The 57,671-nt window shown below is 45.9% G+C and carries 43 protein-coding genes and 1 riboswitch (2 of these 44 cut by a window edge); of the genes, 15 read left to right on the top strand and 28 right to left on the bottom strand.

The features are described from left to right. The 8 genes from NSQ55_RS04720 to NSQ55_RS04685 all read right to left on the bottom strand — a co-directional run. Window positions 1-2,145: the 5' portion of a DUF4430 domain-containing protein gene (locus NSQ55_RS04720; protein ID WP_339171610.1), read on the bottom strand. Its footprint begins 420 nt before the window's first position; only the first 2,145 of its 2,565 coding nucleotides appear in the window; it begins with the start codon at window positions 2,143-2,145; its stop codon lies beyond the left edge, outside the window. Between the two features lie 169 nt (window positions 2,146-2,314). Continuing rightward, a riboswitch (cobalamin riboswitch) is annotated at window positions 2,315-2,518 on the bottom strand. 127 nt (window positions 2,519-2,645) lie between these two features. Further along, on the bottom strand, window positions 2,646-5,642 hold the full coding sequence (locus NSQ55_RS04715; RefSeq protein ID WP_339171608.1) for a glycosyltransferase: 2,997 nt from the start codon (window positions 5,640-5,642) through the stop codon (window positions 2,646-2,648). Further along, window positions 5,639-6,901, bottom strand: coding sequence for a hypothetical protein (locus NSQ55_RS04710; RefSeq protein ID WP_076129587.1), 1,263 nt, complete (start codon window positions 6,899-6,901; stop codon window positions 5,639-5,641). The genes NSQ55_RS04715 and NSQ55_RS04710 overlap by 4 nt, the downstream gene beginning before the upstream one ends. Before the next feature lie 83 nt (window positions 6,902-6,984). Next, window positions 6,985-7,626 (bottom strand): beta-mannanase, encoded by a 642-nt coding sequence (locus NSQ55_RS04705; protein ID WP_076099551.1) that lies wholly within the window; start codon window positions 7,624-7,626, stop codon window positions 6,985-6,987. A gap of 24 nt (window positions 7,627-7,650) precedes the next feature. Further along, window positions 7,651-8,925 (bottom strand): VWA domain-containing protein, encoded by a 1,275-nt coding sequence (locus tag NSQ55_RS04700; protein ID WP_076129588.1) that lies wholly within the window; start codon window positions 8,923-8,925, stop codon window positions 7,651-7,653. A 293-nt stretch (window positions 8,926-9,218) separates the two neighbouring features. After that, window positions 9,219-11,621: a transcription initiation factor TFIID gene (locus tag NSQ55_RS04695; RefSeq protein WP_081394015.1), complete on the bottom strand. Its 2,403-nt coding sequence runs from the start codon at window positions 11,619-11,621 to the stop codon at window positions 9,219-9,221. A 4-nt stretch (window positions 11,622-11,625) separates the two neighbouring features. Next, window positions 11,626-15,015 (bottom strand): tubulin-like doman-containing protein, encoded by a 3,390-nt coding sequence (locus NSQ55_RS04690; RefSeq protein ID WP_339171600.1) that lies wholly within the window; start codon window positions 15,013-15,015, stop codon window positions 11,626-11,628. A gap of 88 nt (window positions 15,016-15,103) precedes the next feature. Then, window positions 15,104-16,921, bottom strand: coding sequence for a vWA domain-containing protein (locus tag NSQ55_RS04685; RefSeq protein WP_076185016.1), 1,818 nt, complete (start codon window positions 16,919-16,921; stop codon window positions 15,104-15,106). Window positions 16,922-17,126: 205 nt separating this feature from the next. Between NSQ55_RS04685 and NSQ55_RS04680 the strand changes: the two genes are divergently transcribed. The 3 genes from NSQ55_RS04680 (at window position 17,127) to NSQ55_RS04670 (ending at window position 20,118) form a co-directional block, all read left to right on the top strand. Further along, on the top strand, window positions 17,127-17,279 hold the full coding sequence (locus NSQ55_RS04680) for a hypothetical protein (protein ID WP_155986556.1): 153 nt from the start codon (window positions 17,127-17,129) through the stop codon (window positions 17,277-17,279). Then, window positions 17,272-18,198, top strand: a complete 927-nt coding sequence (locus NSQ55_RS04675; RefSeq protein ID WP_076185015.1) for a hypothetical protein — start codon at window positions 17,272-17,274, stop codon at window positions 18,196-18,198. The genes NSQ55_RS04680 and NSQ55_RS04675 overlap by 8 nt, the downstream gene beginning before the upstream one ends. A 147-nt stretch (window positions 18,199-18,345) precedes the next feature. Continuing rightward, complete coding sequence (locus tag NSQ55_RS04670) at window positions 18,346-20,118, top strand: hypothetical protein (RefSeq protein WP_076302825.1); 1,773 nt, start codon at window positions 18,346-18,348, stop codon at window positions 20,116-20,118. Window positions 20,119-20,680: 562 nt separating this feature from the next. Here the strand turns inward: NSQ55_RS04670 and NSQ55_RS04665 are convergent. The 4 genes from NSQ55_RS04665 to NSQ55_RS04650 all read right to left on the bottom strand — a co-directional run bounded on the left by NSQ55_RS04665 (window position 20,681) and on the right by NSQ55_RS04650 (window position 25,093). Continuing rightward, the gene (locus tag NSQ55_RS04665; protein WP_339171591.1) at window positions 20,681-22,081 is read right to left on the bottom strand and encodes an ADP-ribosylglycohydrolase family protein; all 1,401 of its coding nucleotides are present in this window, start codon (window positions 22,079-22,081) and stop codon (window positions 20,681-20,683) included. A 513-nt stretch (window positions 22,082-22,594) separates the two neighbouring features. After that, entirely contained in the window at window positions 22,595-23,149 is a 555-nt protein-coding gene (locus tag NSQ55_RS04660) for a pyridoxamine 5'-phosphate oxidase family protein (protein ID WP_339171589.1), read from the bottom strand. Between the two features lie 655 nt (window positions 23,150-23,804). Beyond that, window positions 23,805-24,086 carry a hypothetical protein gene (locus NSQ55_RS04655; protein WP_280753481.1) on the bottom strand — a complete coding sequence of 94 codons (282 nt, stop codon included), beginning with the start codon at window positions 24,084-24,086 and terminating at the stop codon, window positions 23,805-23,807. Window positions 24,087-24,520: 434 nt separating this feature from the next. After that, window positions 24,521-25,093, bottom strand: a complete 573-nt coding sequence (locus NSQ55_RS04650; RefSeq protein ID WP_076302822.1) for an effector binding domain-containing protein — start codon at window positions 25,091-25,093, stop codon at window positions 24,521-24,523. Between the two features lie 156 nt (window positions 25,094-25,249). Between NSQ55_RS04650 and wrbA the strand changes: the two genes are divergently transcribed. Further along, on the top strand, window positions 25,250-25,885 hold the full coding sequence (gene wrbA / locus NSQ55_RS04645; protein WP_076138996.1) for an NAD(P)H:quinone oxidoreductase type IV: 636 nt from the start codon (window positions 25,250-25,252) through the stop codon (window positions 25,883-25,885). 80 nt (window positions 25,886-25,965) lie between these two features. On the opposite strand, the gene NSQ55_RS04640 is transcribed toward wrbA, so the two are convergent. The 5 genes from NSQ55_RS04640 to NSQ55_RS04620 form a co-directional block, all read right to left on the bottom strand. Then, window positions 25,966-26,958: a Gfo/Idh/MocA family oxidoreductase gene (locus NSQ55_RS04640; RefSeq protein ID WP_076185062.1), complete on the bottom strand. Its 993-nt coding sequence runs from the start codon at window positions 26,956-26,958 to the stop codon at window positions 25,966-25,968. A 50-nt stretch (window positions 26,959-27,008) separates the two neighbouring features. Continuing rightward, a complete protein-coding gene (locus tag NSQ55_RS04635; protein ID WP_081387265.1) occupies window positions 27,009-27,359 on the bottom strand; it encodes a DUF1648 domain-containing protein in 351 nt (116 codons plus the stop codon). Between the two features lie 37 nt (window positions 27,360-27,396). Then, on the bottom strand, window positions 27,397-27,723 hold the full coding sequence (locus NSQ55_RS04630; protein WP_076129598.1) for a nucleoside triphosphate pyrophosphohydrolase: 327 nt from the start codon (window positions 27,721-27,723) through the stop codon (window positions 27,397-27,399). A gap of 40 nt (window positions 27,724-27,763) precedes the next feature. After that, window positions 27,764-28,159, bottom strand: coding sequence for an 8-oxo-dGTP diphosphatase MutT (gene mutT, locus NSQ55_RS04625; RefSeq protein ID WP_339171578.1), 396 nt, complete (start codon window positions 28,157-28,159; stop codon window positions 27,764-27,766). Between the two features lie 167 nt (window positions 28,160-28,326). Then, window positions 28,327-29,040, bottom strand: a complete 714-nt coding sequence (locus NSQ55_RS04620) for a YceI family protein (RefSeq protein ID WP_076194409.1) — start codon at window positions 29,038-29,040, stop codon at window positions 28,327-28,329. A gap of 147 nt (window positions 29,041-29,187) precedes the next feature. On the opposite strand from NSQ55_RS04620, the gene NSQ55_RS04615 reads away from it, so the two are divergent. The 3 genes from NSQ55_RS04615 (at window position 29,188) to NSQ55_RS04605 (ending at window position 31,838) form a co-directional block, all read left to right on the top strand. Further along, window positions 29,188-29,871: a response regulator transcription factor gene (locus NSQ55_RS04615; protein WP_232061150.1), complete on the top strand. Its 684-nt coding sequence runs from the start codon at window positions 29,188-29,190 to the stop codon at window positions 29,869-29,871. Next, the gene (locus tag NSQ55_RS04610; RefSeq protein WP_339171573.1) at window positions 29,859-31,274 is read left to right on the top strand and encodes a HAMP domain-containing sensor histidine kinase; all 1,416 of its coding nucleotides are present in this window, start codon (window positions 29,859-29,861) and stop codon (window positions 31,272-31,274) included. The genes NSQ55_RS04615 and NSQ55_RS04610 overlap by 13 nt, the downstream gene beginning before the upstream one ends. 69 nt (window positions 31,275-31,343) lie before the next feature. Continuing rightward, the gene (locus tag NSQ55_RS04605) at window positions 31,344-31,838 is read left to right on the top strand and encodes a hypothetical protein (RefSeq protein ID WP_339171571.1); all 495 of its coding nucleotides are present in this window, start codon (window positions 31,344-31,346) and stop codon (window positions 31,836-31,838) included. Window positions 31,839-31,934: 96 nt separating this feature from the next. On the opposite strand, the gene NSQ55_RS04600 is transcribed toward NSQ55_RS04605, so the two are convergent. Further along, the gene (locus NSQ55_RS04600) at window positions 31,935-32,987 is read right to left on the bottom strand and encodes a copper amine oxidase N-terminal domain-containing protein (protein WP_339171568.1); all 1,053 of its coding nucleotides are present in this window, start codon (window positions 32,985-32,987) and stop codon (window positions 31,935-31,937) included. Between the two features lie 186 nt (window positions 32,988-33,173). Here NSQ55_RS04600 and NSQ55_RS04595 point away from each other — a divergent pair, with 186 nt between their 5' ends. Continuing rightward, window positions 33,174-34,631: an amidase family protein gene (locus NSQ55_RS04595; RefSeq protein ID WP_076129603.1), complete on the top strand. Its 1,458-nt coding sequence runs from the start codon at window positions 33,174-33,176 to the stop codon at window positions 34,629-34,631. Between the two features lie 6 nt (window positions 34,632-34,637). Here NSQ55_RS04595 and NSQ55_RS04590 read toward each other — a convergent pair whose 3' ends face one another. Together NSQ55_RS04590 and NSQ55_RS04585 are read right to left on the bottom strand one after the other, a co-directional pair. After that, window positions 34,638-34,961, bottom strand: coding sequence for a YciI family protein (locus tag NSQ55_RS04590; RefSeq protein WP_339171564.1), 324 nt, complete (start codon window positions 34,959-34,961; stop codon window positions 34,638-34,640). Between the two features lie 102 nt (window positions 34,962-35,063). Then, on the bottom strand, window positions 35,064-35,621 hold the full coding sequence (locus NSQ55_RS04585) for a DUF1273 domain-containing protein (protein WP_036680784.1): 558 nt from the start codon (window positions 35,619-35,621) through the stop codon (window positions 35,064-35,066). A gap of 200 nt (window positions 35,622-35,821) precedes the next feature. On the opposite strand from NSQ55_RS04585, the gene NSQ55_RS04580 reads away from it, so the two are divergent. Next, on the top strand, window positions 35,822-36,511 hold the full coding sequence (locus tag NSQ55_RS04580) for a hypothetical protein (RefSeq protein WP_339171561.1): 690 nt from the start codon (window positions 35,822-35,824) through the stop codon (window positions 36,509-36,511). Window positions 36,512-36,588: 77 nt separating this feature from the next. Here NSQ55_RS04580 and NSQ55_RS04575 read toward each other — a convergent pair whose 3' ends face one another. Beyond that, window positions 36,589-38,619 (bottom strand): beta-galactosidase, encoded by a 2,031-nt coding sequence (locus NSQ55_RS04575; protein ID WP_339171559.1) that lies wholly within the window; start codon window positions 38,617-38,619, stop codon window positions 36,589-36,591. A gap of 119 nt (window positions 38,620-38,738) precedes the next feature. Here NSQ55_RS04575 and NSQ55_RS04570 point away from each other — a divergent pair, with 119 nt between their 5' ends. Continuing rightward, entirely contained in the window at window positions 38,739-39,572 is an 834-nt protein-coding gene (locus NSQ55_RS04570; RefSeq protein WP_254848824.1) for an AraC family transcriptional regulator, read from the top strand. 999 nt (window positions 39,573-40,571) lie between these two features. On the opposite strand, the gene NSQ55_RS04565 is transcribed toward NSQ55_RS04570, so the two are convergent. From NSQ55_RS04565 to NSQ55_RS04550, 4 genes are all read right to left on the bottom strand, one after another. Then, the gene (locus NSQ55_RS04565) at window positions 40,572-42,563 is read right to left on the bottom strand and encodes a beta-galactosidase (protein WP_339171555.1); all 1,992 of its coding nucleotides are present in this window, start codon (window positions 42,561-42,563) and stop codon (window positions 40,572-40,574) included. A 137-nt stretch (window positions 42,564-42,700) separates the two neighbouring features. Next, window positions 42,701-44,002, bottom strand: a complete 1,302-nt coding sequence (locus NSQ55_RS04560) for an extracellular solute-binding protein (RefSeq protein WP_339171552.1) — start codon at window positions 44,000-44,002, stop codon at window positions 42,701-42,703. A gap of 61 nt (window positions 44,003-44,063) precedes the next feature. Next, window positions 44,064-44,897, bottom strand: coding sequence for a carbohydrate ABC transporter permease (locus tag NSQ55_RS04555; protein WP_339171550.1), 834 nt, complete (start codon window positions 44,895-44,897; stop codon window positions 44,064-44,066). After that, window positions 44,897-45,778: a sugar ABC transporter permease gene (locus NSQ55_RS04550; protein ID WP_036680772.1), complete on the bottom strand. Its 882-nt coding sequence runs from the start codon at window positions 45,776-45,778 to the stop codon at window positions 44,897-44,899. The genes NSQ55_RS04555 and NSQ55_RS04550 overlap by 1 nt, the downstream gene beginning before the upstream one ends. Window positions 45,779-45,914: 136 nt before the next feature. On the opposite strand from NSQ55_RS04550, the gene NSQ55_RS04545 reads away from it, so the two are divergent. Further along, window positions 45,915-47,735 carry a sensor histidine kinase gene (locus tag NSQ55_RS04545; protein WP_076129607.1) on the top strand — a complete coding sequence of 607 codons (1,821 nt, stop codon included), beginning with the start codon at window positions 45,915-45,917 and terminating at the stop codon, window positions 47,733-47,735. After that, complete coding sequence (locus tag NSQ55_RS04540) at window positions 47,732-49,393, top strand: helix-turn-helix domain-containing protein (protein WP_339171547.1); 1,662 nt, start codon at window positions 47,732-47,734, stop codon at window positions 49,391-49,393. The genes NSQ55_RS04545 and NSQ55_RS04540 overlap by 4 nt, the downstream gene beginning before the upstream one ends. Here NSQ55_RS04540 and NSQ55_RS04535 read toward each other — a convergent pair whose 3' ends face one another. Next, a complete protein-coding gene (locus tag NSQ55_RS04535) occupies window positions 49,394-50,563 on the bottom strand; it encodes a GDSL-type esterase/lipase family protein (protein WP_339171544.1) in 1,170 nt (389 codons plus the stop codon). Between the two features lie 124 nt (window positions 50,564-50,687). Beyond that, complete coding sequence (gene yicI, locus NSQ55_RS04530; RefSeq protein ID WP_076129610.1) at window positions 50,688-53,009, bottom strand: alpha-xylosidase; 2,322 nt, start codon at window positions 53,007-53,009, stop codon at window positions 50,688-50,690. A 127-nt stretch (window positions 53,010-53,136) separates the two neighbouring features. Between yicI and NSQ55_RS04525 the strand changes: the two genes are divergently transcribed. The 3 genes from NSQ55_RS04525 (at window position 53,137) to NSQ55_RS04515 (ending at window position 55,959) form a co-directional block, all read left to right on the top strand. Continuing rightward, window positions 53,137-54,027, top strand: a complete 891-nt coding sequence (locus tag NSQ55_RS04525) for an AraC family transcriptional regulator (RefSeq protein WP_339171540.1) — start codon at window positions 53,137-53,139, stop codon at window positions 54,025-54,027. 48 nt (window positions 54,028-54,075) lie between these two features. Further along, window positions 54,076-54,963, top strand: a complete 888-nt coding sequence (locus tag NSQ55_RS04520) for a helix-turn-helix transcriptional regulator (protein ID WP_339171537.1) — start codon at window positions 54,076-54,078, stop codon at window positions 54,961-54,963. A gap of 174 nt (window positions 54,964-55,137) precedes the next feature. After that, window positions 55,138-55,959, top strand: a complete 822-nt coding sequence (locus NSQ55_RS04515) for a hypothetical protein (protein ID WP_339171534.1) — start codon at window positions 55,138-55,140, stop codon at window positions 55,957-55,959. A gap of 97 nt (window positions 55,960-56,056) precedes the next feature. Here NSQ55_RS04515 and NSQ55_RS04510 read toward each other — a convergent pair whose 3' ends face one another. After that, window positions 56,057-57,671, bottom strand: the 3' portion of a protein-coding gene (locus NSQ55_RS04510) for a class I SAM-dependent methyltransferase (RefSeq protein WP_076194391.1). The gene runs 455 nt beyond the window's last position; only the last 1,615 of its 2,070 coding nucleotides appear in the window; its start codon lies off the right edge, out of view; it ends in the stop codon at window positions 56,057-56,059.

Below are 57,671 nucleotides of genomic sequence, written 5' to 3'. Positions count from 1 at the left end.
TGCCGGGAGACCCCCATCAACAACAGCTACACCTTGTTCATTCGTGATTACCTTCTTATCACCAATCGAAACCTGCACACCTGCAGCCGGTGAGATAACCGGATCAGAAGTGAAGCTTTCCTGATTCCACACCCACTTTTTCTGTGAAACCTTTACAGTAAAAGCTTCATTAGCTTTTGGCTGTGATGGGGAAAGCACCACAGAATCTACAACCTGTGTATTTTCTCCTGCATAATAGACAAGCACACGATCGGATTCCTGTAGTTCGAACGCATCCATACCCACACTTGGATATATCCACTCCCCGCCGCGTGATACCACGAAGCTCCACCATCCGTCGTAAGTACCTTGCGAAACTCCATGGATACCTGATACAAAGTTGCCATAAGACGATTTGGTGATATCTACTTTAAAATCATCGGTAGACCCTAGTTGTTGCAACGCTTCAAGGGCATTGGAGGCTTTTAAAGTCCCCTCACTAATCAACCCTTCCGGGCCTTCAACGGTAAGCGAAGCTGTTACATTCTTAGAAATCACCTTTAGAGCTTTTGTATATTTAGCAATCGTTGGGGCTTTACCTTCACGGTAGCCAGTTACAGTCAGTGTATAGTCACCTGCGGGCATATTTCCTGAGAATACGGCCTCACCTTTAGCATTCGTCGTTACCTTGTGAGCTCCAATTTGGACCTGAACACCCGCAGCTTTTGCAGTTACAGGAGAGGAAGTATTCGTAGCAGCGTCCCATTTCCACGTCTTACTAGTTACAGTGACGGTAAAAGAATCGCCCTCTTTAAGATTTGCTTTGGAAAGCGTAACGGAATCCACAAGCTTAGTGTCGTCTCCGGCATAATAAACCAGTACCTGATCTGAATCTTTAAGTACAAAATCACTCATGCCTACATCGGGATTAATCCATTTTCCGTCACGCGATACAACATACATCCATCCGTCATAACCACCAAAGCTTCCAGCAGCAATACTTCCGATGCCAGTCACATAACTGCCCGAAGGATTCGTGATCGGCAAGTTCGTTTGAAGCGCCAGCTTCTCTAACGCTCCAAGTGCGTTGCCAGCATAGGCGTACCCTTGTGCCAACGTGGCCTGTGGTCCCTCAATCGTTACTGGAGCGTAGATGAGTGAGCTCTGAATGGAGGATTTGGAAAAATCGTATAGCTTACTGTTGCTTCCTTTATACAGCAAATTATAGGCAACCAGCGCCTGAAGCCCTTGCTCTGTCGCCAGAACATTACTGCTTCCACCACGGCTATGGGTGAAGCTACCATCAGCTAGACGATAGCTAAGCAGGTTCTCCATTAGATCCACTTTGTTTTTGGTGTATTCTAATCCACTAGGATCAACTCCGAAGGATGTGAGTCCAAGGATTGCTTGTGCGCTACTTTCAGCACTGTCACCGTAACCCCCATGGCTATCTTGAGCTGCGGATAACCAGGCTACGGCTTGTAGCCCTGCTAAGTAGGCTTCGGGATTATTTTTATGTGCCGCCAGAGCCGTCAAGGTTATCGCTGTCATATCAGGCTCACTTGCGCCTGAGGTTAGTGCAAAGCCCCCATCTGGATTCTGTTTGGAGAGAATCTCCGTAAGGAGCTTATCCGCCGTCCATTTCGCGTCACTTGGGATATTATATTTACCAGAATCCAGCGCAAGTAAAGCATATACCGGATTATTAAGCGTCTGTTCACTGAGCTTGCTGTTATTATAAATTTTCTCAATCAGATTATAGCCAGGAGTCGTTCCGTTACCAGCAAAGCTAGTAGGATCTGCACCAATCGCTCTCACTGCGAGCACGATTCGAGCATAATCGGTTACATTGGCGAAATTTCCAGCTGCATCCTTTACTTTTTTCTCAAGCTCTGAATGGTAACTAGCTGGCAGCTTGTACCCTGCTTGCGCTAATCCAATGGCTTGCCAATCCGATTGCACGCCACCTTTCAAGAGATATTCTGCAGCCGCATAAGTCGCATCCGCAACATTAATCCGCTCCGCAGCAGTTGCCTCCAGACCGGCGCCAGCGCTCGCTTCTGCAAATATTTGTCCCGCCGGAGCAAGAGATGTTCCTAGAATTGAAATGACCATGAATAAGGCCAGCCCAAGTGCTACAAACTTGGAAGACATGATTTTCTTCATTGTTTAACCTCTTTCTGTATAAGAATGGGTACTGCCGGGAATAAGACGCATAACATAAAGACCGCCCCTTTGGAGGGCGGTCAGGGAAGATTACAAATTGAGGCTGCGGCGCTTGCTTCCTGCCAACAGTCCATCTGTATATGTTCCACATTCTTACCCCACGAAGAATAGAAACGCTCACGAAAAAGGCAGGTCTCCTGGCTAATGCTTCATCGCTGTTCTTCACCTTCCCACCCTACCTTCGGGGCAGTGGCTTATAGAAGAAACGCTCCGCACATACAGTGGCGGGACCGCGCCGGACTCTTGCACCGGACTTCCCTTTTAAGCAGACGACTAGATTGATAGAGTCTGCACCTTTTCCAGTATGTAGTATCTTATTTTGACATCCATAATCATATCTATTAATACATAGCATGTCTATAGAAAAGCTTAGTATGGGCAGCAAAAAAATGAACAGCAATACGCCACCTTCCGGTAGTTATTGCTGTTCAGAAAGCTTGTTATTCTGCTGTTCCTTCCGGACTTGCAGTTGGGGAGGGTTCAGCACTTGAATCAGAAGCTGGTGGAATATTAGGATCGGGATCTACGATCAGTGTAAATCTTCCGGCTTTGATCATACTTTTCTCTAGAATTGTCACTCCAGGCTCCAATGTAACCTCAACCTGATAGGAAGGTTGTTCACCTTCAGTCACAGCTGTTGCGGAAGGCAACCCAGTGCTGTCCTCAGTATCAGAGGAAGGCGTAGGAGACGGAGATGCATCAGCTACAGCATTAGTAGCATCTGCACCTTCTGCTGTTCCTCCAGTAGTGCCAGCGGTATCTGACTCGTCAGCGGTGTTTCCCTCATCCGTCCCATCCGTTAACGGCACTGGACAAGTGCCATTCGTGGCAGCGACCTTAAAGCTTTTATCTATCTCTGTAGACGAAGACATTAAACTAATCTCAGTCGGTTGAAACTGCACACAGTCATCTGCACTTGCGAAGGTGAACACCAATATGCTGCTCCCCTTATCTCCTTCGACGCTCTGATCCTTCAAGTATACTGAAGCTGGAGGCAGCATATTGCCTGCACTCTGAACAGGGGTCGGCTCAGGGCTTGTCCCCGGCAGAGCCGTCTTCGTATCATCCGGACGCAGCATACTGAATACGATAATTGCAATAATCACCAGAATACCCGTAATGGAGCCGGAGATTAAGAGTCGAAATCGGCTGCGGCTGATCCAGCGCGCCAGCGGGGAAGCCAGTTGGGAACGGGCTTCATTGTACACATTTTGCAGAGCAGGCCGAGCTGCCGCGACATAGTTCTTTCGGAATTCCCGATTCTTGAACGCTTCACGATCACTGCTCAGGAAATACTTCAGAATCGCCTTACGGTAACCCGGTTGCAGCTTTTTATTCGAAACCGTAAATAAAGGATTGCCTTGCGACCAAGCAAAAAACCGATAGATGATTTCTTTGTCGGAACCGGCTTTACGCTTTAACAGCTCCAGAAGCGCATCGTAATCCAGCGGACCCCCTTCACGCTGAGTTGTGTAGTAAAAGGCTAGCGGAAGCCGTTCAAAGGGTTCCAGAACACGCGCCTCTTTTAGCAAACGACGACCCAGTAGCTGCACATCGTCTAGTTCCTGCGGAGACAATCCTGTAAAAATCTCCTCATTCGGCTTCTCTTCACCAAACCAGCGGTAAGCGGCACGCAGCGCATTCTCTTTCTGCTTGCTAATCCTATCCAGTGGCGGCTGCCAATCGACAACATTACCATACCGTAAAAAAACTACCTCCAGAAGCTCCTCCTGCGTCATATCAGAAAGCGATAAGCGGTTCAGTAAGAATCTATCTGCTGAAGCAGCAAGATCCTGCATTAGGGAGAGTGCCTTAGGAGCAACTCCTGTTCCTTTGCGGCGATCTTTTTCTGCCTTATCTACAATTTCATGAATTTCCGCCACAGAAGCCACCGGATCATGCTCCAGCTGGAGCTTTTCTAGCAAATAATCCTTCACAGCATTTTGAGCAAAAGACTGCTCTAACGCCACTGGCAGGAACCGCCCCCAATGGAGCACAAAGCTCAGAATATCCGCAGATCTGGACGCCGCAGCTAGTCTTGATTCCATATAAGGCTCAAGTAGCTGCTTACGGAAATAAGTTTCAGACATCACGCGCTGGAAGTAAGCTGCACTTAACTCATCATTACTCTCAATGATCCCGTAAGCAGCACTCAAAATATCCTTGCGGCCCGCTTCCACACTATGAAGCATCCCATTGATGAAATAATCCACGATTCTGACCCTGTAATTGTGATCCTTAAGTACAAAATACTCTTTAAAGCATTCCATAATCGCCGGATCTGGCACATTTCTTTGCCGAATCAGATCAAATTCCCGGTCAAACCGTTCTAAGAAAATATCATTCAAGCGGATTCTAGAATGAATTGCACCGTCTGGTTTAAGGTAAGAAAGCAAACCACTTAGCACCGCACTCTTGTTTTCCGTATATAAATGCTCGTTCCCTTGCTCAATCTCATAAAATATAGCCAGCTCATTATAGAAAGAAAGGGTTAGCTTGTGCTCAGGACTCTCTCCACGCAGAATCTGATCGGCGAAGCTAACGAAGTCGTTAATATCTCCTGGATTCAGCAGTAATAGCTTCCACACCAAATCAGCATAAGGCTGGCGGGTCTCGCCAAAATCGACATTCCCCATCCGTCCGGAAGCCAAATCAAAGGTATAATCCTTCTCAATACTGCGGTCACCGGGACGAAGTGAACCTTTTTCCACAAAGCTAAGATGTATATATTTACGGCTTTGCGGTTCATTCGCATAGGTAATCACGCCTAATCTACGGCGGAATTCATACGGCAGCACGCTATACAGAATTTCTGTAAGCTCCACCGCCCGCGCAGACAACTCGGTGATAGGTACGTTTAGAGCCACGTAGATTTTTTTCTTACCTGCTACAGAGAGCATCACCGCTTGCAATAACGCCTTGAATATCCCTTCATCAATCCCTAACAAGCGTAAGCCTGCGATTGGATCCGGGCTGCGGTCTGTGCGAACAACTGGAATAGAGGGCAGCTCCGGCAAGGTTCCACCAAGCTCTCCAGTATAACGCTCTGCAAAATCAGCATGCAGCCAGTCTCCATAGCTCTGCACAATTTCTTCGGAACGTGAAGCAGGAACTACATAGTTATGTGCAAAAAAAGCGCTTCGTTGGCCTGTGAAATCGGCCGTTTGATAACGACTAAGCCCAATAACTGTATCCCCGTTCTCGGCATGAAATAGGTGCAGCGCACCAGGATATGCAGCCTCATCCTTCTCCCCACGCGCGGTTAACTCTGCAGGAGCATCGTAGAGGCAGAAGGGATGAAGGATTTTTTTCACAAAATTATTGTCTAGACTATCTGATTTCGCTACCGTATCGAAGCCTTCTGTGGAACGAAACACTCCGCGACGTTCGCGGGTGTACATCTGTTGGGCGATTGTTGACCCTGAGAAAACATTCACGGGCCGTCGCTCCCCTCAATATACTTCAGCTTATGCAGCAGCCAAATAAAAGGCTCGTCTACACGAATCGGGCTTACTACACCCTCAATCTTTTGATTCACAGGATTGCTGCCCAACGCAGATACTGCAAAATAACCCGTATTCGCGAAATAAACATCCATCGTATCTTTAAAGGGTCTGTCCACCTTACCAATAAATCTGCGAATTTCCCCGTCGATATTATGGAACTCGTCCATGTTTAATGTTTTGCGGTGAACATAGTTATTGAACACATTGCTGTTGGACTTGATGTAATCGCCATCCTCATCCTTCAGCGAATGCAGCATATCACTTTTGGCAAGCACAACCGCTGTTGGAATGTCTGTCTTACTCTTTTCCTGATAGGCAATAAAATCACCGAACATCGTCAGCACCACATCGCGCGGCTCGTCATATTGTGAGACCCATTCTCCCGGGCGGTCACCGATGTTAATATGAATCTTTTCACGGATAGAACGGATTTGCAGCGGATCGACCATAAACAAAATACCCGCAGAGTTCTTGATATGCTGACCATGAAGTCCAAGATAATCCTGATCCACCATACCCTCACCTGCTACATCAAAGAATACAAGTGTCAGTGGCGGTTTATTTTCATCCTTAAAGACAAATTGAAAGATAAAAGGCTCCTGCATTTTTTCCTTCTGTGTAGAAGCCAGCAGATCCCCACGCTCAAAAAGCGGTTCTTCATACAATGTACGGAACTTACGGCTAATCTCTGCATTAAGCGGCATACAAGCGGCATCAAAATGACCTGCTGTAGTATGTTGCAATGTGTGGATCAGCGAGGTCATATACACCGATTTCCCGACTTGGGATGCCCCGATAATCGAGATGATGTTACTCGGCACCTTCCCGGCAGTCACCGGCAGCTCATTATGGCAGGACGGGCAAAGCCGTCTGCGTGTAAGCACACCGTAACGATCCGTAAGCCCAGTTAACACATGATCCGTGTAATGATGATATTCTTCCGGAATATCCGCCGGGTTGATAATCGCTTCTATGTCATCTACCGTATCGAGCCCGAAGCGCTCACGGTATTTGTTCAAGGCGTCATCCTCACCCAATGCGTAATTTTCATCGTCCTCCCGGCTGTGCATAGCCCGAAAGACGACATCCTCCGGAGAGAACTTGGTGAAGCAATACGGACACACTATATCGTAAAAAAGCGGCCGCGGCTCCGGCTGATTCTTTTTCATAAAACGGCTAAAAAAAGACATCTACTCATCCTCCCAAAAGTTGTATCTACGTACTTGCTATGAACGCCACTGCTCATCACCCGCTTGTACGTGTAGACCGAGTCTCACTCCGGTACCAATTCGTAATAAAGCCCATATTTCTTGCCATCGGTGAAAAAGATGCGTACAAAATCATCCTTACCGATTTCAATCGGCGGAAGTACATTGCGTCCAGGAGCGAAATCCTGGACGAAGGGAAAGAGAATACCATCCTCTTTCCCTGCCGGATGCCCTCCACGTTTCTTGACATAACAGAGGACATCCCGTGCCACGGGCACTTCTGCCGTAATCGCCATATGTACGGTCTTTTGTTTTCCGAATAAGGCCTTTTTTTGTTGAATGGAATAATAGATCCGGGCTTTGCCTGCACTGACCATCACCCGGTTCACACCATCATTTTGCCTCACTAGGGCAGTCTCACCGTTCTCAGCAAGACGAGCAAATATCGTATAGGATATCAATCCGATCTCATCCAATCGATCACGATAACCATTGTTAGATTTGTATTCCTCACGAGTGTAGAGCTTCATCCCGATCGGCGGATCATCTCCGGTTCCCATGTCAGCCGCTTCTGCGGAGGTTTTGTGGATGTACACCGCCTGCACGCCGTCCGGCCAGCGCCATCTCAGCGTACAGAATCGGTCATCCACTTGGGATGTCACATCCGTTATTCCCGGAGCGGAAGCATTAACCTCGGCGTACCTCATTACTGTAAACCCCTTTCCGCTACACTAGAATCCTTTGCTGTTCCGGCTTCTGCGCCGACCCGGAAAGTTATCCGATGCTGGTGCAGGCGCTGCGTTATTGTTTCTTCTATTTCGATAAATACGTCCTTCTCCTACCGGAATGACGCCTGTAAATAATGCAATAATAGCAGCTAATATAAGAACAGCCAGAAGACGAATAAGACTATCTGTAAAGGAGTCACCGCTAAGTCCAAATTCCAGAATCAGTCCTGCGAACAAGCCTGATATTACGCCGCCAATCCCAAAGCTTTTAGCCAAATGACGGTTATCAAACATAATTCCCAGACCTAATCCAAGCGCAGCTCCCATCAACATCAGTGACAAAATACGAACCGCAGCATAATAAGGACTGTCTGCCGTTGAATCACTGCGCTCAGTTAGCAGCGTCCGATCTCCCAGACGGTCATAGATCTGCTGAAACACATCGCCCAGTAGGGCTGAATCCTTGACATCATAATAGTGTCCGCCTGTCACTCTCGCAATATCCTGCAACAGCTGAGTGCCTGCTGGATCATTCAAGCCCAGACCAATGGTATTCACGGCAATGCCGCGCTCTACATAAGCCTGCAACTCTCTTGTGGTATCGAAATTACTCACTCCGTCAGACAACAAGATGACCATGGCTCCTTGGTCTTTTTTGCCGTCACTGTCAATCTCCTTGAGTGCCTCCGAGACCGCACCGCTAATATTCGTGCCGCCTTCGGTTGGCTGCAGATTATCGATTGCAGTCAGCACCTTCTCACGATTCTCCGAATTTGAAAGTGGCGTTAAAGGTTGGACAACTACAGCTTCGTTGTTAAAGGTCACCACGGCTACCTTATTGTCAGTGTCCATTTTTGTAATTAACGCTTTTGCTGCGGAATACCGGCTATTATCGGGATCACTCTGCGTCATACTGCCTGAGTCATCGATAGCCATCACCACATTCTTAACCGGTCTGGCACCGCCAAAATTCAGTTCATAAACGAACTCCGTTAAGGCTCCAACTCCAAGTGCAAGGACAATCATCAGAGGCAGCAGCTTCCACGATAACCCCAGGTAGCGTTGTTTCCATGAAGCTCCGTTCAGCCGTGGCGAGATCATCTCTGCAAGCAGGCAGCCTACACCGACTCCCAGCGCCACAATGGCAAAATAAATACCCACAAGCAGGATGGAAGGCAGATCGTTATACCAGCTTAGCAGCCATTCGCCAAAAAGAAAGGCGACCCCGCCGCCGATCAGACTGAAGAAGAGCAGCAGCAGATTGATTTTTCTCTGCATCGTTATACTTCCTTTCCGGGTAAAATCTGAATTGTACTCTTATCCTTTAAACAATCCGGGGGTTATGCTGCCCGATAAACGGGCTACCCGGATGTGATATCATCCCCCAGATTGCACTTTGTGCAATAGAATGGAGTAGGAGGAACAACTATTTCTATTCTATTGCATAGTGTGCATTGGAAATAAGGAGAAATGTCCCTATCCCGGAACTCTAATTAAGCGTTATATCCGATGACTCTATTGCACAAAGGCAATAAAGGGACTCAAAGTGAGGGGGCCTAACTATTACGCCATCAGCGCATCTCAGGAAGCTGATCTTCACTCAGCCCATGGAGCTGATAGCCATTCTGAGCATAAGTCTCATAATAGACCTTACCGTTGCGATAATAGAGCAGGTCTTCTAAATGAAAGCCGCCCATCAGGTTTAGCTTCTCCACTCCGCTCCTCCGCTGCTCATGCACGAATCCTAACCGGTAAATCCGGGTTGTCTCATCCACTCCAAATGCGTAGCGTAGGAATTCTGATGAACTGTCTCCGAAGAAATATTTCTCCTCATGACGATGCTCTTGCGTATATTCGAATAGCCGAACATTAATAGCCGCGCCCTCTTCTAAATTATGATACAAGCGCTTGAACAGCTCTTCCCTCGATAGAACCTGACGATTCTCATAGGCTGCCGCAACATTTGCACGCCGCAGAAGCTCTTCCTCAAAAGATAAATTGAAAGGTTCTGCTGTCAGCAGCTCCCGGCGGCAAATATCAATCAAACGCTCAATCACAGCTTCTTTCCCTTGTTCTAAGAGCTTGGAGATACTACCCATGTACTTCTCACTGAAGAATATTCCAGGTCCACGCCGGGTTTCGATATCCTTCATCACTTCTTCTGTGACTACGCGGTAGTATTCCATTACGTTCTGGCCCGTTGTTTCGTTTGTTCGCCCAATGCTGTCCATAACAGTAATACGCAATTCTTCCTCCAAAGTCTCCATAGCTTTCACACGGGCCATACTTTCCATATGAAGCTGCTCAAGTGCAGATTCCAAACGACTGCATAGGGCAAGCTCACTTTCTAGGCCCAATAGTTCATATTTTTTGCCATATACGGCTGAGAATAAATAATGAATGAAGTTACGTACTGTTCTTTTATCAAAAAGCGGCACACGCTGGAACGGCTGGCGCTCCACGCTTTCTGCGTAAAGGTCCTCAAGCTCCTCCTGCATGGAGAGAATCGCGGAACGCAGGCCTGCCATATGCTGACGTAAAAGATGGAGCACACTTCCGGCTTCATCACGATCTGCCGTCCACTCCGCAAGCTGATAAAAGCTTACCGCTGGCGTAGATGTTTCCTGTGCCGCCAGCATAGTGCGCCATTGGCGTAATGGATTCATTCCCTCTACTCTCCGGTTTGACTCTGCCACAAAGTTATTGCGGAAATAAGCTTCGCCCCCGTCACCGAACAACTGCCGTTCAGCTTCACGAAGTGACAGCTGCTTCAGTTCATTATAGGTAGGGCGTCCGTGACTCATTAACCCCGTCATTTCATTCAGGCCGTCTTTCTCCGGAAGTAGGTGTACCGCGTGTTCCCGCAAGCTGTCAGGGTCCAGCCCTAACAACGCCTGCCGTTCACGTATAGTCCACGAACTGCCCTCACGCATATCGGAGACAAGCCGCCGGAACGCATGATACAGCACCGCCAAAGCAATTTGAACATTAGGTCTTCTTACCCCGGAAAAGCCAGCAGAGGCGTAGCCTTGTCTTCCAGTGCTGCCCCTGATGCCGCTTTTAAAGGTCATATTGTTATATCCGCCATGACCAGTAGCCTGATCAGAAGCCGAGCGGACCCGATTTTTGAGCAGACTAATATGAGAAATAATCTCGTAGTTGTCATCCATACCGTGTGCAGACATCATACCGCGCTCATTCTTATCGGAGAGCAGATACACAAGATCAAATAATGCGGAAGGACCATGGGCAACTGGAATCGACAAACCGTCTTCCGTCACAAGTAGCGGCGCATTAAACTTATAGTCCGTAGCTTGCATTCTGTCCAATTCACGCAGAAAAGCCAGCCCTACTGAGCTGGAATATCCAAAATTATCCCCTTGCTCCCGCTCATTGATCAGAGCGTAGAGATCTGTCTGTACGGACTTAAAGGACTGGCCGAGTACAGCACGAGCCAGCAGTGTAATTTCCGGCAGCAATACATTAAGCGGATCATCAACCCGCGTAATGATAGAGAGATGGATGACGTCAAAAGATGAATATAGACGTCCATAATCCGCTATACTGTTGCTCAGCCGCCGGATAACTTTATTCATTTCAGCAAGATAACGTGTATCCTCATGAAACTTGCGGTAAAGTTCATGGCGCACAGTGCGTGGATCTGACCCTGCCGTTTCCGGCAAGGCCATGGCCAGCACCCGGTCTTTTCCTCCCGCAACAGATCCACTTATACTTCCGTCTATTCCCTCTTTTGCCGCACCTGACACAGCATGTAATGCCATAACACCGCCGGCGTTATCCCATTTTCGTTCGCAGCTATCCAGCACCGGACCGATGGCCGGAGCAACCTTGTCGCCTACGAACAGAAACAGGGCAGGGTAATGGATGCTGCTGCGTCCATCCCCTTTGCTGCGCTGTGCCTCTTCCTGTACCGCATATTGTTCACCATAAGATAATGCCTGTGTTTTGATCATAGGCCTATTTCAACTTTCTGCGGATACTGCCGAGCTTGCTAGTCATGCTCTTGTAGAATCCGTACATCTCATCGCCGCTCTCATACTCTACCCGTTCGTACTCCAAGCTATCGCGTGCTTCCAGGAATGATACATACAGTCCTTCCAGCTTATAGAGCAGCGGGGTAACGTCTTCAGCGGCAGTCATTTCACCTGCACGACGTGCTGCCTTACGCAGCAGTACGCTGCGGCTCTTCTCATCCAGCTCCCGGAAGTGCCGATACACGGCATACTCTACGTAGCTGCGCTCTTTCATCAAATTAGCAAACGGCTCCCAAGCGTCCTCTTCTTCATCACGGTCATAAACGTAGAGTGCGCCTTTTTTGATAATGCTGTCCGTATACAAAGCTTCAATGAACTGATCCATCCACTTATCTTCGTCCAGATATTGATGAAGCACACCTTCAAGCTCAGCTGCTTTGGCAGTCAGTTCAGCATATTTAGCCAGCTCCACACGAACACGTGAAATCAGCTGCGGTGAACGAATGAGATTCTCCTGCGCCATGTCCTTGTTGATGCTGCCAAAGATATCTTTAATGCCTTCCCGCTCCAAGCCCTTCTCACGCAGGCTCTTCAGCTCATCAACCGCCTTCTTCACTTCACCGAGATTTGGGCGTGTGGATTGCAGCTGCATATCGAAACCGTTCAAAATGGCGTCCAGCTCAAAAGGTTTGGTGAACACAACAGAATATCTGTTACTTGTGTTCTCATCTACACCTTTTTCAATAATGACTCCACTTGCCAGCGCTTTTGCAAAGTCTGCACGCACTCTAGCGTTATAATCACGTACACGAGAATTGACGTAAGTGTCGCCCCATGATTTTTCTGGAATCGGAGAAGGCAGGTACGTCCAGTTGTTCTTATCCGTCATCACGAGATGGCGGCCGATCCCTTCCTTGTCGAGAATGGTCCGCTCATAGTTCTCTTCAAACACCCGCAGCGGCGTGTATACGAAAAGTGGCACACCATTACGTGTATTAAGCCAGAAAATACGATTTTTCACTTGGCTTTCCTTGATCGTAAATTGCGATTTGCCAAGCGCATTATTCTGATAATTACGAATCCCTTTTAGGATACCCGGCGCTTTAACAGGCACGGAAACGAAACCCCATGATGGGAAATGTAAGCTACCCGAGCTATTGCTAAGGTGGAAGGTAGGCACAGCCTCTTCGTCCAATTTACCGGCAATAATCCGCTCAACGAATTTATCCAGCGGCTCTTCATGGCCGAATTTCATCACAAGGAAATCCTCCATCGAACGGGTAATCAGATCCCCAAACTTATCGCTAAGGAATTCCGAAATTGAGCGAACGATATCAATCTCCTGCTCTTTGACCCAACGTCCGGAATGCTTCAGCATTTCACGGGTGAAGTCACGAATCAGGTCGTCGCCGTCCTTCTGATCCATGATCTTGGAGATGGTCGCCGAAATATCCGGCACGTTCACAATGTTCCAATAATAAGTTTTGTTTCCTTTATAGTCTGCCTGCTCTTCGCCATTGATAAGGATGTCCCCGTTCTTGGCAAAAATCGAGCTAAGCGCACTAAGAATCTCTGTAAACACACCGTAAATCCGGCTGTTCTCATCGTTTAAGAGCTCATATAAGTCCTCGTAAAATTGAATCATTTGCTCAGTGCGTTCTACATCGGCGTGCAGCCAATACTCATTGATTTTAGCCTCAATATAGGCATTTTTCTTCTTCTCTTTGGAGACAAAAGCACTGCGGGCATCGCTCAGCTTCTCATCCGCACTGTCCTGCGCTGTCTCAATATCACGTGGCAAACGCAACAAGCTTTCACGTAAAGCCTCAATATAAGACTGAATCAGCTTCAAAATACAGAAGCCCTTCTCGGTATACAGCAAGCGGGAAACGTAGAACGGCCCTTGCTCTGGATGCAGGAAGATGCGCTCCAGCTCTTCACTGAAACGTCCCACAATTTCGCCAGGCAGCTGCTTTTTCGATTTGATATATTCTTCACGGGCACGAGCCAGGAAGTTCTGCTCCAGCTCTGTATCCATGCTTACCACTTGATTCTTAACAACATTGGCATGGCTCAAGCGTTCGCTGTTCTCGTAGCCTGGCAACGGCTCAGGCACACGGGATTCAAACGTCTTGATCATACTGTCGAGATCAATTCCAAGCTTACGTGCGAATTTCTCTACATCCTCTTGACCTGGCGCCTGCTGGAACATTTTTTCCATTTTATCAAACAAGCGGAAAGCCAGGTAAGTCGTCATTTCCTCAATCGGAAGCACAGCGGACGAGGCACCGATAATGTTGTATTCATAGTTAGCTGGGTAGGTCTTGTTCATCTGCGCAATGTTGGTGCGGATATTACTGATATAGTCATGGATGGCGAATTCTTCACCAGACTGTTTTTCTTCACTCGCCATAAAGTTCGTGATGTTCTCCGCCGTTACGTTCATACAGTAATCGTACGCATTCTCCAGCAGCTTACCCTCGGTATTCGTTGCAGAGATCAAATGACATAGATTAAATGGAGGCAGCGGTGAATTTACCGTCAAAATATTACCGTATTGCTGCTGGAACCGCTCACCACGACTGTCCACATTCATCCAGTAATCCAGCTCTTTTAGCGCTGCATAACCGTTCTTGCGAATATATTCACGCGTGTGCTCGCTTAGACTTTTATTAGACAGGTTCACGTCAGGTGTAAAGAGATAACCCAGTGTGTTCACACGGTCAATACCGGCTGATCCGTAGTCACGTTCAATAATACCGCGTACGATATAGGCAATATCCAAGAAAGCCCCACTGCCTGTACCGCCCGACAGACCTGTCAGCAGAAAGACCATCAGCTTTTTGTTAGTGCCTACGGATAACGTCTTGATCTTCTTATCAATCGCTCCTACAACCTGATTAATCTTGGTGAACAAAAGCAGACGTCCAGCCTGCCGCACACCAGCAGCACCATTCATACCATCTGTAATACTCAGCTCAGGTGACAGCCAATCCGTAATATAGGAATCGAGGATACTGCGGTTCTGCAACAATCCACCGATTTCGGCATTCGCCAACAGTACAAATTCATTTTGCGGGTCCAGCCCAATGCCTTTGTATTTTTTTCCACGATCCTGTTCATTCGTCTCAAAAGCTAGAAATTCCACATTATCCGGCTTGTCCCGTTTCTTCTTGGATATCGGATCCTCCGGCAGCTTAAAGCGGCGGTTAATCTGATATTTAAGACGCAGCAGAGCATCAATGCCCGTGCCGCCTAGTCCAATGATCAGGATCGGATTATCAATCGTATCCACCCTGATCTTATCGCTGACAATCCCGCCGCCTAGTGATACATCCAATTGCTGTATATGCTCTCTTACTACTGGTTTCATATGCTTATCCTCCTAAAAGTTTTGCGGAAGCTGTACTTCAGATATCTTGCAGCAAAACTGTTTCTGCGGCATACATTGCCATTGCCTACTATACTAAATATTCCAGATAAATCGTCTTATCTACCGTCTGTAGAGATACTGAAACGCGGTCCCCACTCTTCAGTTCAAGACCACGCGAAGCATCCGCAGCACGTCCGGATCTCTCCACAGTAACACCTTCTCCGCTGCGTAACAGCAATCGGTCATTCTTAGCCGGTGTGAAAATAACAGTTTCGCTCTCCTTCAGTTCAGGCGCCAATTGCAGCAGCTGATGAAGGGTGAACTTGCCCTTGAAGCCTGCAAGCTTCTTATATTGTGGGTAGGTCTTCTCACCCGTATTGCTGTCTTTAACCTCTACTACCAGCTGTCCAACAAAACCACGTGCCGATTTCTTATTCAGCACATACCATGCTGCACCCGCTGCCAGTACTAAAAGAATGCCCCCTATAATGTAATACAGGGTTTTGGATGAGGCTTCCTTCAGGGGTTCTTCGTTACCAGTCCCTGTAGAAGGTGCTGTTGTTGCTGCTCCGCCTGTCTTCGCGCTGATCTGGACAGGTGCACTTTCCCGATAAAAGCTGCTTTCCTCTGCCCGTACCTTCAACTCGTAGTTATGGCTTTCTTTTACCTCAAATGTACCCTTGAAGACAGCTCCGGAGTTATCCAGTTCGATTTCTTGCACATCACCTGTATCAATATCTGTAGCAAGCAGTACCGCCTTCATATCTTGATACAAATTACTGAGTGTTACCTGAGTACCGTTGCTGAACAGATGCGAGGTGATGTCGATTTTATCACCCTTTTTATAGGTTGCTGATGGCAGCGCATCGATCTTAAGCTCCAGGTCATAGTTAAAGACTAGATTAATATCAATCTTATCCTTTGGCACACCTTTAACCTGAAGTTTCCAATCTCCTTCCTGCGGTGACAGTAGCTTAATCAAGCTATAAGTAGAAGACTTGGACAGCAGGACATTGTTTGAGGGGATCGCAACTTCTTTACCTGACGGGTCCGTTAATTTCGCTGTCACAGGCTGTGAAGACATAATTGAGATATTGGCTTCCAAAACACTGCCGTTAGGCACGTTGACGGTCACGTCCTGATAATCGCCATTTGCAGTAATCGACTGCACAGGCACTACCTTCAGCTTCAAATGGCTGGCAAAAATCTCACTCAGGATTTGCGGCAGATCGTCTGCTGAGTCCGTCGAAAATGCTTTACCACCCGTCTCATTGGACAGGTCGGCGAGGCTTTGTTTATTCAGCTTGCCATCTGCATTAAGTCCAATGGTATAGATGGGATAGCCATTCTTTTTAGCAACCTCTACGGCCGCCTTCAGCTCTTTATCTGATTCACTTTGCGTCCGGCCTGTCGCTTTGTTGAAATCGTTATTGCCGTCAGCGAGCATTACAATGATAGGCTCATGGGAAGGGTCACTTCCATTCTGCAGAACCTTTACAGCTTCCTCTACGCCAATAGCGATATCGGTGTAAGCTCCTCGGTCCAAACCATCAATAAAATCCTTCAAATCCTGCTTATCGCTCTCCGAGCTAATTTGCAGCAGGGCCTTTTCCCGTTGCACCTTGTCGGTATAGGCAACAATACCTACTTTATCACCTTGGGTGGATAACATATCTATGAACATTTTCATCGCTTCGTTGGCGATTTTGTTCTTGTCACTAGTCTTCATGGAGTTGCTGACATCAATAAGAAGCACAGCGTCAATGTGAGATTGCGCCGACGTTGCCGCATAGGCCTTAACAGCTGCAAAAGGCGAGGCAGCTAGACAAAGAGCCAGGAGCAATGCCGGAAAGATACGTAGAAAGAGAGTCTTGGTTGTTCTAATACTTTGATATTTACGAAGCATAAATAGGGCTCCTCTTGTGTTATATTAGGCACATATGACAGGTTCAGCACTATCGCTAAAATCTGTAAATAGCATGCCATTATGATATAATTAAACCTTGTAAACTTCAACTTTAGGACCGCCGGACCCAGTGCATTGATGCATAGAAGATTATCATTCTAAAAGCCATCTGGACTGCAGAGCGTCCATGAGAAAGGATTGTTCCATGATTTCATACGTCATTCTTGGGATTACGTTCCTAATTGCCGTAATTCAGATTTCCATTTATGCCGCACATCAGCGCAAACCACTGACACGTGATGATATTAACGATCGACTGCTAGCCGCTTTGAACGGAGGCGATAAAGGCCGTGAATAAGAAAAGACCCGTTACCTTCCGGCCCTTCAAGGCACCTCGTTACGCTTATGACAAGCTGCGCATCTGTCGCCACTGCGGGCGGTATACCGCTCTTGGCGAAGACCGCTGTAGAAAATGTGGCAGAGCCTCACTTATTGCTGTAGAGCAGCACGCAGCATCACTAGCCAGACGGAAGATGCATACCCGCCTACTATTCATCTTACTGCTCACACTAGCCTCTGTCTATTTTGGAAATAGCATCCAACAAATGATATTGTGTGGTGCCGGGGGTCTTGTGCTTGCTGGACTATTGTACTATACGCAGCGAAAAGTAAGGCAGAACGAGAATCTTCGTTCTCTCAATGAGCTGCTTGGTCGTGGGATCGGCATCATCAAGGAAGGGCTGGAGGTCAACCGTCAGGAAGCTGTCTCCGTACTCCGTGAGGATGATGTTCTTGCCTATGAGAAGCTGCGCGAGCTCTCCATCCTGCTTCGCGGCGACCGGATCGCGCGGCAGCGAGTGGCTTTGCTGCATGGATTTTTACTCCGCAAGGATATGGATCTAGAACTGGAGCAGCTTCTTCTAAAAGACTTCGAACCACTGCTAGCCGAATATATCGGCGAGATCGCTAAAGTCCGTCCCGATCTCATTAAGGATCGTACACTACGCTACGTGAAGAACTATGAAGTGGAGATTCGCCAGATGGCTAACGGCTTAACCATCCTTACGAGCGTTGCAGGAGCGGCGGTAAGAATGAAGCGTTATGCCCTGCTCTACTCCAATATGATTGGCCGATACGTGCAAGATCTGCCCAAGGACCGTTTTATGCGGTTGTCCAAACTCATTGCTGCGAATCCCCATGAACCTTGGAACGGCTTAGACCTCAGGGTAGCTGACATTCGTGAAGCCAAATATCGCTGGGACCCGGAGGTCCAATAGACCTGAAAGCTAAGGTGAACCAATATAAAGCAAACATCCTTATTGATGACAACCAACCGTTTCTCAAAGAAATATAAGGATGATGTATACCGTAAAACTTATACTTTCTTAGGCTTTCTTATATTTTGAAAAAAGAGGCTACTCTATATGACGTTCAAACAATTAATAACCCTGCGAAACTTTATGATCATTTTGTGTATATGCATGCTTGTGCTGCTTGGACAGAAGGTTTTTCTCATCGCAGATAAAATACAAATCACCAAAGAAGCCGACCGTCTCTACGCTGCCGGGGATCTGATTAATGCAGAGGATCAGTACCGTCAAGCAGCGGCCAACTATTCCATTGATTACCAGGAAGAAAGAGTCGCAAAACGTCTGGATGAATTAGCTCCAATCACAGACATCCGCAAAGTTCTGAATGATTTGGTAGCCTCTACTAAGGAGGAAGCAGCGACTAAGGATTTTGCCGGATTTATGAAAAGCTATCAAGCTCTGCTCAGTTTAAAAGCTACATATATGAAGCCAGGCGGTCCCTATGAATCCTATTATCGCCAGTTATCGTCGGCCTCAGGCATTTCAGACCAGTTCACCTCTTATTTCCGTCAGTTTAAGGAGCAGTTCCTTGCCGATCTTGCCCAGAACCAGAGCGGAGGGGTGAGTAATGAAGAGAACTTCAAATGGAATCTTTTGCAGATTCCTGATGCTTATTATGGAAGTGCAGCTTCCAAAGAGGATTTACTAGCCTCAAAGTTTAAAAGCCATGACACAGCTATATTAAAATCCTTAGCAGGAGCAGGAAACTTTACCGGCATGCTGGAAAGCACCCTGTCCCTGTTGAGTGCTTATAGCCAGCATAATTACGAAGCTCCTTGGGTACTTCAACAAGCAGAAAGCAGCGGGAAGATCATCCTGAACAAAGATCTTGAAGGTGACAATATCACAGCTTTTGCTGGGCATGCTGTAGCTTATCGTAATTTTGCAGGATCGGCAGGCATCACGTCATCCAAGGTGCTGACTTTGATCGATACTAGTAAGGCTAAGCTACTAAAAAACGCCAAACGTCTGACAACTAAAGGTCAATATGCTGAAGCGATACAATTATACGGAGATCTTGCCCCGCTAGAAGATACTTCGACAAACATTGCCGCTACTAGGCTGGCTTGGAATATCGCAGAGCCTGTTCGCCTCCTTCCTGGCGGTGAAGAGCAAGACAAATACAACAACGTCATCTCCCGCAAAGGACTATTGGGCACAAAAGTGATCGTTGCCGGGACGGATAATAGTAGCGTGCTCTATTATGCCGCGATGAATAACGACGACAATGTGGTCACATTAACCGGAAACAGCTTGCCACGCTTCGAGAGTCTGCGCAGTCTTACTTTTAATGAACAGTTGGCAACCTCTTCAGGTGTACCTGTGGTTTTAGCCCAATCTGAGGTTGAAGGTGGACGCACCCTTTTCACAGCGTATGAGATGAAATCAAATGGTATTTCACAGTTATTTTCTTTAGCTGGCGATAGTTATGAACTGCAGTCCGATGACTCTATTCTCGTGCCTAATGCGGATCTTGGAGACGGTGTTGACGGGCAAACGGCACTTTACCGTAAAGTAGACGGCAGCTATCAATTCGCGGAGATTGTTCAGGAGTATGCTGTAATCTCAGCTGCGGATCTTACCACTCATCCTTTTGAAAAGGTCACTTTTCATTGTGAGATCATCGTAGATAACTTCGGCAATAGTCTTGCTTACTCGGATGGGATTTATATTTTGCTCCAAGGAGAAGTGGGTTCCGTTACAGGTAACGCGTTAGTTAGTGGCCAATATCAGAATGGATATGAGCTCGTTGGAACAGACATGGGCGAGCAATATGTGCCTGTGTTTATAGTGGAATCCGTAGGTAGCATGAGCTTTGGGCGGTAGGGATTTGGGATACAGGATACGGGATACGGCATACGGGATAACCTTGTCTTTGTGTCGGCTCGACGATCCTGTAAGCTCCACCACTTATAGCAACTAGCGTTGGACAGCGCTTCGATGGTTAATAGGTACGTAATGCCATGAAGATCACATAGCTCGTTAATCATTCGTAATTATCCTGTAGTCTAAGTCTCGTTAATTTACCTATTGTGGATGTTTTTAACAAACCATTGAACTTTCAAGTAATCTGCTCTAGACGCTTTCACACCATTGGTTACGCATCATCCCTTATGTGATCTACGTTTGATGTAACATCTTCAAGCAAATTTGCCATTGTTAGCAGTACCTGTTGCTAGACAAAAAGACACTAACCGGGGGTTGGTGTCTTTTTTCCATGTACTAGCAGTCTATGGATAGCTGAAAAAAATCAAAAAGTAACCTGTTACAGGATAATGTCGTATTGCATTAAGCACGGTGACTTTTACTCAGCTACTCAATTGGCACTTTTAATTTCTGAAGCACTTCTATATAGGTTCCACTTAACCATTTTTTGATGAAATCAAATTCAAAGGTTTAAATCGGTGTTCTCGTTTACATAGAGCTCGCTGGGTTCAATTCGATGTTGGTGAGTATGCAACAGCTCTGGCAAACGCCCCATCCGCTCAGCCAAACGGGATAGCTTTTGCTCATGAAAATTAGATAATCCCGTATGAATCCGGTCTTGGAAAGGCTCAAGCCATCTTGTTTCCAGGCTGTCAGAACCGAAATAAACCCCGAGCAGAGTGCCTGCTGTTGCTCCAAAACTATCCGTATCGTTGCCTTGCATCACCTGCTTGCATATCCCGTCACCGACATTGTCTGCAAATCGAAATGTATTAATTAAGGTACCTATTTCCTGATAAACCTGACAGTGATTATAATTTGCATACTTATGGTTAATGCTCTGATAAGCTTCCAGCCAGTTATCTGCATTCGCTACCCTCTGCAGGCAATCCTGAGTAATCTCATAGAATCGGCTCCTTCTAGGTACGAATTGCAGTGCAGTACTTATTATTTTAATAGGATCGCGCAGTACTTGCGCAACTGCAATCGCAGCGGCGATGAACATCGTGGCGTAGATCCCCGTCCGGCGATGTGTAAAACTTGCATCACGCCAAGCTAGCTCAGCGGCAAGAGCGGGTTGACCGGGGCAGGCATAACCGTAAGCATCTGCGCGAATCGCTGCTCCGCATAGTTCTGTATCTTGCACCATGAAGTCGGGCCAAGCCTCTATTTCAGAATGATTGAATAGTTCTCTATCATGCTCCAAATAGCTAATCCCCGATCGAAGCAAGATGGTCCTCTCCGGCCCCCAAGTAGTACTTATCGGAAGATGATTTATCCATAAATCTCTTAAATTTCTTTTCGTAAAACCATCGCCAAATTGTTCTAACGCCATCATTCCCATTAATGTGTAATTGATATCATCATCAGGTGCCACATAACGAATTCGCCCCCGCGTCGTCTCAAACCAAGACCAATGTCGACGATCCAAAGCATGGAGAACTTCATCAGAAATGTAATCATTCAGTGGCCATTCCCCTACAGAAGTTAAAGCTTTACGCAATTCCGACAAGCTGGGGTTTACCTCAATCGGTTTGCCTAGCATTGAACCACAGACTGAAGCGAGGAATCCCGCCTCTACACGTTTGGAGCTATCCTTAAGATTCAAGATTCCGACTTGGCCTAAAGGTCGAGCCGGATCGCATTCCTGCCATATCACTTCTAAATCGTTTGGTTCATAGTAAGGCCAATTGTCCCTCATTGGAATGTCAGCCAAGCTATGAGCGAATTCCAGATAGGCATCGTAGCTTGCGGGAAGCTGTTCCAGCTTGGCTAAATAACCCGAGGTTAGATGCCCCTGTGCAAATTTATTGCGTAAAATCCCCTCTAATTGACGTTTAAGAAATGCGAGTGATGGCAGCATGCTGTATCTCCTTTGTCCGTTTATTAATCTACGTAAAATAACTTCTACATGAGAATGTAAACGATGATTGATGGAAAGCAGCCCATCCCATCGCCTTCATTATAAGTTTAAATAAACGAGCATGCGATGATAGAAATAACAGTAAAAGCAATAAGTTTAATAGACTATTAAATAGGGAAAGACACTCTAAAAAACCCTCCAATGGGATGCCAAATGAATCGTCACCCTTATGTCCTTCATTTTTTCGATTACGGGATTACAGGTTACAGGATTACGGATTACGGGATTACTTGTTGCGTTCAATTAGCTTATTACTTTGCCTAATGAGATCGAATGTAATGGTTTATAGCATACACTGTATCCACCTAGTGAACATTTATAATGAGTAGTCAAGCAACTATAGCGACTTGGGTGTACATATACGAAGCAGACAACTTTGAACGACTTGGGTAAACAATCCCTACAGATAGTACGCTCCTTCTGCTGACCATGAGAATGGGAACTCCTGTCTGGTCAGTTTTTTTGTCCAAGAGGTGTGGGTAGCCCGTCTATACTCTTTGTGTTTTTCTCTTGTCTATATTCTCTCAGCCCTGCCTCACCCTTTTGGATAGACCAACGCTGCAACGTATCCCGCTCACCCTCATAACTCATGAATGGGACCGAAAATCCGCAGGAAGTCTGTACTTTATGAACATCTATCAAAATGATCTGTCTAGCTCCAGGCAGAGATGTAAACAAAGGGGACAGTGTTTCCCATTCTGCTGATTCAGGCAAAATCACAGCCCCTGTTCCATACAGTCTTAAAATATTAGGCGGCCCCTCAAACGCACAAAACATAACCGTCACTCTTCCATTTTCCAGCAGATGCGCGCTCGTCTCATTACCGCTGCCAGTCATGTCTAGATAAGCCACCTGATTAGGAGACAATATCCGAAAACAATCATGTCCCTTCGGCGAAAGGTTAACATGCCCATCTTCTGAAAGCGGCGCCGACCCTACGAAAAAAAGATGCTGCCGAAGAATAAACTCTTCATGTACAGGTAGTATAGCGGTAAATTGTTTTCCCATTTGGCATTCTCCATTTCTGTATATTTGTGTGTTGGCTAATTGGTCATCTCTACTCAACTCTATCGGATCCGCCGACTCAATGAGTTCCATGAACTACATGAACTACATGAACTACATGAACTACATGAACTACAACAGCTTCACCAATCATCTCAGTTCCATCAACCACATTTGCTTAACTAACTAGCTTTGCCGACTACATTAACTTCTATAGTTACATTAGCTCTATCAACTCCGTTAGTTTCACCAACTGGATCAGTTCCAAAAGTGCATTAACTCCATTAACAATACCCACTCCAATAGCTCCTCCATCAAACTAACTTTGACTAGGTCCAAGCGGCGTTTGCCGCTAATGTAGGGCATTTTTGTCTCTCTTTATTGCTACTTTGGCTCGGGGCGGCTAATGTAGAGCACTTTCGCCTCTCTTTCTTGCTACTTTAGCTCGGGGCGGCTAATGTAGAGCACTTTTGCCTCTCTTTCTTGCTACTTTGGCTTGGTGCGGCTAATGTAGAGCACTTTTGCCTCTCTTTCTTGCTACTTTGGCTCGGTGGAGCAAATGTAAGGCATTTTTGCCTTTGTTTCTTGCTACTTTGGCTTGGGACGGCTAAGGTAGAGCACTTTTGCCTCTCTTTCTTGCTACTTTGGCTCGATACCGCTAATGTAGGGCACTTTTGCTCTTATTTCTGACTAATTCGACGTTATGCAGCTGATGTAGAGTATTTTTACCGTACATTTCCGCCACTTTGGCCCAACCCAGCAAATCTACGGGATTTTTACCGTACATCCCCGCCACTTCTGCCCAATCCAGCAAATCTACGGGATTTTTACCGTTCATTCTCGCCACTTGAGCCCAATCCAGCAAATCTACGGGATTTTTACCGTACATCCCCGCCACTTCTGCCCAATCCAGCAAATCTACGGGATTTTTACCGTACATCCCCGCCACTTCTACCCAATCCAGCAAATCTACGGGATTTTTATCGTATATTTTTCCGCAGACACATTAGTTAAGTATATATACTCTAGGGCTTTTCTTATGTCTCCCCCCGTCTGCCTAAATGCAAGCCTCAGCAAGGATTAACAACACATCCCGAGAATTTTAAGCTGTTTATATTCTCTTCCACCGTCAAGTAACCCTTCTCCCCGGTACCTAGCACGTCAGCAAAAATAGGGACTACCTCTCGGCAGCCCCCCTTTCTCTCGCAAGCTGCTTGATACTACTATCAGAAGCAACTCCCTTAAATCCCTTTTTCCCTTTAAAACACATCCCTTTAAACACTTTTCTATAACACTTCCTATAACACTTTTCCCTAAAAAATCTCCCGCTTAAGCACTTAACCCACTAAGCACACAAAACCATCCTTCCCCTATCTATTCAATCGCAATATAAATCTCAACCTGCGTGTCAGCAGGGTCGAAATTCCGTGAATCATAAATCTCAAAATCCCCCGTGTAAGTTCTTACCTCCCCAGACTCCTTAAAGTACGCCCAAATCTCCCCCCACGCTTGCGCGACTACTTCAAATACCGGACCTTTTTTCGTCTTAAAAACCATGTATTTGCTCTCCGGTACAGCCGCATAGGTGAACTGGTTTTCCACTAGTTCGCTTTCCTCTAGCTCGTTTTCCTCTAGCTTGCTTTCCTCTAGTTCGCTTTCCTCTAGCTCGCCTTCCTCTAGCTGCCTTCCCTCTATATGTCTCTCCTCAGCTACTTCATGCCCGATCACAACGGTATACGCTCCGCTCGCATCACTCTCATAATCCGTATACAAAGCATAGATATACTCAGAATTTACCGTAGCTATCTGCCCCGCAATATTACTCTGAAAATAAGTTTCCCACAGCTGCGACAAACCTCCATCAGGTCCCATTTCTGCTTCATTAGTTGTGCGTATGCTAACCCCCGCCAAGGTCATTTTTGCTTTCTCTACAAAATAAGTATTCATCCATTCTCCCTCATTTCCTGTGATTGAACTTAGTATACACAGGCAAAGTGGACATCTGTCTGTCCAGTTCGAATAGATTGATTTCATTCTGGGTTATAAAGACCCCTTTAGGGTAATTAATAGTATGGAACTACACTCGAAGGGAATGACTACAGCATGTCAAAAATCAAATTAGCTGTCATCTACTACAGTGCCACAGGAACTAACTACCAGCTAGCACAATGGGCCGCGGAAAGCGCAGAAAAAGCAGGAGCTGAGGTAAAACTGCTGAAGGTGCAGGAACTGGTCCCCGAGGACAAAATTCAAGCAAATCCAGCCATGAAAGCCCTAGCTGAAAAAACAAAAGATATCCCAGTCGCCACACCCGACGATATAGTCGAAGCGGATGCGATTATTTTCAGTTCCCCAACCCGTTACGGTAACATTGCTTCCCAGATGAAGCAGTTCATTGATACAACCGGTGGCATTTGGGGCAAAGGACTAACAGTAAACAAAGTCGTCAGCGCCATGAGCTCAGCACAGAACCCGCATGGTGGACAAGAAGCTACGATTTTGGCACTCTATACGTCGATGTATCACTGGGGAGCCATTGTTGCAGCACCCGGTTATACCGATCCAGTCACATTCGGTGCGGGAGGCAACCCTTACGGAACAAGTGTCAGTGTAGATGGAGACGGTAAAATGATCGAAGATCAGGATCGGATCCGTGACGCTGTTTTTCATCAAGCGAAGCGTACCGTTGAAGTGGCCGGCTGGGTCCAGGCAGGCAAAAACGCCAATAATCAGAACTAGAGCAGCTTAGTTAATATAACAACACCCCTCGGAGCTACTTGTGTAGCACTGCGCCGAGGGGTGTTTAATTTATATTTTAATTACTCTCCAGGGTATTTAAGCCCCCACTGTGCACGGACTTGATCCAGCAGTTTCAGAATCGCTAACGATTCATCCAATGTCATCACCGGACTCTCTGTAAGCCCTGCCTGAAGACAACGTCCTACTTCCTCCGCTTCAAAACAATATCCAATAGAAGCACGGTCGTCCACAAAGCTCTCTACCTTCTCATCTCCTATATAAAGCGCAGCCGATTTCGGGTTCACTAATGTACCCTCTACAATAATACGGCCTTCTGTGCCAAACACATGCGCTTCCTCCAACATGTTAAGACGAATACCACCGTTCAACGAAGCGGTTTTCCCGTTACCATATGACAACAGCATCGAGAAATGCTCGTCCACTCCAGTCTCACCTATGTGCACTGTGCTGGAAATAGACTCAGGATGAGGTCCAAACACCATGGAGGCAAAAGAAACCGGATAAATCCCCACATCCAGCAGCGCACCCCCGCCCAGCTGCGGATTCAGCAATCTGCCTTCCGGATTCCAGTCGGTACGAAACCCTAGGTCTGCCTTCACCAAACGAACATCACCGATTCTACCCTCAGCAATCCATTCTCTAACCTTCACAATCGCCGGGATGTAGCGACTCCACATTGCCTCCATCAGGAATAGCTTATGTGCTCTAGCATAGGCCACAACTTCTTCCAATTCACCGCTGTTTACGGTAAAAGGTTTCTCACACAGGACAGCTTTGCCTGCACGCAGCGCCATTAAAGCATTTTCTTTGTGAAAAGGATGCGGCGTTCCAATATATACCGCGTCTACATTCGGGTCATTCAGCAATTCCTCATAGGTTGCATAGGCATGCGGAATCCCATGATTTTTAGCAAATTCATCGGCACTTTCCTGAGATCTTGACCCAACGGCATAAGCCACACCATTACTGGCATGCGCCAAATCAGTAACAAATTGATGAGCAATCCAGCCTGTGCTAATAATTCCCCATCTCACCTTGTAAGCGTTGTCCATTTTCATTTGCATGTTCCTCCTAATCCTTCTGCTAAGTCTCTTTAATTCTATCAGACCATTCTAATGAATGTATAGGAACTGATGCCAGCAAACACCACCGTCACCACCAAAATAGCAATATTCCAGATCTTGCTCAAGGCCGCTGAGTGCTCGTTAGAGCTTTGAATAAACGCTTTTTGCAAAAGGAACTGTAAAAGCTTCATGATTATGAATCCCAAACAACCCAGCCCGCTTTGCAAAATAACCTCCAGACTAGCTTTACTTACAAATCGATCAGCCATGTTCCCATCATAATGAATCGGCACGGTATCCGGCATTTTGGAATAAAGAAATAAATAAATAGCTACAGGAATCAAGGCCACCACACTGCTTAAGATCATCGTCAGTTTGGTTTTGAACAACGTTTTACCCTCCTTGTGCGGAAAAATAATCTCCCCGTTATTCTCCTTCCACTTCAATCAGATATATCCCCTTCTTAAATCCACCGCGACGTTTAGCTTTCTCTGCACGTTGCTTCTCCAGCTCCACGCTATTGCTCCCATGTGTCTCCGCCAGAGCCTGAATCACTTCCAGCATATCGGCAAGCTCCTCCAGAGCTTCTTCATCACTTGCTGCCTGTAAATATTCCTTCGACTCTTCTTGCAATTTTTTGCGTAGTTCAGTTATGTATTCTTTGGACTCTAATATCCTTGTGTTAAAATCTTTACCTTGAGAAGCTATCAAATCGGGGATGCCGTCACGCACTAGCTTTTCATATACAGGCATTTAAGCTCTTCCTTTCTTCTATATTATATTATATCTCCCTTCAATCCGGCTTTGATTCCATCACTAGACGTTCTACAAAAGGAAGATCTGCCGGAGCAAACATGAACTGATCCAGTTCAGCCGGAAGCACCCACCTATGTTCGTCGTGATCCACCAGATCAATTACACCTCCCTGATACCGCGCTTTCCAAGCAATCAATTGGATCTTTATCTCTCCATAGTTATGCTCGTTGATGCCAAAGCTCTCATAGGGAAGGATTGTGATCCCCATCTCTTCCTGAAGCTCTCTTTGCAGACACTCTGCGATGCTCTCATCCTGCTCTATTTTGCCACCAGGAAATTCCCACAGACCTGCCTGCAATTTACCTTGCCGCCGCCGGGCAATAAGAATCTGCCCTTCTTCATTATGTATAATTGCTGCCGCCACCTTGATCACAAAGAACACCTCCACTATTGCTAGTTATTCGACAGATACTACTATTAAAACATACAATTCATTCCAAACCAAAGAGACTCTCCCAAAAGCCAACACGGCCTGGGAAAATCTCTTCAGTACAGTCTCTCTATAAATTTCACAGCAGCGTTATCCTTACGAAAGAGCTACTATTTTGTCAGCACAAGCTCCAAACGAACCTCAAGATTATTTTCTGTATCCAGTACAACGGTGTGGGGATTGCTTAGACCAAAGTCAGAAAAGGCCACTGTTGTCGTTCCCGACAGCATCAACTGTCCCCCGCTATACGCCGCTTGCGACTGAAAGGTGACGTCCTTTTCTACTCCTTTTACGGTAAGCGTCCCCTGCATTTCAACAGGCACAGTTGCTCCTTCAGTCCATTCTGCCGGCAGCTCCGAAAATGACTTCACTACAAACGTGGATTGTGGAAATTCCGTAACGGATAGAAAATCCTCTCCTTTTACATGCTCGTCCCGTTGGCTATTGCCAGAATCCAGAGCGCTCATATCCACTGTCCCTTCCCCGGCCATCGAAGTAGAATCCTCTATATTTACCTTCCAGGTACCCTGAACTTTGTTGTCTACGAAGTTTACTGTTTCTTTAGAGGTCGTCACTGACCAATAGACTTTAGAGGTTTCCCCAAGGGTCCAATCCCCGTTTAATTGTTCGGCTGTGACCGCCACCCCTGCTGATGCTCCAGTGTTATTTGTTGTCTCTCCAGCATCTGCTGTTGTTGCTTGATTTGGAATCACGGACTCGATCTCTACATTATTGCCCAGCGATTTATCCAGTAATGTATAACCTGTGACTACTCCTACGATAATAACTCCTGCAGCGATCAAGGCTATTCTTTTTCTCTTCATCCTGTTCCCTCCAATATTCATAATTTCTGTATGCTTTCAAGCTCGTCCCTCATTCTAACAAAGCAATATGTCGGGAAGAAGTCAGAGCAGAACGGGCTATGATGTGTTAAACTTGTCGTAAATTTTATGGACTGGAGGTACTCCAATTTGACGAAATCCATTCTTGTTGTAGAAGATGAAGAAGCCATCTCTAGGGTCCTCAGTGCTTATCTGAAAAAAGCAGGCTTTCAAGTCACCCGTGTAGCCGATGGACGCGCTGCGCTGGAGTCTTTTGCTATATCTCCTCCTTCATTAGTATTACTAGACATCATGCTGCCAAACATGGACGGCTTTGAACTGCTTAAGCTCATCCGTGAAAAAAGCAGCTGCCCTGTGATCATGCTGACGGCAAGAGATGGGATCAATGACCGGCTAGCCGGCCTCGACGGTGGTGCGGATGATTATATGTCTAAACCTTTTATTCCCGAGGAGGTGGTAGCACGCGTGAACGCTGTCTTACGCCGTCCCTCGCAGTGGTCTGATGGCAGCCGTAAACGGCATTATGGCAGTTTGTTTATCGACTTCACAGCACGTGCTGTCTTTTTAAATGGGGCTGAGCTGAGTCTTAGTCCTCGGGATATGTCAGTGCTGTTATTTCTCGCTGAAAGACCTAATCAGATTTGTACGCGTGAGCAATTAATAGAATTTGTATGGGAAATGGATTATGAAGGAAGCGACCGGGCGGTAGATTTGTCGATCAAAAGACTACGCCAAGCGTTGTCGCACTGGCCTACTAGTGAGGGGGAAATCCGTACCCTAAGGGGGACGGGATATCAATTATGGACAACTTAAAGAGAAACAACGCCAAACGTACCTCTATCCTTTCTTACTGGACGATACGTTATCTGCTCATTATTAGTGTAGGCCTGCTCCTCACAGCTTTAGCTACATTATGGTGGATCCGTCAGGAGGCTATGAGCAATCGTCTGCAGACTGCGGGGCTTTTGGCACAGGAGATTGCAGATCGCAGCTTAAATATGGAAGGCTCCATTGAAATCAGCCAAAATCTCGAAAAACTGATCGAAGACCGGAAGCGGTTTTTCAAGTTAACCATAGAGATGTGCGTGATCATTACTGATCAACAAGGTCAAATGCTATTCTCCCTGCCACCTCTAACTGACAAGGAAATGAGATATAAGCTAAATGATAGCCTGAACGACTCCCGCAGTCCGGAGTTCAAAGCTGCTGTGGCTCCCATAAATTCGGATGACAAAACACTGGGACAGGTTATTGTCCTGCAATCCAAAAAATCACTGCGGCATATTCCACAGGAGGAGATCATATTTTTCTCCATACTGCTGCTGTTTCTAATCATCTTAAGTTGGCTAACCATTTACCTCTTATCTCGTAAACTGGCAAAACCCATTCAGAAGGTAGTCGAGGCAGCGGCTCAAATCAGCCATGGCCGTTATGATATCATTCTAGATAAGGATGCTAAAGAGCGGGAAATTCATGAGCTGATGATGTCTTTTGAAGAGATGGCAGGCAAGTTACAGCAATTTGAGCAGTCTCGAGCCGTAATGCTGGCCGGAGTCTCCCATGAGTTGAAAACACCCGTAACCTCTATTAAAGGCCTGGTGCATGCCGTCCGCGAAGGGGTCGTTGAAGGTGATGAAGCTGTGGAATTTCTGGATATTGCCCTGCTGGAGGCTGGGCGGTTGCAGCGAATGGTAGCCGACCTTCTGGATTACAATGCCCTGACTGCAGGAATGGTTTCCGTTCGTCACGACCGACTCGATGCCGTACCACTACTATCAGAAATCGTATATCAATGGAAACTGACACAGGCGGAAGATGTTGCTGAACCCGTGCTTCATATGCCGATTAATCCCTTATTTTTGCGTGGGGACTCCCTTCGTATCCAGCAGATAATCGTCAATCTACTTAATAACAGTGTACAAGCCAAAGCTCCGGATCGAAAGGTGCAGCTTACAATAGAACTGCTGGATCAGCAAGGTCATGGCTTTGCCGAAATCCGTGTTCAAGATAATGGGCTTGGCATCTCATCCAATCATAGTGAGCATGTCTTCGAAGCCTTCTTCCGGGGCAGCGATAAGCAGAGCACACTGCGTGGTCTGGGACTCGGCCTAACCTTCAGCCGTCTGTTGGCCGAATCTATGAACGGAAGCCTCGTGCTTGAGGAGCACTCAGACAAAGGCTGCACCTTCGTGCTGTCTCTGCCGCTTGATGATTAAAAAATAGTCTGCGATCCATCGACATGGTATAATCATGTGCACAATCACACCGAAAACCGGAGGCTGTATATGCTTACTTTTGAACAAAAATTAGCGATTCTCGACTCTTACCCCCAGCTGGAACGCAAAAACGTATCCCTTGGGCGCGTGAACTATCACTACGAGGAAAGCCAGCATGATAAGAAAACCGTGGCTTTTCACCTGCATCCAAATGGTAATGGCTATGTGTTTGCAGGCTTACTGCGGGGCCACGAGACAGACGATAAGGGCTTCGTGAATATTCGCGACTACTCGGAATCCGAGCTGCGTAGTTTGCTGGATGCCTCCATCACCTCACTGTCTATTTACATTCCTGATGCTCCTGTAGCCAGCAAAAGAAAGAAAAAGGCTGCGGCAACTGCCGATACACTCTGGACTAATGATGAGGGCCAAACCCTAACCCTAAAGCTTGAGGATGATTTATGGTATGTCTATGCCGACCTCAATCTGGAGATGGCGTTTGAAACGCTTGAGGAAGCTAAAGAATATTTAGCGGAAGAGGGATTTACAGCAGCGCAGGAGTAATTGTCAGACTTTAATCTACACACTCACAACAAAAGAGGTGTCTGAGCAGCCATTTATTTTGGCCGTTCGGACACCTCTTTTCTAATAAAACGATCCTTAATATACAGGTTCCGTATATATGTAACTATAAATACCCAAATCGAGCTCGGAAACCACTTCATAATCTAGTTGGAATTCTATAGTCTTATTTGATAGACCTCCTACAAAATAACCGCCCTCCACAACCAACCTATCCTTCCCTCCAACTGGGGCGACCAAGATCAGCTGTTCAGCTTTATTGGCTGGGATCACAAAGTTTTGCAGCCCACCCGTCTGATCTTGAATATATTTACGGATAGATACGAGGTTACTGCCTAATTCCGAGAGGCCGGAATTGTCGTTCCGCCATACATCAAGCGCATCTTGTTGGGATTGGTTGGAACTGACACATGCCTGATTAACTGAAAATTCAGGGATTTTATATATATTCCCGCCAATATTATCGATAACTACTTTATGGGTTACTTCCGTACAATTTTCAATTTTCAGAGTCGGCATGGGGTCCTTTTCCTTTGAGAATGTCTTTATGATTTTTTGATCACCAGACTTAAAATTTATTGAGATGTCTTTATTATCCATGTTAGAAAATTCGAGCAAGCTATACAACTGATTATTTTTAATTCCGTAGTGCTTTACGTTTATAACAAACCTGTTTCTCTCATCTGATAACGATTTTGATTGCTCTTGGCTTCCTACTGAAATTGTTCTGTTGACCGGGGCAATAATCTTCTCCTCGGCAACTGGTGAGGTTATGTAAATAGATTTTGTACCTTCATCCCAAGTGACACTACTACCCAACACTTCGCTAATAAATCTTAAAGGGACGAGTGTATTATTTTGAAAATTGATACCCTTAATGTTAATATCCCCTTTAACCGCTGAGACCGACTTCGCATGATTATCCCATTTAATAGTTGCGCCTAAAGCTTCAAAGATCGCCCGCATAGGTACGTATGTAACTCCATCTTTCAGTATAGGACTTACATTAAAATGTAATTGCTTACCGTCCAAATAACATTTGAGATCACTGTCTTCCGCAAAGGCTTGACTTGAAGATAAAACAGCAAAACTTATCATCACCACAAAAAAAAGTGATAATTTTTGAAGCAAAGTTGTGGTTTTTCATGTTCTTAATTTAGCTCCTAATCTAGAAAAATAAAAAAATTACAATGCACACCTGAATATATCAAATGGCCAATCAAAATGTAAGTCTAAAAAGAAAACTACCAACGACACCCAAATTATGGTTAGATGAAGGAGAAGCCATATCCTAGAGGGAAAGAAGCGTGAACGCATATGAGTTTTGAAATCGTAGAGGCCACCATACCGGACATCCAAGCCGCATTAGAAGCCGGAGAAATTACGTCAAAACAACTAGTTCTCATGTATTATGAACGCATTGCTGATCACGACAAAAACGGCCTGACGATTAACTCTGTACTGGAGATTAATCCTGATGCGTTGTTTATCGCAGAATCTCTGGATGTGGAACGGGCAATTAATGGCCCACGCGGCCCCCTGCACGGGATACCTGTGTTATTGAAAGATAATATCAATACTGGGGACAAAATGCATACAAGTGCGGGTTCGCTGGCTTTGGCGAATTCTTTTGCCGGGGAAGATGCGTTTATAGTTACCAAGCTGCGTGAAGCCGGCGCCATTATTATGGGTAAAGCCAATATGACCGAATTCGCCAATTTTATGACGAACGGCATGCCCTCCGGTTACAGCTCCCGCGGCGGGCAAGTCCTTAACCCCTACAATATTTCTACGCCAACCGGCGGCTCTAGTGCGGGTTCAGCAGTAGCTGTCGCTTGTAATTTCTGTACGGTCTCTGTTGGCACAGAAACTTCGGGATCGATTCTTAATCCCGGTAATTTGGGCTCCATCATCGGCATTAAGCCAACCGTGGGGCTGCTCAGCCGTTCAGGAATCCTGCCGCTCTCCAATACACAAGACACCGCAGGCCCTATGGCTAGAACCGTTCATGATGCCGTGTTACTGCTAAACGCCATGCTGGGCAAGGATCAACGCGATGCAGCTATGGGAACAAATACAGGTAGAATCCACGAGGATTATACTGTATTCCTTGATCCGAATGGTTTGCAGGGCGCTCGAATTGGGATACCACGTGATTATTATTTTGAGGAGCTCACAGATGAGCAGCTTGCTTTGTTCAACGCTTCCGTCGACAGGATGAGAGAGCTTGGAGCGACCATCATTGATCCTGCAGATATTAAGACCGCCCGGGAAATTAGTTACTCTTCGGTGGTATTAAACGAATTCAAAACAGCACTGAATGCTTATTTATCTCATTTGGGCCCCGGAGCACCTATGCGAACCTTGAAGGATATTATTGATTTTAATCATGCACACCCTGTGGAGACTTTGAGATTTGGTCAAGCTACATTAATAGATGCGGAATATACCTCCTCCGGCACACAAAGTGAAGCTCAATATTTACGCCATCGTGCGACTGACCTGAAGCTGTGCAAGGAAGAAGGGATCGATGCCACTATGAAAGAATACAATCTGGATGCCCTGCTGTTCCCTGCCGATTTTGGCGCCAGAATTACTTCCAGAGCAGGATATCCGTCCATCGTCGTTCCTTCTGGATACACTTCGGCCGGCGCTCCCTTTGGTGTAACCTTCTCAGCAAAAGCTTATCAGGAGCCTACGCTTATCAAGCTAGCCTATGCCTATGAGCAGCATTACAAGGTGCGAAAAGCACCTTCGCTAAAAAGCTTCATTTGATTAAACCTATTCCTGAAGTGGAACAATACCTAAATGCCTGTTTCCCTCATGGGACAGACTCCATGTACGCACTTCATAGCTACGAATGCCAGACAGCACGTAAGGATCTTTTTCGGCAAGGAGAACGGCTTCTTCGCGTGAGTTCGCTCTTACAATAACCATACCGCCAGGACAATCACTAAAGGGACCACACAGCACTAATTGTCCTTTACGGTCCAGCTCTTGTAAATGCTTAACATGACCACGAATAATCTCCATGTCTCTACGGTCTTGATTCATCGGGCTAAGCAAAATAACATAACAAATATCTGCTTGATTGACCTCACTCATCCTATTCTCCGCCTCTCGTTCAAATAGAAACTAAAGCCCGTAACGGTGATTTCCCAATGCCGATTCGGGCTTTTTTATTTCGCGATGTCTTCGTTCGTAGCTTTATTCATAATCTCGCTGATTTTCTTCATCGGCAATATTTTGAATCTCATCAGAATGAATAAGAAACAGCTCGTAGTCCCCCTCTGCATGCAGCTTCAGCGCTCGTTCTTTAAAAAACTTCGGGCTGCCTTCCGCCGCATCCTCATCATAAAAGAGCAATATCCCGTCACTTTTGCGGAACAACAAGTCATCTCTGGCCCTGAACTGCCAGCTGCCGTCATAAGGGGCATTACTGACCGCCCTGCAAAAGTCCGCACCCGCAATAATACGTCGGTATTCCTCCTGCTTCTCTTCCTTCCACTTCTCTTCCTGTCCAGTATGCGCCGTAATGATCCCCAATTTCAATTCAGGATATTGAGTCTTGAGTTCACATACCACCTCACAAGCCCAAAGATCGACACCATACTGGCCGGGGGTAATAATCCATTCGACGCCTTCTTCAATTAGCGGCTTTAATCTGTTAGACAGCGCCTTTTTGATATAAGGAATTCCCGGATGCTTATTGTCAAAAATACCGAGCTCATGCGCACGGTAGCCTGTTACGAGTAAATTCTTCATGTACTGCCTCTTTCCCTGAACGTTGGTTATCTCTTACCATGACTTACCTTTGTAGAGTTTTATCCCACTTATATGATTATTATATAGCATTTACATGATCTATTTCTTTAGGCAAACTTTCAGCTGATCTTAAGCAACCTTTCAGAACCGTCTGATATATTTCTCCTAATCAATCTAAAACTATTAAGGAGAGAAAATAAATGAAGAAATTAATACCGATTATGATCTCAGGAAGTCTACTCGCTTCTCTACTATTGGCTGGCTGCAGCACCAATTCGGAGTCCGAAGGAACAGCTGTTACTAATAACCAAGCGAACACGGCACCCGCAGATAACGCTGAGGCACAGCAATCTCAAGGAAACGGCAATCAACAAAACGGCAGACCCGGCATGTCCATGAATTTCGGCAAGATTAAGAGTATTAGCGACAACACAATTACAATCTATACGTCAGAAATGCCTTCCCCGCCCGCACAAGGCACTGGAGATACGGCTGGAGCCGATATGCAGAACGGCCAGGCTGGTACTCCACCGGAAAGACCCGAAGGTGATCAAGGCTCAGAAAACGGTACACCTCCAGAGGGGGGAATACCGGAAGGCGGAGCCCCTGACGGCGGTGGACAAGGTGGTGGACCACAGGGAGGTGGGATGCAGCAAACCTTCTCCGAGGAAACCACAGATATTACAATTGATGCTGATACCAAAATTGTAACGGTTACCTTCGACAATGGCACGCGTCAGGAGAACACGATCAGCTTAGCTGACCTGAAAGCTGATGACATTATCCAATATACGCTGAAATCCGATTCCACTTTGGCGGAGAGCATTACCTTAAGCAGCGGAAACCCCGGCGGATCCGCTCCAGACGGTAGCACGGGCAGCAGCAGCTAATCAGTTTCTTCACAACAAAAAAACTTTCCGGGGACAAGCTATACCCGGAAAGTTTTTTAAAAATCGTATACTATAAACTATTTTTTATCCGACAAAATCAATACTCCACGACCCGGTACAACTGCTGAACCACTGATTACATTACCTGTCAGTAGATCAGTACGCTCAGCTGCCCCAATATCCGCGCTTAAATCCCCGGCAGTGTGGTTCAGTAAGAACAAGTAAGATACGCCATCCTTCACACGTTGAACAGATTCGATACCTTCCGGTGCAGTTACCAGCGGTTGAATGTTCTTTTCGGCACATAGATTCGCTAAGAATCCTTGTAGGAATCCAGCTTCTGGGCTAGTCGCCAAATAATAAGCTTTACCTTCGCCAAATTTATTCACAGTCAATGCAGGCATTCCTTTATAGAAATCAGAACCGTACTCCGCCAAAACTTCTGCCCCTTCGGCATGGATCAGATCGCAGAGCAGATCACATTTATAAGAACCACTCAAGCTACCCCACGTTTTATCCAGCACGAGTTCATTGCTCATACCTGGCAGTAATGCATCGATTTCCTCTGCCCAAATTCCAAGCACTTTACGCAATTCGCCTGGATAACCTCCAACCGTCACGAGGTCGTTCTCATTAACAATACCGCTGAAATAAGTTGTAATGAATGTGCCGCCCGCTTTTACAAAGGCTTCAACCTTCTCTGCAAAACCTGGCTTGACCATGTACATTACGGGTGCGATAACAATTTCATACTTGGACAGGTTCTCTTCGACCCCGATCATGTCGGCTTCGATATTTTGCTGATACAGCGCATCATAATATTTGTGGACTTCATTCACGTAATCCAAGGCAACCGACGGACCGCTTGAGAGATCAAGCGCCCAACGATTTTCCCAATCGTAGATGATCCCTACTTTAGCTGCACTGCGCGCATCCAGTAGTTGATCTCCAAGCTGCTCCAGCTCTTTACCCAGCTCAGCACATTCACGGAATACCCGTGTGTGTTCATGACCCACATGCTCAATTACCGCTCCATGATACTTTTCACAAGCCCCTATCGAACGACGCAGTTGGAAGAACAACACAGTATCTGCACCACGCGCCACAGCCTGGTAACTCCATAGACGCATAACGCCTGGACGTTTCAAAGAGTTGTACGGTTGCCAGTTCTGCTGGCTCGGTGTTTGCTCCATCAGCATGAATGGTTGGCCATTTTTCAATCCACGCATAAGGTCATGTGTCATTGCTGTAAAGCTGACCGGTGTGTCCAGTGAAGGATAGTTGTCCCAAGAAATTACATCCATATGCTTGGCCCACTCAAAATAATCCAGCTCCGGATAAAAGCCCATCAGGTTCGTTGTAACAGGTACGTTGGCGCTGTGTTCTTTGATCGCTTCGTATTCGATTTTGTAACATTCGAGCAAGCTATAAGACATAAACCGGCGATAGTCCAACGAGATTCCTTGGAAGTTAGTACGGTTACCGTTCCATTCTTCACTCAGCTCATTTGGCACCACAATTTCTTCCCAATCATAAAACGTATGTCCCCAAAAGCGTGTATTCCAAGCCTTGTTCAAAGCATCCAGCGAACCATAACGCTCCCTCAACCAGACACGGAAGGCAGCAGCGGACTGTTCGGAATAATCATAGCCACCATATTCATTAGAAATATGCCAAGCTACCAGTGCCGGATGATCCTTGTAGCGTTCTGCCAGCTTACCAGCCAGCTTCGCTGCATACTTGCGGTAAACTGAACTGTTCGGATTGGAGTTATGACGTCCGCCGAACTTACGTTTTCTGCCCTGCACATCGACACGGGTCACTTCAGGATAACGATGAGCCATCCAAGCTGGATGTGCTCCTGTTCCTGTAGCTAGACATACATAAGTTCCATTTTTATATAGTCTATCCATTAATTCATCCAATGAGGAGAAATCATAAGTATCTTCGGAAGGTTGGATTAAAGCCCAGGAAAACACATTAATTGTGGCAACATCAATTCCCGCCAGCTTGAACATCCGTTCATCCTCAGCCCATACTGGCGCATCCCATTGCTCCGGATTGTAGTCTCCACCGTACCAAATTTTAGGTAATTTATCGTTAATCACACTTCGCACACCCTTTATAGTATAATTATATATCTATTGTAAATGGTTAAGGTTGCCCTTTAAATATAAAATAATATCTCATACATATAAGAATATAGAACTAACAGGAGAGGATAACATTGTCCGAAATCATGCATCGCAGGATCGTATTCGTCCATGAAGGTGGACAGCACTTGCCAATCACTTTAGACAGTATGGGGCACAATCATGATCAGGAAAAAGTATCCCGCCCCGATGGTTATGACACGTATCATTGGCTTCAAACCTCAGAAGGTGAAGGGATCATCCATTTTGACAATAAAACCTTTTCCCTGCCCGAAGGCAGCGGCGTATTACTACTTCCTTATACACCCCATCGTTATGAGGCTTCCACCAAAAACTGGGGCACCTATTATCTAACGTTTGGTGGCGATTCGGCACACTCTATTTTGGAGACGCTTGGGATGAATAGTAATTCTTTTTACCGTTGGGAAAATGAAGCGCCTCTCCCAAATCTGCTGAAGGAAATGCTGGATCGTCATGATGCCTATCAGGATATGTTTGGTCTCGGCGCCTCCACAGATGCTTATCGTTTTTTGCTTACTTTGAGTAAATATGGCCAGCTTCAAAATAATACGGCGATTTCCCGCAATGTAGATAAGCTGCAGCCACTGCTAAAATGGATGGACAGCCATTATGGCGATCCTGATCTTGGACTGAACGATCTAGCCGATGAACTAGGCGTATCTGGGCGCTATCTTAACAACCTATTCGTCCAAACTTTCGGACTCTCGCCTTATGCCTATTTCGTACGGTTACGCATCCGCAAAAGCAAAGAAATGCTCGTAAGCCAACCCGATCTTACGGTAAAAGCTATCTCCCAGCTAGTCGGCTTCCGCGATGTCAGCCATTATGTAGCCACATTTCGCAAGCAATCCGGGACTACGCCGGAGCAATTTAGACGCCTGCATTAAACATGCCCCGCCTACTGTGGAAAAATTGCTCGCTGGGAATATGCGGCTAGAACGTAGTAAGAGTATGGTATGCGCTACTATTGTGTAGAAATGGGCGGTACGGTGAAGTGCGGTACGGTACGGTGGCTGGGTGCATTTGGCTGCGAGTGTACGGCACCTCTGAGATGGATCGTGCAGATCTGCTCATGGTTCCATTGTGGAAATTTGCTCATGGTGGACTCCATGTGGGAATCTTGCTCATGTTGGGACTCCATGTGGAAATCTGCTCATGTTGGACTCCATGTGGGAATCTGCTCATGTTGGGACTCCATGTGGAAATCTGCTCATGTTGGGGACTCCATGTGGAAATCTGCCCATGATGGGGACTCCATTGTGCAGCTCTCTTCAGTTCAGTATGAGTAAGTCAGACGAAATAATTGCACTTTGTACACTTAAAATAGCCTGCACGGCAGAAATTATCCATATAAGTGTATTTTGTGCAACTATATTCTCGGAATATGGCCTTGCAGCGGGATTAGCCAATTTTTAGCTGCACAAAGTGCAACTAAAACCAATTAAATACTCCAACACTTCAAATAAGTGTACGAAGTACAACTATTTTCTGTTGTGCTTCTGTTAAAGTTTCTGCATGCCCTACTCCACTCATTTTTTACTCCACACTTCCACTTACTTCACTATTCCTCCCCCACACATTCCCCTACACCGCTCTTCACCAACCTCACTTTACCCTACTCCACACATCCCTCACTCCATCTTCACCAACCTTCACTTCACCCTACTCCACACATCCCATATTCCATCTTCACCAACCTTCACTTCACCTTACTCCACACATCCCTCACTCCATCTTCACCAACCTTCACTTCACCCTACTCCACACATCCCTCACTCCATCTTCACCAACCTTCACTTCACCCTACTCCACACATTCCCCTCTCCACTTTCCCCTCTCCTGCCACACTCCCAAACCCACTCCAAAATCTCTTTACTCAAAACCACTCAAATCTCCAGCACCTCAACACCATACGGCTCGAGCTGGAGCTCTCCCGATCGAATCTTATTATCCAGCAGGCTGCTGTATTCTCGTAGCAATGGAACGATCACCGACTCGCGGCTCAGGTTAAGCAGGAACAAGAAGCTTCCCTGATCTCCAGTCCGCACGGAGGCTTGTACTCCGTTTGGCAATCCTTCAAAGCATAACAACCCTTTTTCCTTAGCCAGGTTCTCCAATAGAACTGACCAGTATTGCTCTTCCGCATGGGTTCCAAAGTAATAAACCTGACCTTTGCCGAAGGAATTAACAGTTACAGCGGGTGTGCCGCGATAGAAATCATCACCATACCAGGCAATTGGCTGAGCCACTACAGGTCGGAGGATGTCGCACCACTGCGTACATTCATATGGGTTACCCTCCGCATCCACGATGACATGTGTTTCAACGCCAATCGGATCATACTCCAGCACTTCAACGCCGGTACAATAGCTCAGCTGCCCAGGCAGCGGTTGCATGACTGCGATGTTGTTTATATTTTTGACGCCACTACGGTTGGTGATCAGTAAGGTCCCGCCAGCGAGGGCAAAATCCTCCAGATTACGTACGATCTCCTCATCCAGCAAATATAAATTTGGAGCGATTACTACTTTGTATCCATCAAGCGGTTGTCTGAGGTCGATAACATCGCAGCCCATGCCAAGCTTGGTCACCGCCCGGTGAATCTGCTTAATGTTCTCATAATAATCAAAGCCCTCTGCCTGCGGCTGAATATCCAGCGCAGCCTTCTCTTCATGAGAATGGAGGATAGCCACTTCGTTTTTCAGCATCGTTCCTTGGAGCTTGCCGCTCAGCCCATTAACCTCATGACATAGCTGCGTGAACTCCGCTAATCTGCGTCCGGGAACATTGCTGTGATCAATCAGCCCGTGCCAGAATTGTTCTGCTCCTGAAGTTGCACTTCTCCAGCGAAAATGAACAACAGTATCCGCACCTCTAGCAATCGCCTGCCATGCATAGGCACGAATCAGTCCCGGATAAGGGGTTCGCCACATCGGCATCCAACAACCCGGAGATCCACTCAGCTGCTCCATGATCCAGAAGTTTTGGCGTTTGATGCCACGGGTTACGTCCAATGAAAGTGCTCCGCTATAAGGCGTTGTCTCTTGTTTGGTTGGCGAAGTATTCGGATAATAATCAAACGCAGCCACGTCCAGATCTGCACCCACCGCGTACATATCGAGGCGCTGCGGATAGCTGTGAAAGTTATGGGTTATGAAATGCTCTGGACAAATCATACGCAAAATATTGATCTGCGCTGTCTGAAACGCTACCACCGAATCCCACTGAAACCGCTGAAAGTCCAATAGAAAAGATGGATTCTGATGAGGTGATCCGCCCAACGGCACGGTAAGCTCATTCCAATCGCTGTACTCCCCGCTCCAAACAACGGTTCCCCATTCTGCATTGACCTCAGCCAGTGTTCCGTATTTAGCTTGTACCCATGCTCGAAAAGCAGTATTACAAGCGTCACAATGACAATCCAACATGCCAAATTCATTATCAGTCTGCCAGCCTATGACAGCCGGGTGTTCACTGTAACGCTCGGCAAGACGCAGAATAATACGGCTGCCATACTCACGCAGCGATGTGCTGTTATAGCAGCGGTGTCCACGTACCCCCGGGTGAAAAATCTCTCCATTAGCAAACACCGGAAGCACATCCGGAAATTTCGTCGTTAACCATCTTGGCGGTGTAGCTGTTGGCGTACCCATCACAACCTGCAGATCATATTGATGAAAAAGGTCCAGCGCACGGTCCAGCCACTCAAACTGGTAATTCCCCTCAGTTGGCTCCAGTCGGCTCCATGCGAACTCAGCAACCCGGACTACTTTAACACCTGTTTCTTTCATCAACTTGATATCTGGTTCCCACATGGATTCATCCCAATGCTCCGGGTAATAGTCCACACCCATCTGAACATGATCATATCGTTTCATTGGCGCTTCTCCCCATCCCTTGATAATCAGCCCTGTTTCCCAAAAAAAGCGCTCCCCGTCTCAAATTGATGAGGTATACGGAGAGCGCTTCTGTTAACCACTAATATCCATTAAATCTTCTCTATAATGTGCTTTACTTATTTTTTAAGCTTGTCCCATGCAGCTTGCATACCAGTCATCCAACCGTTAACGTCAACCTTGTCAGCAATGAACTGTTGAATCACGCTGGCAAATTCTTGCGTTACACCATCAGGGAATTTAGAGGATTGCAGGCCATAAACTTTGTTTTCTTTTACATAGTTCCATACGTCTGCTCCAAGCATACCGATGTCTCCAGGTGTTGCTTCGATTGTGGACAAAGCAGGGATGAATTTCCATTTTTTAACGATGTACTCTTTACCCATATCGGAAGTTACCAACCAGTTCAAGAACGTTTTGGCTTCTTCTTTAGAACCGGATTCTTTGTTGACTACAAGGTTCGCAGGGATACCAACAGTCATTTTGTCATTCTTCTCAGCATCTTCATTGATTGGCATAGGGAACATGCCAATGTTCATATCAGGAGTGATGTTATCAACAAGAGTTTGTGCCCAGTTACCTTCTTGCATCATTGCAGTTTCGCCTTTTGCGAACATTGCCAGGTGAGTGTTAGCATCTGTGGTCAAAGGATTCTTTTGTCCGTATTGTAAAGTCAGTTTGAGATACTTGCTCCACTCTTCAAACGTTTTATTTCCTACAATTGTACCAGTTCCTTCATTCAAACCTTTGATGAATTCATCTACATTATCTTGTTGTGCAAAGGCTACGCTGATCCCTTGGTTACCTAGCAGCCACCATTCCTGATATGCATTACCAAAAGGAGTTACGTCGATAGCTTGCAGCTTTTTAGCTGCTTCTTCAAGCTGTGACAATGTTTTTGGAGTTTCAGTGATTCCCGCTTTAGCGAACAAGTCCTTGTTATACACAATACCGATACCCTCAAGGTTCATTGCCATACCGTATACTTTGCCATCTTTAGTCATAGGCTCTGCAGCCATAGGAATCAGATCTTTTACCCAAGGTTGGTCGGACAGATCTTCCATCTTGTCTCCCCAAAGTTCCATTTCTGCATATCCACCATTGGAAAAAATATCAGGCGCATCGCCGGAAGCGAATTTAGTTTTCAATGCTGCTGCGTAGTCCGCACCACCACCAACTGTTTGGATATCCAGCTTGATGTTAGGGTATTCTTTTTCGAATTCTACCTTAAGCTCATTGAGGCCTTCTACGATTTCAGTTTTGAATTGGAAGATCTTAACGGTCTTCACTTCACCTGAATTTGTGCCAGCGCTTCCATTTTGTGAGTTACTAGAAGCGTTATTATTACCACCACATGCCGTTAGAGCTAAACTCATTGCCATTACTGCTGATAGAGCAACTGCGGAGTGTTTCTTCTTCATTATATATTCCCCCTTAAAATAGTGGACTGCTTAAAAAATATTTGGAACGGAGGGCTCGGTGTTAACCTTTCACCGAGCCAGCCGCTATTCCCTCAACAATGTAACGTTGCATAAACAGGTAGAAAATGATAATTGGTGCGACCCCTATTACGAGAGCCGGAAGTGCCATATCCCATTGTTTGGTGTATTGACCAAAGAAGGAGAAAGTCGCTAGTGGAATGGTCCGAAGCTCTGGTGCCTGAAGAATCAAGGATGGCAACAGATAGTCATTCCATATTCCAAGTGCGTTTAGCACGATTGTTGTCATCACCATTGGCTTCAGCAAAGGAAGCACAATACGGAAGAACACGGTAATAGGATTACATCCATCTACTGTAGCCGCCTCTTCAATTTCAAGAGGAACGGACTTGATAAAGCCGTGGAACAGGAAGATCGCCATCGGAACACTGATTCCTAGATTCGTGATAATCAAACCAAGGAAAGAGTTGTTCACTCCAATAACATTTACGACCTTCAGAATAGGAATCATAATCGTTTGGAACGGAACTACCATTGCTGCTACAAAGATAAGCAGCAAGAACTGATTGAATTTCGTATTCGCCCGAACCATACGATAGGATGCCATCGCACTGAACAGAGAGATTAGAATAACACTGATCACTGTGATAATAACCGAGTTTCGGAATGCTTCACCGAAACGGGCTAATTTCCAGGCGGTTGAATAGTTCGACCACATAAATACTTTTGGCCAGCTTGCCGCATCACTCAGAATTTCACCGAAGGATTTCACCGAGTTTGCGAGCAAGAAATAGAATGGAAAGAGAAAGAGCAGCGCCAGAAGGATCATTATCACTTCCGTACCAATATTCCATCTCTTTTTTTCCGTAGGTTTCATTACGCTTCAACCTCCTTGCTCTTCGTGATACGGACCTGAATCAGAGTAATGATGGCTACAATTACAAAGAACAGCAGCGCTTTTGCAGTACCCAGCCCGTAACGATTGTTCAGGAAGGCTTCATTGTAAATATTCATAGCAACGGATTCCGTCGATTTGAACGGTCCGCCCTTCGTCAAGGACAAGTTAAGGTCAAACATTTTGAATGACCAGGAAATGGCCAAGAATAATCCGATAGTTACAGCAGGCATAATTAGTGGAACTACGATATTGCGTAGCACCTGCCAACGGGAAGCACCATCAATATCAGCCGCTTCTAGTACTTCTTTAGATACGTTACTCAACGAGGCAATGTAGATAACCATTAGATAACCGGAAGACTGCCAAACAAAGACCATTACAATCGCCCAGAATCCTGTTGTGGCATCACCGAGCCAAGGAAGATTAAAGAAGGACCATCCTGTCAGGTCGCCCATAGTGGCGAACCCTTTGATGAAGATAAATTGCCAGATGAAACCAAGCAACAATCCCCCGATAACGTTCGGCATAAAGAAAATAGTCCGAAGCATGTTACGTGTCTTTAAAGGTTTAGTTAACAGATAAGCTAAGAAGAAGCCTACCACGTTAGTCAAAATCACACCTAACACCGTAAATCTTACCGTGAACCAAAAGGAAGACCAGAAGTCAGGGTCATTTGAGAAAATAGTGGAAAAGTTTTGAAATCCGACCCAACTTACATTACCGGATACACCGTTCCAATCTGTGAAAGAGTAATACATCCCCATCAAAAATGGGATAATCGTTATTAAGGTAAAAAACAAAACTGCCGGACCAACGAAAAAAAGCTGTTGACCTAACTGGGACAACTTAGTGCCGCGCATTTATTGCCCCCCCCTTTCTTTTGCTCACTTACTTGTTTATGCTTTATACACATATTATCTGTTTTTTTCAGGGTACCTCACACCTACTAAAGTGATCTTTCAGGTGTAAAATATTGATCGGATGTGACAAATTTCGATGAAATGGAACACGATTCGCACAAAATTGATCGTTTTTATCCTACTGCCAACGTTAATCTGTATTATGGCCACCATGTTTATTAGCTATCACTATAGCACTCAATCCCTAAGAACAAGGGCAGTAGATGAGAATACGAACCTCCTCTTTCAAGGCAATAGAAACATCGAAAGTCTGATTCAGGAGATCAATCGTCTCTCCCTTATCGTCTATTCAGATTCAGATTTCTACAGATTGCTCGAAGCGGGATACGAGGATATGGCAGCAAACACACGAATTTATTCTTCTCTAAATTACATTTCTTCATCCATGCCAGATATATCCCAGGTGTATCTTTACGGTGTCAAGGATAGAAAAGCCACTTTGCTCACCCAAAATACACCCAAACGTTGGCAGGGTATCCCCCCTTATGCCGACTCAGAGATCACTAGCAGTTCTCCTGTGTTTATACAAAGTACACATATAAGTCACAGCTATGGCCTAACTTCACCTATCCCGCAACTCATACCGGAGCCTGTGTTCACATTGCATAGACGAATTGAAAGGATTCCAACTACCACTCCACTCGGCTTCCTGTCGATCGATGTTAAGCTAACGGCTCTTACCGACATCGTCAGCCAGTTATATGATCAGAAGCAGGAGAACATTTGGCTGCTGGATGGCGATGGCAGGATTGTATACGGAAGCAACAGTGAGGAATACGGCAAGCGCCTACACGCTTCTTGGTACAACAAGCAAATCGCCACAACTCAAAGCTCGCAAGGGTATTTTGAAGAGGAAGATGCTGTGTTTATTTACCAAAGAATCGAAACCCAAGGTTTAAATTGGACCCTCGTGAAGCAGATTCCTACGTCCTATCTTTTCCGGGAAGCCAATGAGGCGGCTGCGATCAATATAATCCTCCTTGTTCTACTTTTGATTACAATTGCCACGTTAACCACCCTGATCTCTTTTCGAATCACGGCTCCTATCAAGCAGTTGACTCGTTACATGAATCAGGTGCAGACCGGTAATCTTGATGTTGAAATTCAACCTATGGGCAAAGATGAGATTGGCGTGGTTACCGAGCGATTCCGCAGTATGATGGACACGATCAACAACCTGATTTTAAGAGAGTACAAGCTGGAATTGTCCAATAAGACCAATGAACTGCGGGCACTGCAGGCACAAATCAACCCGCATTTTCTGAATAACACGTTACAGATCATTGGCACGCTGGCCTTAGAGCTTAAAGTGCCCCAAATTTACTCACTTCTTTCAGCTCTAGCCAAAATGATGCGCTACAGCATGTACAATGAGGAGAAGATCGTAACTGTTAAGGATGAGCTGGATCATGTCAAAGCCTACATTGAACTGCAAAAGGAACGTTTTGAAAATAAGTTCAGTTTCCGCTACGATATGGAGGAATCACTTTTAGAGACGTTTATGCCGAAAATGATTTTACAGCCTATTGTAGAAAATTATTTCAAACACGGCTTTAATCTTTCCCGCAGTGACGGATTCATTGAAATCACCGCAGCAAGAGTGGATGACAACCGGATGGAAATCTGTATCCAAAATAACGGAAATGCGATCCCTTCAGCGAAGTTAGATCTTTTAAAGCAGAAGCTACAGCATCCTACTAGAACAGATATAGATTTATTAAGAAATACAGAGCAAACCAAGGAAGCTACAGGATCAGGTATTGGTCTGCCGAACGTTCTGGCTCGACTCAAGTTTGTGTGCGGAGATAGCGCCACTTTAACTGTGGATAACCTTAGAGCGGGCGGAGTAGTAGTGAAATTGGAAATTGAAATTATAGCGGAGCGTGAAAAGATATGAAGGCGTTGATTGTTGATGACGAGGCAAGAGTTAGAAAGGCAGTCAGACTGCTTGTCGACTGGGACGCCCATCAAATAGATGAAATTCTGGAAGCCGGAAATGGAAATGAAGCCATCGAGATCATCCGGCAGGCTAAACCAGCATTAGTCATTATGGATATGATGATGGAATCAGGTAATGGGATAGAGTTAATGACCTGGGTGAACGAATTCGCCGGCAACACTAAGTTTATTGTAGTCAGTGGACATAATGATTTTGAGTTCGTACGGCAGACTGTGCGGCATGGGGGTATTGATTATATCCTGAAACCTATCGAAGCCGAGGCAATCAATGTAGCGGTAACTAAAGCAGTTGCAGCCTGGCGCTCAGAAGAAGACGACCGAAGCGAACGGCAGAAACAGAGTATTCAGCTTAATGAGTTCAAGCCCATTTATGGGGAAAAGCTATTATCTGCACTAATTGATGATCCGATCAATTCTGATTTATCTTTGCGGAGGTTATGCAGTGATGGTATCATTCCGGAAAACATCCATTCCGCTCGGTTAATATTGGTGCAGACAGATGCGGGTAACAATCCGTTGATTAAACGTTTTGGCGGAGACACCGAGCTAATGAACTACGCTATCGTCAATATTTGTAATGAATTTTTGCACAGTCCGCATAAGGGTGTTGCTTTTCGTTATTGGGGAGGTCCTCCGGAGATTGCGATTATTCTGTGGGATATTCAAACCTCTGTTGTCGAGCTAATAGGCAGAATCAATCATGGCATCTACTCTACCTTGCAGGTCCGAATGCATTTTGGAATCAGCAGCATCGGCAACTTACCTAAGCAGTTACCTTATCAGCGTGCAGAGGTGGCAGAGGCCTTACAGCGCCGAAACTTATTAATTCATGAGGATTACTGCCATTTCTCCTCTTCCTCCGAAGAATTCAGAGATCGTAAAGAGATCGCCAAAGCAGAGGTTCGCGGTAATGTATCAACAACGAACTTTGCTGACGTCAAGGAAGATTGGAAAATGGCAGTCATCAGCGGAAGTCCAGAGATATTATCAACAGCTGCGCAGCACTGGGTAGATGAGCTTAGCCGAGGCGGGGTTGTGACACCAGAAATCCTAAACTCATGGAAAAATGATGCTCTACTATTTCGTTCCCAGCTGGTACGGGAAATGTTAGGCCCTGAAGCTGAAGGCGCACTGGCCGAGCTTGAACAGGCCGACCAGCTTCACCCAGCTCCTTATACGAACGGTTACTCGTTCTCCTTATTCGCTTGGCGTGACTGGTCGTATACCCTAATGCAGGAGCTGGCCGAAGTAATCGCCCTGAAACAAGCTAAAGAACGTAATCCGATGCATGATATCGTCAAATACATCGAGCTTAATTACGCTTCTGACCTGTCCTTACAGGAAGTGGCCGGAAAGTTTTTTGTTAGCCGTGAATATATTTCCCGCCGATTCAAACAGGAATACGGGATTAACTTCTCCGACTTTATTGTTAATATCCGAATAGATAAAGCTAAGCTACTGTTGCAGAATCCTCGTCTGAAGCTGGCCCAAATCTCCGAAATGGTCGGTTTTCATGATGTTAAATATTTCAGCAAAGTGTTTAAGAAGCAGGTTGGATCTTCACCTAAGGACTACCGGGACACATTTAAGAGTTGATCAATACCAGTTTAAAAAGGCGTCCGCAACCGTCTTACCGGCTATGCCGTTCGGATGCGGGTCGTCTTGTCCACTCATATATTCCGGTCTGATCCGGTGATCGTCTGGTGCAGGCAACGATAATAGGCTTGCTATATCAAACACACGGTCTACTCCAACGGGTGGGTTAGTCAGGATTTCATGATTCACTCTACGCCAAGTTTCTTCTCTTGCCTCCTGAAAATTAAACGGCGGCACCGTACTTAGAATAATACTAGCATCAGCATTTGCTGTTTTGATCTTAGCAATAATAGTTGTCAGATCACCAAGTAACTCATCTGCAGAGCGGCAGCCAATATCAATATCATTTACGCCGAGGACAATCATCAGTTCATCACTCTGTTTAGCTTTGTGAAGCCAAGGGCCATCCGCAGCCACATCATACGCTCTAGCCCAGCCTGAGCCGAGATTCCATACGCCAATCTCTGCACCAAGACCATCCGCAATTCTCGCTGCCCAATATTCGTATCCGTCCTTTAATGTCCGCACACCTTGAGTAATCGAATCTCCCAAAAATACTAGCTTCTTATTCACAGCTTTCTTATACCCGATATAGCTTGGCAGTACCAAAAGCTTGTCGGATTCTGTAAACCCATCGGCTGATTCCTGTGTAGCCAGATTTCCGGGCGCATCATAAGCGGTTGCCAGCATCCCTTCTACGTTGAAAGGAATGGATTTGCCCTCAGTAGTTGTCTTAATTGTCCATGTAAATGCTAAGTAATGGTCATCGGGAAGATTGATACTTGTCTCATCACTCCAGAAGCATTCACCGGCCGCTACTGACTTGGAGACATTGCCTTCAAAGGTGACAGCATGTTGTGTATGCTCAATAATAGCTCCGTTTGGCTCAGTCCCTCCATCCGCGATAAAAGCCGATTCGATTACCCAACTGCCCCCAGGCTCGCTGCCCGAAGCTTCAAGCCCTTGGTCCCAGGTGGAATCCACCGCATTGCTATGCCAAAATTTCAGCTGCACCGGGCCGTTTTCCCGTAAACGAATATAAGTCCGGAAGGTATGTGTAAAAGGTTCTTGCCTATTCATAATAAAATTAGCGGCGGTTGAAAGAACCGTAGCAGAGGTATAGTCCGTCTGATTCAAAACTCCACTTCCCTTAATTAAATTAGTATTCATAACGTTTCCCCCGTTATTAGTTAAGATTGTAACACTAAAACCTCTCCTATAAACCAGGGAACGGATCGTTCACCCAGTCTACAAGAGAGGTTATGGCTATATCAATATGCTTTAAGAAATCATCTTATTTCAGTGTAATGGTAAACGATACAGATTTTGCACCCGCGTTTACTTTCACTGTAGTCTCATCCACTTGCTCTGCACCTTCTACGGAAGCGATAGCTCCCAGATCTTTAAGGGAAAGCGAGAATTCTTTACCGCTGCCTTCTGCAGTAACTGTTACGCTGTTGCCTTTGCGGGCAGCCTTCACAGTCAATTCAGGAGCACCTTTAAGATCACGTACGGTTGCAGAAGTAGTAGTACCTTCTTCAAGTGAATATAGGCCAAATTTCACGCCATCCGCAAAGTCATAATCCGGTTTGTTGTCGATGCTGCCGATTGCCAGCAAGGAGTTCTGACGAACGAACAGTGGCAGGCTGAAGAAATCATATTTCTCTTTGCGCCATGATCCGCCTTGTACAGTTTCACCAGATAACAGGTGAGTCCAGCGACCTGCTGGCAGATAGTATTTCACTTCGCCGTTTTCTTGGAAAATAGGCGCTACGAGCAAGGAATCACCCAGCATGTATTGGCGATCGAGCACTTCGCATGTTGGATCTTCCGGGAATTCCATAACCATCGCCCGCATAGAAGCCCAGCCATGCTCTGCAGCCTGCCCAGCCACATCATACAGGTAAGGCATCAAGCTGCATTTAAGCTTCGTGAAGAAGCGGGTAACATCACAAGCTTCATCATCGTACGCCCAAGGCACACGGTACGAAGTGCTGCCGTGCAGACGGCTGTGGCTGGACAACAGTCCAAAAGCTAACCAGCGTTTAAATACATGTGCCGGAGCAGTGTTCTCGAAACCACCGATATCGTGACTCCAGAAACCGAAACCGGACAAGCCCAGAGACAAACCGCCGCGAAGGCTTTCTGCCATGGATTCATAATCTGCGTAGCAATCTCCGCCCCAGTGAACTGGGAATTGTTGGCCGCCAGCAGTTGCAGAACGTGCGAACAATGCTGCCTCATTCTTACCAAGCTTCTCTTCCAATACTTCAAATACAACTTTGTTGTACAGTTGAGTGTAGTAGTTGTGCATTTTCATCGGATCAGATCCGTCGAAATAAACTACATCTGTAGGAATCCGCTCACCGAAGTCTGTCTTGAAGCTGTCTACGCCCATATCTACCAAATCACGCAGGTAGCCGGCATACCATTCACAAGCCGCAGGGTTAGTGAAATCCACCAGTCCCATACCCGCTTGCCACAGGTCACATTGATAAACATCGCCGTTAGGCTTTTTGATCAGGTAGCCGTTTTTCTTGCCTTCTTCAAACAAGCGTGAACGTTGACCAATATAAGAGTTGATCCATACGCAGATCTTCAGGCCTTTTTCCTTCAGGCGTTTCAGCATGCCCTCTGGATCCGGGAATACACGTTTATCCCATTCAAAATCAGTCCATTGATACTCACGCATCCAGAAGCAGTCAAAGTGGAATACATGCAGCGGCAGATCACGTTCTGCCATACCTTCTACGAAGGAATTTACAGTCTCTTCATCATAGTTGGTAGTGAACGAAGTTGTCAGCCACAACCCAAAAGTCCATGCTGGTGGAAGCGCTGGTTTACCTGTAAGAGCAGTATAGTTGCTAATAACGTCTTTAATGGTAGGTCCATCAATCACGAAGTATTCCAAGCTTTCTCCAGCTACGCTGAATTGGGCTTTTTTCACTTTTTCTGAAGCGATTTCATAGGAAACCAATTCCGGATGATTCACGAATACGCCATAACCTTTGCTTGATACGTAGAAAGGAATGTTTTTGTAAGCTTGCTCAGAGCTAGTGCCGCCGTCTTTGTTCCAGATATCAACGGTTTGTCCATTTTTCACGAAAGCGGTAAAACGTTCGCCCAGACCATATACGAATTCGCCTACGCCGAGATCCAGCTCATCACGCATGTATGTGTTGCCGTCTTGGTCGGTGATGTAAGCCATGGATTTAAAGCCACTGCCTGTAATACGTTCTTCGCCGCGATAGAAATCCACCGCCCATTGTTCGCCTTTGCGAATCACTACACGAAGTCCGCCGCTGATCAGCACGGTTTCGAGATCCGTTTCTTCAATCTTCACGTGATCGCCAGTACCTTTAGTCAGTTCGAAAACCGGACCACGTTCCTGTACACCATCATGATGAATAATTTTAATACCTACCACGCCTGGAAGCGGGGAATGGAATTTTACAGTAAGCAGGGTTGAATTCAGCGTTGCTGCGCGCCCTGTGATTGGAGTCGTTTGTGTAATTGCTGTTAATCCTTCGGGAGTCTTTTCTACAACATAATTTTGAACTGCGCCGTTAATCGTGATACCTTCACGAACCAGCCAGAGACCATCAGTAAATTTCATTGTGTACTTGCCACCTTTCAATTTGGTGTTTATAGTTGCATTATACCGATAAAAAATGAACAAAACTAATACTATATAGCTCATTTATAACACTATTTTGATGTTTTTTAAGAAAAGAGGCCTTTATATGGACCGTACAACTCAGAGTTTGCTAAAAGAAAACAGAGTTCATGGAGATAGTATGTTTCCACTCGCTGCTTATTGGATAGATCTTCCATCCGGAACGCATGTACTCGATACACATTGGCATGAAGAAGCGGAGTTCTTTATGCTGCTAGAAGGAGAAATTCTGTTCCAAGTAGACACAGAATATTTTCCACTCCGCGCGGGCGAAGCGGTATTTATCGAATCTGGCGATATACACGCCGCCTATGTGCTGAACGAAGACACCCCCTGCAAATTCTGTGCGCTTGTATTTCTGCCTGATCTTTTGGCTAGCGCCCAGTACGATACGATCCAGCAAAACGCGATTTTGCCACTGCAAGAGAAACGCCAGAGCTTTCCGAGACATATTACACCCGATGTCCCTTGGCAGCAGGAGCTGCTTCATCATCTGGAGCAAATGATGGAGGCATACGCTAATAAAATGCCCGGATTTGAGACCTTTATGAAAGGAACTTTGCTAATCATGCTTTCCAAGATTACCGCAGAGGGCCGATTTGAGAACCGCAGCCAATCGGATGATGCTGATACCACCAAAATTAACCGCCTTAAAAAGGTGATCCTTTATATCCAAGATAACTATCAGGAACCGATACGTACCCGTGATCTATCAGAGCTTATTCCCATGAGCGAGGGGCAATTCTGCCGCTTCTTCAAAATGATGACTCGTAAAACGCCGGTCGATTACATCAACTCATACCGGATTCGCCAGGCTGCCGATCTGCTGCAACAAAGTGAAAGAAAAATATCCGACATCGCATTCGAGGTCGGATTTGATAATGTAAGCTATTTCATAAAGGTTTTCCGTAAAGCGATGAAATGCTCGCCTTCGGAGTTCAGGAAAGGTGCAGGCTAGTTTCATCTACATCATAAAAAAACGATGGATTCCAATTGGAGGCTCGCGATGAACTCACCGATTCTTAGCTTTATCACACCGCCTATTCCTTATTTCATAGACTGTGGCCGTGCTCACTACAATGCTGGAGACTATCATATCAGTCGTAATTGCATCGGCGTATTTGATCTAATCATTGTTAAAAAGGGAATGTTGCCCATCGCCGAGAACGAGGTGCACTGGGAGCTAAAGGAAGGAGAATTCCTCATCCTTCGTCCAGATGCCCATCACTATGGCTTTGCCCCTTGTCCTATCGAAACAGAAATCATCTGGATTCATTTCCAAACCTTCGGCAGCTGGATCGAGTGTCAGGATATGAACGAATGTCTGGAAAATCAGAGCGAGCTCATCGAAAGCCATAAACAAAAAGCTTATTTAAATCACTGCGATGTATGCTCGATCTTTATTCCGAAGTATACGAAAATATCAGAGAAGGCAATGGAGGTATTAGAGTTCTTTTTCCATCTGGAACAAGAACCCCAGTCGATGCGCAACTGGAAGCGCCAAGCCTCCTTTCAACAGTTCCTGCAATTCTTGGACCGCGATCTGGCCGAGGCATCCGATGCAACCGCCATTCATCTTGCCGAGAAGATTGAATTGTTCATTCGGCAAAATTATACTCGTGATGTCTCTAACTCCTTACTTCAAAAAGAACTTAACTATCATCCCAACTATCTCGCCAAAAACATGCTAAAAATATACGGTGTGACCCCTATGGCCTATCTCCTGTCCTATCGTCTAGAACAATCCAAACGGCTGTTAATTCAAACTTCCTGGTCCATTGCCCGCATCGCTGAAGAGGTTGGCTTCCATCATATTACTTACTACTCTTCCTGCTTCTCCAAGAAAGAAGGCATTTCTCCCTCTAACTTTCGACAAAAATTCACCGGTAAATAGACATTACAAAGCCTGAAATGGAAAATATCTTCCTCTTCCGGGATAGTTTGGACAAAAAAGCTGTTAAGCGTCCATCAAACAACGCTGCGGCTAACAGCTCTCTTTATTAAATATTACTGCTGATTTGCCGATATATTATAGATAGATCTTATCGTCGTAGGAGGATAATGAACCATGCATATAACGAATATGACCTCATCTATGGGAACGAGGTTTAATGTATCTGTTAGTCACCAAACTCATGATAAAACTATGAAATCAAACAGCAATACTAGTGGTAATGGTAATGGTAATGGAGATAAATTATCAATAAGTAAATCTGCAAAAGCTGCTTTTCAAAATCAATCCAAAATGGACGGAATGGTTAACTCCCTGCTTAAACAAAAACAAAATATCATCGACAGTAAGAACAGTCTGATTGAAAGAACTACCAAAAGTTCACATAATCTCGAATCTATTCAAGATCAACTTAAGGAGTTCGACAAGCAGCTCCAAACGATTGACCAACAAATTGCAAAATACAGCTTCGAAGAGCAACAAAAGAACTTAGAAGATGCTCAAAAAGCTAATCCAAAGGATGAACCTAAAACCGAGCAAGAGATACAGAACGAAAGATTGAATACGATTGTTTCTGTAAGCCAAGATGTTAGCCAAATGGAGGTAGTTTCTTCTACCCACACTAAGATGCGTGGCGAGGCAAAAGTTCTGACCAAGGAAATAGAGCTGGATGAGGCTCGTTCTACTCATTCCGCAACAGCCAAACGGGAACAGTTATCCAAAATCGAAACTAAACTATCGGAAACGAACGAAACGTTAGGCGATGCCATGAAAGACACGGGAGATAAAATTAAAGATCAGATCGATAAAGCAGGTTCAACAGAAATTAAACCTTCTGAAGAGAACACCAATGAGCAGACAGAACAATTAGCTACCTATCAAGAAATTCAACGTTTAGCCGAAGAATCTGATAAGTCGCAGCTAGAAGTACTACTCTAACAAGGGCAAGAATCTCTATATAAAAAAGCAATCGGACCTCCTCCGCATCAGAGGGTCTGCCGATTGCTTTTTTAGATGCAGCTGATGTATTTTTCGGCTATTCCTTCCGAATCACAATAAAGCAGGTGCTGTCCGGCAGCGCCACTTCCTGTCCGCTCTCATCCATGAACCTTACTCTATCACGCAAAGCTTCGGTATAACCTTCTTGCAAGTAATGCCGCAAGACCTCAATCTTTGCCTGCTCTCCTAAAATCTGTTCAATAAATGAAGCAAACTCCGTAGGGGTGAAATAACCAAACTGTTCTTGGACTTCGTGAATATAAGCCTCTTCGCCCCAGGTATAAGTATATAAAAATTCCATGGCATCATTAACGGGCATGAGCACTTCTTGTTCCCCTAATCTCTGAAACTGAATCTGACGTCCAGCAAAATCCTTCGCATAACGCTCCAGCCACACCAGACCATCCTCTTCCAGAAAGCGAACTCTCCGCAGCAATGATGCAGGTTCAGTCATGATCCCATCGCGGATAATGATAACCCCGCCAGCTGACAATACAGCAAAGGCACTTCGCAGAGCTGCGGAGACGGTGTCGTGATTGAACTTATTACCATTTAGCGGCACATAAGAATATAGCTCATGCAAAATCGAAGAGAAAATTACCGTGTCCACCGTTCCGGCCTCCACGAAATCTTTAAGGTTCAACGCATCTCCCTGCAGCACCTCCCAGTGGCGACCTTCCCGCTGCTTGCGTTGTCGCAAGGCTTCCACTACATTGCTTGATATATCAATGCCGATAGGAGTAACCTCGGGCATACGCTCTTCCAGTAAATCCAGCAGCACACCGCCGCCCGGACCGATATCCAACACTTTTTGTCCAGTGACATGATCTAGAATTACAGCTTTATAATCTGCTGTATTATTCATTTGGCTTAAGTAGGTATCTTCATTATGAAAACGGTCAAAAGCATCCCTGCGCAGCTCGAATAGATCGAATAACAGCAATACAGCACGTTCATACAAGGGTGATTTTTCAGCTTCCATACAGAATTCGATCAGCTTCTCTGCCGCTGCCGAGAATTGGAATTGAAAAAATACCGTGTCTGGCAGATGTTCCTTAGAATATTGCCGCAAGAGTAGGTGAGGGTTCTCAGCAGGCAAAGTCCCTTGCTCGATATCCTTCCATGTAAGCTCCGCTAAATATTTTTCGATAATCCGCTTCTTATAAACATTGGTCTTCTTAACACCCTTGTAATCGTAGTAAATGCTGTTCATGACATGCTCGAAGCTTATATGGCTTAAGGATTGATTCTGCGCCCTCTGGGCAGCAAGCACCATCACCTTCAGAAATTGCTCCAGCGAAAAGGTCTGTAGTGCAGATTCCACATACCAGAAGGTAATCTTACTTAATGACTCCAAGCGTTCAGCATGGAAACCTTCCTGCGTCAGCTTAGCCCATTCCGTAGTGAAATCCTCTCCTCTAGAGATCGGACCCAGCCGCATTCTGCGCAGTCGTTCCTTCATCGGCATAGGACTAGCAAGATTGCCTGAAGAAATCAGCTCAATAAGCTGCTTCACTTCATGCTGCACATTCTGCCATAACTCGGGAGACACAGCTCCGATGATGCAATGATTGAGCACGGTCAGCAGGCGTTCCAGTTCCTCCGCGGTCAGCAGTTGATCTTCCACTATATCATGGAGTGGCTTATTGACT

The organism is Paenibacillus sp. FSL H7-0943 (assembly GCF_037963265.1).
Lineage (GTDB): Bacteria > Bacillota > Bacilli > Paenibacillales > Paenibacillaceae > Paenibacillus_AQ > Paenibacillus_AQ odorifer.
Note: the sequence above shows the minus strand (reverse complement) of the source record. Positions and strands in the feature narration are given on the sequence as shown.

Excerpts from the sequence above, each read along its gene's own strand:
- NSQ55_RS04710 (WP_076129587.1), bottom strand. The coding sequence starts at position 6,901 with ATGTCTTTTTTTAGCCGTTTTATGAAAAAGAATCAGCCGGAGCCGCGG.
- NSQ55_RS04705 (WP_076099551.1), bottom strand. The coding sequence starts at position 7,626 with ATGAGGTACGCCGAGGTTAATGCTTCCGCTCCGGGAATAACGGATGTG.
- NSQ55_RS04700 (WP_076129588.1), bottom strand. The coding sequence starts at position 8,925 with ATGCAGAGAAAAATCAATCTGCTGCTGCTCTTCTTCAGTCTGATCGGC.
- NSQ55_RS04695 (WP_081394015.1), bottom strand. The coding sequence starts at position 11,621 with ATGATCAAAACACAGGCATTATCTTATGGTGAACAATATGCGGTACAG.
- NSQ55_RS04690 (WP_339171600.1), bottom strand. The coding sequence starts at position 15,015 with ATGAAACCAGTAGTAAGAGAGCATATACAGCAATTGGATGTATCACTA.
- NSQ55_RS04685 (WP_076185016.1), bottom strand. The coding sequence starts at position 16,921 with ATGCTTCGTAAATATCAAAGTATTAGAACAACCAAGACTCTCTTTCTA.
- NSQ55_RS04680 (WP_155986556.1), top strand. The coding sequence starts at position 17,127 with ATGATTTCATACGTCATTCTTGGGATTACGTTCCTAATTGCCGTAATT.
- NSQ55_RS04670 (WP_076302825.1), top strand. The coding sequence starts at position 18,346 with ATGACGTTCAAACAATTAATAACCCTGCGAAACTTTATGATCATTTTG.
- NSQ55_RS04665 (WP_339171591.1), bottom strand. The coding sequence starts at position 22,081 with ATGCTGCCATCACTCGCATTTCTTAAACGTCAATTAGAGGGGATTTTA.
- NSQ55_RS04660 (WP_339171589.1), bottom strand. The coding sequence starts at position 23,149 with ATGGGAAAACAATTTACCGCTATACTACCTGTACATGAAGAGTTTATT.
- NSQ55_RS04655 (WP_280753481.1), bottom strand. The coding sequence starts at position 24,086 with ATGTACGGTAAAAATCCCGTAGATTTGCTGGATTGGGCAGAAGTGGCG.
- NSQ55_RS04650 (WP_076302822.1), bottom strand. The coding sequence starts at position 25,093 with ATGAATACTTATTTTGTAGAGAAAGCAAAAATGACCTTGGCGGGGGTT.
- wrbA (WP_076138996.1), top strand. The coding sequence starts at position 25,250 with ATGTCAAAAATCAAATTAGCTGTCATCTACTACAGTGCCACAGGAACT.
- NSQ55_RS04640 (WP_076185062.1), bottom strand. The coding sequence starts at position 26,958 with ATGGACAACGCTTACAAGGTGAGATGGGGAATTATTAGCACAGGCTGG.
- NSQ55_RS04630 (WP_076129598.1), bottom strand. The coding sequence starts at position 27,723 with ATGCCTGTATATGAAAAGCTAGTGCGTGACGGCATCCCCGATTTGATA.
- NSQ55_RS04620 (WP_076194409.1), bottom strand. The coding sequence starts at position 29,040 with ATGAAGAGAAAAAGAATAGCCTTGATCGCTGCAGGAGTTATTATCGTA.
- NSQ55_RS04610 (WP_339171573.1), top strand. The coding sequence starts at position 29,859 with ATGGACAACTTAAAGAGAAACAACGCCAAACGTACCTCTATCCTTTCT.
- NSQ55_RS04605 (WP_339171571.1), top strand. The coding sequence starts at position 31,344 with ATGCTTACTTTTGAACAAAAATTAGCGATTCTCGACTCTTACCCCCAG.
- NSQ55_RS04595 (WP_076129603.1), top strand. The coding sequence starts at position 33,174 with ATGAGTTTTGAAATCGTAGAGGCCACCATACCGGACATCCAAGCCGCA.
- NSQ55_RS04590 (WP_339171564.1), bottom strand. The coding sequence starts at position 34,961 with ATGAGTGAGGTCAATCAAGCAGATATTTGTTATGTTATTTTGCTTAGC.
- NSQ55_RS04585 (WP_036680784.1), bottom strand. The coding sequence starts at position 35,621 with ATGAAGAATTTACTCGTAACAGGCTACCGTGCGCATGAGCTCGGTATT.
- NSQ55_RS04580 (WP_339171561.1), top strand. The coding sequence starts at position 35,822 with ATGAAGAAATTAATACCGATTATGATCTCAGGAAGTCTACTCGCTTCT.
- NSQ55_RS04565 (WP_339171555.1), bottom strand. The coding sequence starts at position 42,563 with ATGAAACGATATGATCATGTTCAGATGGGTGTGGACTATTACCCGGAG.
- NSQ55_RS04560 (WP_339171552.1), bottom strand. The coding sequence starts at position 44,002 with ATGAAGAAGAAACACTCCGCAGTTGCTCTATCAGCAGTAATGGCAATG.
- NSQ55_RS04555 (WP_339171550.1), bottom strand. The coding sequence starts at position 44,897 with ATGAAACCTACGGAAAAAAAGAGATGGAATATTGGTACGGAAGTGATA.
- NSQ55_RS04550 (WP_036680772.1), bottom strand. The coding sequence starts at position 45,778 with ATGCGCGGCACTAAGTTGTCCCAGTTAGGTCAACAGCTTTTTTTCGTT.
- NSQ55_RS04545 (WP_076129607.1), top strand. The coding sequence starts at position 45,915 with ATGAAATGGAACACGATTCGCACAAAATTGATCGTTTTTATCCTACTG.
- NSQ55_RS04540 (WP_339171547.1), top strand. The coding sequence starts at position 47,732 with ATGAAGGCGTTGATTGTTGATGACGAGGCAAGAGTTAGAAAGGCAGTC.
- NSQ55_RS04535 (WP_339171544.1), bottom strand. The coding sequence starts at position 50,563 with ATGAATACTAATTTAATTAAGGGAAGTGGAGTTTTGAATCAGACGGAC.
- yicI (WP_076129610.1), bottom strand. The coding sequence starts at position 53,009 with ATGAAATTTACTGATGGTCTCTGGCTGGTTCGTGAAGGTATCACGATT.
- NSQ55_RS04525 (WP_339171540.1), top strand. The coding sequence starts at position 53,137 with ATGGACCGTACAACTCAGAGTTTGCTAAAAGAAAACAGAGTTCATGGA.
- NSQ55_RS04520 (WP_339171537.1), top strand. The coding sequence starts at position 54,076 with ATGAACTCACCGATTCTTAGCTTTATCACACCGCCTATTCCTTATTTC.
- NSQ55_RS04515 (WP_339171534.1), top strand. The coding sequence starts at position 55,138 with ATGCATATAACGAATATGACCTCATCTATGGGAACGAGGTTTAATGTA.